Annotated in this window: 46 protein-coding genes, 3 tRNA genes and 1 pseudogene (1 of these 50 running past the window's edge); 24 read left to right on the top strand and 26 right to left on the bottom strand. The window is 64.6% G+C overall.

Translation table 11 applies throughout. The features are described 5' to 3' along the window. Positions 1-331, top strand: a pseudogene (locus M2428_RS06670) (NADPH-dependent FMN reductase) (it extends 296 nt beyond the left edge of the window). 30 nt (positions 332-361) lie between these two features. Here the strand turns inward: M2428_RS06670 and M2428_RS06665 are convergent. Further along, positions 362-739 carry a VOC family protein gene (locus M2428_RS06665; RefSeq protein WP_229994273.1) on the bottom strand — a complete coding sequence of 126 codons (378 nt, stop codon included), beginning with the start codon at positions 737-739 and terminating at the stop codon, positions 362-364. Positions 740-911: 172 nt separating this feature from the next. On the opposite strand from M2428_RS06665, the gene M2428_RS06660 reads away from it, so the two are divergent. Then, a complete protein-coding gene (locus M2428_RS06660; protein ID WP_277524965.1) occupies positions 912-1544 on the top strand; it encodes a hypothetical protein in 633 nt (210 codons plus the stop codon). A gap of 53 nt (positions 1545-1597) precedes the next feature. Further along, on the top strand, positions 1598-2236 hold the full coding sequence (locus tag M2428_RS06655) for an NAD(P)-binding domain-containing protein (RefSeq protein WP_277524963.1): 639 nt from the start codon (positions 1598-1600) through the stop codon (positions 2234-2236). 55 nt (positions 2237-2291) lie between these two features. On the opposite strand, the gene M2428_RS06650 is transcribed toward M2428_RS06655, so the two are convergent. The 4 genes from M2428_RS06650 to M2428_RS06635 form a co-directional block, all read right to left on the bottom strand. Next, entirely contained in the window at positions 2292-2774 is a 483-nt protein-coding gene (locus tag M2428_RS06650; protein WP_277524960.1) for a pyridoxamine 5'-phosphate oxidase family protein, read from the bottom strand. A 117-nt stretch (positions 2775-2891) separates the two neighbouring features. Further along, on the bottom strand, positions 2892-4418 hold the full coding sequence (locus M2428_RS06645) for an APC family permease (RefSeq protein ID WP_277525517.1): 1527 nt from the start codon (positions 4416-4418) through the stop codon (positions 2892-2894). Between the two features lie 14 nt (positions 4419-4432). Beyond that, complete coding sequence (locus M2428_RS06640) at positions 4433-5347, bottom strand: universal stress protein (RefSeq protein WP_277524959.1); 915 nt, start codon at positions 5345-5347, stop codon at positions 4433-4435. Between the two features lie 39 nt (positions 5348-5386). After that, on the bottom strand, positions 5387-6775 hold the full coding sequence (locus M2428_RS06635; protein WP_277524957.1) for an NAD(P)/FAD-dependent oxidoreductase: 1389 nt from the start codon (positions 6773-6775) through the stop codon (positions 5387-5389). 183 nt (positions 6776-6958) lie between these two features. Here M2428_RS06635 and M2428_RS06630 point away from each other — a divergent pair, with 183 nt between their 5' ends. Continuing rightward, a complete protein-coding gene (locus tag M2428_RS06630; RefSeq protein ID WP_277524956.1) occupies positions 6959-7669 on the top strand; it encodes a TetR/AcrR family transcriptional regulator in 711 nt (236 codons plus the stop codon). Positions 7670-7880: 211 nt separating this feature from the next. Here M2428_RS06630 and M2428_RS06625 read toward each other — a convergent pair. Then, positions 7881-7963 (bottom strand) — tRNA-Leu (locus tag M2428_RS06625). Positions 7964-8347: 384 nt separating this feature from the next. Here M2428_RS06625 and M2428_RS06620 point away from each other — a divergent pair. Genes M2428_RS06620 through pknB form a run of 7 tightly spaced genes read left to right on the top strand, consistent with a single transcriptional unit; the run spans position 8348 to position 18125 of the window. Then, positions 8348-9097 carry a DUF3662 and FHA domain-containing protein gene (locus tag M2428_RS06620; RefSeq protein WP_277524955.1) on the top strand — a complete coding sequence of 250 codons (750 nt, stop codon included), beginning with the start codon at positions 8348-8350 and terminating at the stop codon, positions 9095-9097. Beyond that, positions 9094-9576, top strand: a complete 483-nt coding sequence (locus tag M2428_RS06615; RefSeq protein WP_277524954.1) for an FHA domain-containing protein — start codon at positions 9094-9096, stop codon at positions 9574-9576. Before M2428_RS06620 ends, M2428_RS06615 begins: the two co-directional genes overlap by 4 nt. A gap of 2 nt (positions 9577-9578) precedes the next feature. Further along, complete coding sequence (locus M2428_RS06610; protein ID WP_277524953.1) at positions 9579-11411, top strand: PP2C family serine/threonine-protein phosphatase; 1833 nt, start codon at positions 9579-9581, stop codon at positions 11409-11411. After that, complete coding sequence (locus tag M2428_RS06605; protein ID WP_277524952.1) at positions 11408-12853, top strand: FtsW/RodA/SpoVE family cell cycle protein; 1446 nt, start codon at positions 11408-11410, stop codon at positions 12851-12853. Before M2428_RS06610 ends, M2428_RS06605 begins: the two co-directional genes overlap by 4 nt. Continuing rightward, positions 12850-14307, top strand: coding sequence for a penicillin-binding protein 2 (locus M2428_RS06600; RefSeq protein WP_277524951.1), 1458 nt, complete (start codon positions 12850-12852; stop codon positions 14305-14307). The genes M2428_RS06605 and M2428_RS06600 overlap by 4 nt, the downstream gene beginning before the upstream one ends. Then, a complete protein-coding gene (locus M2428_RS06595; protein ID WP_277524950.1) occupies positions 14304-16142 on the top strand; it encodes a protein kinase in 1839 nt (612 codons plus the stop codon). The genes M2428_RS06600 and M2428_RS06595 overlap by 4 nt, the downstream gene beginning before the upstream one ends. Positions 16143-16148: 6 nt before the next feature. Further along, positions 16149-18125 (top strand): Stk1 family PASTA domain-containing Ser/Thr kinase, encoded by a 1977-nt coding sequence (pknB, locus tag M2428_RS06590; RefSeq protein ID WP_277524949.1) that lies wholly within the window; start codon positions 16149-16151, stop codon positions 18123-18125. A gap of 10 nt (positions 18126-18135) precedes the next feature. Here the strand turns inward: pknB and M2428_RS06585 are convergent, their stop codons facing one another. Then, positions 18136-18777, bottom strand: coding sequence for a gamma-glutamyl-gamma-aminobutyrate hydrolase family protein (locus M2428_RS06585; protein WP_028278232.1), 642 nt, complete (start codon positions 18775-18777; stop codon positions 18136-18138). Between the two features lie 170 nt (positions 18778-18947). After that, positions 18948-19718, bottom strand: coding sequence for a class E sortase (locus M2428_RS06580; RefSeq protein ID WP_277524948.1), 771 nt, complete (start codon positions 19716-19718; stop codon positions 18948-18950). Positions 19719-19894: 176 nt separating this feature from the next. On the opposite strand from M2428_RS06580, the gene M2428_RS06575 reads away from it, so the two are divergent. After that, the gene (locus M2428_RS06575) at positions 19895-20146 is read left to right on the top strand and encodes a cell division protein CrgA (RefSeq protein ID WP_277524947.1); all 252 of its coding nucleotides are present in this window, start codon (positions 19895-19897) and stop codon (positions 20144-20146) included. A gap of 104 nt (positions 20147-20250) precedes the next feature. After that, on the top strand, positions 20251-20856 hold the full coding sequence (locus M2428_RS06570) for a DNA-3-methyladenine glycosylase I (RefSeq protein WP_277524946.1): 606 nt from the start codon (positions 20251-20253) through the stop codon (positions 20854-20856). Positions 20857-21911: 1055 nt separating this feature from the next. Here the strand turns inward: M2428_RS06570 and M2428_RS06565 are convergent. Continuing rightward, positions 21912-22781 carry a rhomboid family intramembrane serine protease gene (locus tag M2428_RS06565; RefSeq protein WP_277524945.1) on the bottom strand — a complete coding sequence of 290 codons (870 nt, stop codon included), beginning with the start codon at positions 22779-22781 and terminating at the stop codon, positions 21912-21914. 9 nt (positions 22782-22790) lie between these two features. After that, complete coding sequence (locus tag M2428_RS06560) at positions 22791-23336, bottom strand: peptidylprolyl isomerase (protein WP_277524944.1); 546 nt, start codon at positions 23334-23336, stop codon at positions 22791-22793. 155 nt (positions 23337-23491) lie between these two features. Here M2428_RS06560 and M2428_RS06555 point away from each other — a divergent pair, with 155 nt between their 5' ends. Together M2428_RS06555 and M2428_RS06550 are read left to right on the top strand one after the other, a co-directional pair. After that, positions 23492-24487 carry a hypothetical protein gene (locus tag M2428_RS06555; RefSeq protein WP_277524943.1) on the top strand — a complete coding sequence of 332 codons (996 nt, stop codon included), beginning with the start codon at positions 23492-23494 and terminating at the stop codon, positions 24485-24487. Positions 24488-24700: 213 nt separating this feature from the next. Then, positions 24701-25573 carry a glycosyltransferase family 2 protein gene (locus M2428_RS06550; protein WP_277524942.1) on the top strand — a complete coding sequence of 291 codons (873 nt, stop codon included), beginning with the start codon at positions 24701-24703 and terminating at the stop codon, positions 25571-25573. A gap of 56 nt (positions 25574-25629) precedes the next feature. Here M2428_RS06550 and M2428_RS06545 read toward each other — a convergent pair whose 3' ends face one another. Then, positions 25630-26574, bottom strand: coding sequence for a DMT family transporter (locus tag M2428_RS06545; protein WP_277524941.1), 945 nt, complete (start codon positions 26572-26574; stop codon positions 25630-25632). A 130-nt stretch (positions 26575-26704) separates the two neighbouring features. Here M2428_RS06545 and M2428_RS06540 point away from each other — a divergent pair, with 130 nt between their 5' ends. Beyond that, entirely contained in the window at positions 26705-27073 is a 369-nt protein-coding gene (locus M2428_RS06540; protein WP_277524940.1) for a cupin domain-containing protein, read from the top strand. A gap of 60 nt (positions 27074-27133) precedes the next feature. Here the strand turns inward: M2428_RS06540 and M2428_RS06535 are convergent. The 11 genes from M2428_RS06535 to dnaA all read right to left on the bottom strand — a co-directional run bounded on the left by M2428_RS06535 (position 27134) and on the right by dnaA (position 39534). Beyond that, a tRNA-Ala gene (locus M2428_RS06535) sits at positions 27134-27209 on the bottom strand. Positions 27210-27281: 72 nt separating this feature from the next. Beyond that, entirely contained in the window at positions 27282-27398 is a 117-nt protein-coding gene (locus tag M2428_RS06530; RefSeq protein ID WP_216699097.1) for a DLW-39 family protein, read from the bottom strand. A gap of 69 nt (positions 27399-27467) precedes the next feature. Beyond that, a tRNA-Ile gene (locus tag M2428_RS06525) sits at positions 27468-27541 on the bottom strand. Between the two features lie 98 nt (positions 27542-27639). Continuing rightward, on the bottom strand, positions 27640-28275 hold the full coding sequence (locus tag M2428_RS06520; protein WP_277524939.1) for a DUF3566 domain-containing protein: 636 nt from the start codon (positions 28273-28275) through the stop codon (positions 27640-27642). After that, positions 28272-30998, bottom strand: a complete 2727-nt coding sequence (gene gyrA, locus M2428_RS06515) for a DNA gyrase subunit A (RefSeq protein ID WP_277524936.1) — start codon at positions 30996-30998, stop codon at positions 28272-28274. Before gyrA ends, M2428_RS06520 begins: the two co-directional genes overlap by 4 nt. Before the next feature lie 59 nt (positions 30999-31057). After that, the gene (gene gyrB, locus M2428_RS06510) at positions 31058-33103 is read right to left on the bottom strand and encodes a DNA topoisomerase (ATP-hydrolyzing) subunit B (RefSeq protein ID WP_277525516.1); all 2046 of its coding nucleotides are present in this window, start codon (positions 33101-33103) and stop codon (positions 31058-31060) included. Between the two features lie 466 nt (positions 33104-33569). Further along, on the bottom strand, positions 33570-34133 hold the full coding sequence (locus M2428_RS06505; RefSeq protein WP_277524934.1) for a DciA family protein: 564 nt from the start codon (positions 34131-34133) through the stop codon (positions 33570-33572). Continuing rightward, entirely contained in the window at positions 34130-35374 is a 1245-nt protein-coding gene (gene recF / locus M2428_RS06500; protein ID WP_277524932.1) for a DNA replication/repair protein RecF, read from the bottom strand. Before recF ends, M2428_RS06505 begins: the two co-directional genes overlap by 4 nt. A gap of 45 nt (positions 35375-35419) precedes the next feature. Then, complete coding sequence (gene gnd, locus M2428_RS06495; RefSeq protein ID WP_277524930.1) at positions 35420-36304, bottom strand: phosphogluconate dehydrogenase (NAD(+)-dependent, decarboxylating); 885 nt, start codon at positions 36302-36304, stop codon at positions 35420-35422. 97 nt (positions 36305-36401) lie between these two features. Continuing rightward, positions 36402-37526 (bottom strand): DNA polymerase III subunit beta, encoded by a 1125-nt coding sequence (gene dnaN / locus M2428_RS06490; RefSeq protein ID WP_091560743.1) that lies wholly within the window; start codon positions 37524-37526, stop codon positions 36402-36404. Between the two features lie 586 nt (positions 37527-38112). Further along, positions 38113-39534 (bottom strand): chromosomal replication initiator protein DnaA, encoded by a 1422-nt coding sequence (gene dnaA, locus M2428_RS06485; protein ID WP_277524928.1) that lies wholly within the window; start codon positions 39532-39534, stop codon positions 38113-38115. Positions 39535-39997: 463 nt separating this feature from the next. Between dnaA and rpmH the strand changes: the two genes are divergently transcribed. The 8 genes from rpmH to M2428_RS06445 all read left to right on the top strand — a co-directional run bounded on the left by rpmH (position 39998) and on the right by M2428_RS06445 (position 45721). Beyond that, a complete protein-coding gene (gene rpmH / locus M2428_RS06480) occupies positions 39998-40135 on the top strand; it encodes a 50S ribosomal protein L34 (protein WP_003800212.1) in 138 nt (45 codons plus the stop codon). 41 nt (positions 40136-40176) lie between these two features. After that, positions 40177-40587, top strand: coding sequence for a ribonuclease P protein component (gene rnpA / locus M2428_RS06475; RefSeq protein ID WP_277524908.1), 411 nt, complete (start codon positions 40177-40179; stop codon positions 40585-40587). Next, on the top strand, positions 40580-40990 hold the full coding sequence (yidD, locus tag M2428_RS06470; RefSeq protein WP_277524906.1) for a membrane protein insertion efficiency factor YidD: 411 nt from the start codon (positions 40580-40582) through the stop codon (positions 40988-40990). Before rnpA ends, yidD begins: the two co-directional genes overlap by 8 nt. Positions 40991-41006: 16 nt before the next feature. Continuing rightward, positions 41007-41984 carry a membrane protein insertase YidC gene (gene yidC / locus M2428_RS06465; RefSeq protein ID WP_277524904.1) on the top strand — a complete coding sequence of 326 codons (978 nt, stop codon included), beginning with the start codon at positions 41007-41009 and terminating at the stop codon, positions 41982-41984. Then, positions 41984-42574, top strand: coding sequence for a R3H domain-containing nucleic acid-binding protein (locus M2428_RS06460; RefSeq protein WP_277524902.1), 591 nt, complete (start codon positions 41984-41986; stop codon positions 42572-42574). The genes yidC and M2428_RS06460 overlap by 1 nt, the downstream gene beginning before the upstream one ends. Before the next feature lie 16 nt (positions 42575-42590). Continuing rightward, positions 42591-43241 (top strand): 16S rRNA (guanine(527)-N(7))-methyltransferase RsmG, encoded by a 651-nt coding sequence (gene rsmG, locus M2428_RS06455; protein WP_277524900.1) that lies wholly within the window; start codon positions 42591-42593, stop codon positions 43239-43241. A gap of 87 nt (positions 43242-43328) precedes the next feature. Further along, a complete protein-coding gene (locus tag M2428_RS06450; RefSeq protein ID WP_277524898.1) occupies positions 43329-44396 on the top strand; it encodes a ParA family protein in 1068 nt (355 codons plus the stop codon). A gap of 68 nt (positions 44397-44464) precedes the next feature. After that, on the top strand, positions 44465-45721 hold the full coding sequence (locus M2428_RS06445; protein WP_277524896.1) for a ParB/RepB/Spo0J family partition protein: 1257 nt from the start codon (positions 44465-44467) through the stop codon (positions 45719-45721). A gap of 6541 nt (positions 45722-52262) precedes the next feature. Here the strand turns inward: M2428_RS06445 and trxA are convergent. The 4 genes from trxA to murJ all read right to left on the bottom strand — a co-directional run bounded on the left by trxA (position 52263) and on the right by murJ (position 57639). Beyond that, positions 52263-52589, bottom strand: coding sequence for a thioredoxin (gene trxA / locus M2428_RS06440; protein WP_018775302.1), 327 nt, complete (start codon positions 52587-52589; stop codon positions 52263-52265). Between the two features lie 42 nt (positions 52590-52631). Further along, positions 52632-53588 (bottom strand): thioredoxin-disulfide reductase, encoded by a 957-nt coding sequence (gene trxB / locus M2428_RS06435; protein WP_277524894.1) that lies wholly within the window; start codon positions 53586-53588, stop codon positions 52632-52634. Between the two features lie 241 nt (positions 53589-53829). Continuing rightward, positions 53830-55395, bottom strand: coding sequence for an ABC transporter substrate-binding protein (locus M2428_RS06430; protein WP_277524893.1), 1566 nt, complete (start codon positions 55393-55395; stop codon positions 53830-53832). Between the two features lie 171 nt (positions 55396-55566). Further along, positions 55567-57639 carry a murein biosynthesis integral membrane protein MurJ gene (gene murJ / locus M2428_RS06425; protein WP_277524891.1) on the bottom strand — a complete coding sequence of 691 codons (2073 nt, stop codon included), beginning with the start codon at positions 57637-57639 and terminating at the stop codon, positions 55567-55569. Between the last annotated feature and the right edge of the window lie 32 nt (positions 57640-57671).

Below are 57671 nucleotides of genomic sequence, written 5' to 3'. Positions count from 1 at the left end.
ATCCCGGCCCTGGGGCACCAACTCCTTCGCCCGCAAACCCACCGGAATCATCGGCGCCTCCCCCGGCGGCATCGGCACGGCCGTGATGCAGTCCTCGTTCCGCAGCGTGCTGAGCTTCCTCGACGCGCCGCAGCTGAATGCGCCGGAAGCGTACATTCGCTTTGTTCCGGAGATTTACGGCGAGGATGGCGAGGTCAAGGACGAAGCCACGGCCGGGTTGCTACGCCACTACATGGAGGAATACGGCTCCTTTGTGGCGAGGGTGCTGGCCGCCAACGCGCCCGGCCACATCGGCGACGAACACCCGGACAAGGACAAAGCCAGCCGCTAGGACCTGCCCGGGGTCCCCTTGGTCCGGTAACTAGTCCTGGTGCAGCTGCACGAAGTTCCCGCAGCCGTCATCCATCACCACACTGGTCCCTGCGGGCCCCTCGGACGGCTCCGCCTGGAACATCACGCCCTTGGCTGCCAGCCGGTCGTATTCGGCGCGCACATCTGGCACGCCAAAGACGATCGCCGGAATTCCGGCGTCGTGCAGGCCGTTCATGTAGGCCGCGCCGATCGGGTTGTCACTGGGCTCCAGCAGCAGTCCGGCGCCCCCGGCACCGTCCGGATCCTTGACGATGAACAGGTTGTGCTCCGGCATGGCCATCAGGGTTTCGAACCCCAGCGTGCCGGTGTAAAACTCATGGGCCGAGGCTGGATCCTTGACGTGGATACTGCACATTTTCAGTCGCATGGCCCCTAGGCTACGCCGGGAGGAACCGTGACGGAACCGCGGCGCGGCCTTCGCGCCCGGCCTGGCGGCCGGCATCAGCTCGGCCTGCGGGGCATTGACGGCCCCGCCGCCAGGGATTCCAATGGAACTAGCGGAACAGCGCCCGCCCGGGACCGTTCCGGGGAGGTGTGCAATGACGCTTTCACTATCCGGTGCCCTCGCGGCCTGGCAGTTTCTCGCCCTCGCCATCCTGGTTGCCGGAGCGGCTTTCGCCTCGGTCTACTTCGCCCGCAAGCACCTGGCCCTTAAAGACGGTCTCTCAGAAGGCGCCGACGGCGCGTTTTGGGACGTTTTCGCCGGACTCGCCGTCGTTGTGCCGGCCATCATCCTTGCCTCCTCCGCCTGGCCCTGGGCCGGCCTGGCCCTCGGGATTCTGGCCGCAGGGGCGGGCGTGGCGGCACTGGCAGCGGCTCCCCGGCTGCTGGCCAGGCAGGATGCCCGCCGCGCCGGCCGGGAAACCCAGCTCAAGAACGCGGCGGCGGCCGCACGGCACCGCCGCGCCCTGGCCCGGTGGCAGCAGTACGAACTGGATCCGGGGTATTCGATTGACTATCCCGCAATGAGCGACCCCCGGCAGCCGGAAACGGCGGCCCTGATCCGGGCGATCAAGGCCGCCGAGCGCCTCGGCGGCAACGCGGATCGTCCCTCTACCGATGCCGCCTACGCCCCGGCTGTGGAGCGGCTGGAGGATGCCCTGGCTGCCGCTGAACGCGCGGCCGGCGTCAGCCGAGCCGGGCTGCCCGGTCCGGACCACGCGCACAGCTGATTCGCGGAATTGCTGATCCCAGCAGTATCCGGCAACCTCGGAAAGGTTCCATCATGACTGACATCACGATCATCGGCAGCGGCAACATGGCACGGGCGATCGGCACCCGCGCCGTCGCTGCCGGTCGTTCCGTCCAGGTTCTGGACCGGACGCCGGAGAATGCCGCCAAGCTCGCTGCTGAACTTGGCGGCGACACCAGCCCCGGCGGCCTGAGCGAGGTTCCCGAAGGCGACATCGTCGTCCTCGCGCTGTACTTCGGTCCGGCCAAGGAAGTTGCCACGCACTTCGGCGATACCCTCAGTGGCAAGACCGTGGTGGAGATCAGCAATCCGATCGACACCGAGACCTTCGATTCGCTGGTTGTCGCCCCGGGGACGTCGGCGGCCGAGGAAATCGCCGCGCTGCTGCCGGGCGCACGGGTGGTGAAGGCCTTCAACACCACCTTCGCCGGCCCGCTCGGCTCCGTGACGGCTGGCGGCCCGCCGATGGATGTGTTCATTGCCTCGGACTCCGAAGAGGCCCGCAACGAGGTCGCGGCCTTCGCCGAAGCCGCCGGACTCCGTCCGCTCCAAGTGGGCGGGCTACGCCACGCCCGCGAACTGGAGGGCTTCCAGCTGCTGGTGATGGCGCTGCAGGCCAACCCCGCGTATCCAACCTTCAACTGGGGCACCGGCCTGAAAATCGTCGACTAGGAGGTCAGCGGCCAGGACACTGTCGGCCAAAACGGCTGTGCCCGGTTCCGCGGGCCTAGAGCTCGACCGTTCCGCTTTCGCCGACGCTCATCCGGCTCTTGGTGACCTTGGACTTGATCCACTGCAGCACTGTGGCCGCCGTGCCGCCCGGGCTGGCCCAGTACTCGGCGGAGTCCGAGTTGACGTGGAGCAGGACCACCTCGGGGGTGTCAGGTCCGTCCGGGAACCAGGCCTCCACCACCTGGTTCCACATATCGTGGATCAGCTGCCGGTCGGTCACCACTTCGGCAGTCCCGGCCACCGAGACCCACTCGGTGCGCTTGCCGAAGGACACGTTCACCGCCGGGTTGGCGCGGATGTGGGCCACCTGCGAGGTGTTCGCCGAGGTGAAGAACCACATGTCGCCGTCGTCCTTGACCTCCTGGACGGCCAGCGGCCGGCTGACGAGCGCGCCGGCTTCGTTGATGGTGGTGAACATTCCGATGTGCGAATCGTTGATGATGTCCGTGACTTTGCTGATGCTTTCGGCATCCGACATGCTCTCACCTCGTTCTCGTTCCAACGGGGGAACGTCCCCCTCCGGACAGCCTATTGATAAGTGTGCTTACTTTCCAATGGCTGCCGGACGGAGACCCTCCTGAAACCGGCCGCGGACTCAGTGCCCGCGGGACAGGACCTTGCCCCTGAAGAACTCGGGGCGGAGCTTGGCCATCACCAGCATGAGCACCACGCCCAGCAGGATGACGCCCATGCCCAGGATGAAGACCAGGCCGACCCCACCGATTGACGAGCCGGAACCGTACGCGGGATCCATGGAGTCATAGGCCGTCTTGACGAACATGACCAGCAGGGTGACGCCGCCCAGGAGGGGGGCCAGGAACTTGAAGAAAAACGCCTTCGTCCCGCTGAACGCCTCGGCGCGGAAGAACCAGACACAGGCCAACGCGGTGATGCCGTAGTAGAAGCAGATCATCATGCCCAGAGCCGTGATGGTGTCCCACAGCGCATTCTCCGACGTCGTGCGGGTAATGACATAGAAGGCCGCGGCAGCCACAGCCGAGGCGATCGTGGCATAGCTCGGCGACTTGTACGTGGGGCTGATCCTGCCGAACTTTTGCGGCAGCGCCTTGTAGTGGCCCATGGACAGCAGGGTGCGCGCGGGCGAGACGAACGTGGACTGCAGCGACGCTGCGGAGCTGCTCAGGATGGCCAGCGACATCAGGATGGCGAACGGGCCCATCACCGGCCCCGCGAGGACCGCGAAGATGCTGCCCTGGTTCTCCGGGTTGCCGGCACCGAGGCCGGTGTCGCCGACGCCGGCGAAGGACAGCGTTGCCAAGGCAACGGTCATGTAGATGATCACGATGACCAGTACGGTGACCGTGGCGGCACGGCCCGGGGTCTTCTCCGGGTTCTTGGTCTCTTCATTCATGGTCAGCGTGACGTCCCAGCCCCAGTAGATAAAGATGGACAGCGAAACGCCGGCGGCAAAAGCGGAGAAGGATCCCACCGCGAACGGATTGAACCAGTCCGGGGCAATGGCAGTGGCGTCAAAGGCAGTCCCGTTGGCGACGTGGCTGAACGCAGCCACGGAGAACCAGCCAAGGACCAGCAGCTGGAATCCCACGAGAACGTACTGGACGGTCTTGGTGGTTTCCATGCCGCGGTAGGAGATCCAGCAGGCGAGGGCAATGAACACCAGCGTGGTCGCGATGTTCAGAGGCAGGTTCGTGGTGAGGTCGGCCAGCTCCGCGTTGCCGGTGAGCTGCGCCAGCATGAGGTAGAAGAAGTCCACCGCGACTGCGGCCAGGTTCGAGAGCACGATGATGGTCGCAGCAATCAGCCCCCACCCGCCCATCCAGCCAATCCAGGGGCCAAAGGCCCGCGAGGCCCAGGTGAAGGACGTGCCGGCGTCGGGCATGGCGTTGTTCAACTCGCGGTAGCCGAGCGCCACCAACAGCATGGGGATAAAGCCCACCAGGAAGATCGCGGGCAGGTGCACGCCGACCTCGGCCACGGTGGGGCCCAGTGCCGCCGTAAGGGTATACGCCGGGGCGATACAGGAAATACCGATGACGACGGCGCCAATCAGGCCCACCGATCCTGCCTTGAGGCCCTTCTCACTGAGGCCGTGCTGGTCGCGCTGGCCGGGCTGCTGTCCGGGGTGCGACGCTTGGGACATCGCGTGTTCAGTGCTCATTTTTCTGCCTCTCGGGGAACGTCATTGGATGCCGACTGGTTGGGGTGCTTGAGTTCATAGTCACTCGGGACCACGATCATCGGCACCGGCAGGGCGCGCAGAATGCGGTTGGCCGTGCTGCCAAGGAAGATGGACCGGCTCGTGGCCAGCCTGCTGGATCCGATCAGCAGGACCTCGCCGTCTTCCCAGCCCAGGCGATCCACGGCTTCCTCGATGCTGCGGCCCTGGGCAACGACGACTTCCGTCTTCGCCTCCTCCCGGACCTCCTGCTCGCCGCCTGGCAGGGCGGCGGCCAGGTGCTTGGCCGCGAGCTCCCGCGCCGCCTCCGCGGCGCCAGCCGCATCGCCGCCGTCGAGCGCCAGCAGCGAGACCACGCGCAGCGGAACCTCCCGGTTCACAGCCATGCCGAGGGCAAAATCGAGCAGCTTCTCGGCACCGGCCCGGGTGCCGAGCCCGCAGCTGATCCGGGTCAAGGCCTCCTTGCGGTGGTAGCCGTGCGGTGCCAGGGCCACCGGAACCGTCGAGGCGTGGAGCAGGGCGCTGGCCACCGACCCGATGGTGAACCGTTTGAAGATCCCGTTGCTGGTTGCGCCGATGATGAGCATGTCCGCGCCCAGTTCCTCGGCCGCCTGGATCAGCGCGTGAGCGTCCGAGTCGCCGCTGCGGATGTGGGCCTGCGCCGGGACACTGGATGGAACCAGCGCCAGCGCCTGGTCGAGCCACTCCTGGGCCTGCTCGTTCAGCAGATTTTCGAAGCCGGCGTTCGGTGCGTGGGCGTGCCCGAACTGTTGCACTTCCGGCACCACCAGCACAAGGTCCAGGCTTGCTCCACGCCCGAGGGCCAGGGAGACGGCCAGATTGACCGCATCATGGCCTCTGGCATTGGCTGAGTACCCCACTACGTAACGCATCTGGCCGCTCTCCTTACTCAATTGAACTGTTAGGGGTTTCTACGACGCGACGGACGCGCGGTCCGCTGCTGCGACGATCCGGGCGGCCGTGATCTGCCCCATCCGGACGGCGCCGTCGACATGCTGGTAGCCCTCGGCCGCGAGGTCGGAGCAAGACCAGTAGATGGGGCCGACCGGCTTCAGCTGGTCCTTCCCGTACCGGTGCAGGCCGCCGAGGTCGTAGCTGGCGGCGTAGGCTCCGCGGGTCCATTCCTCGGAGCCCCAGTCGGACTCGTAGTAGACCTCGGGACCCAGGGCTTTTTCGCCGAGGAAGGACGCAATAGATTCGAGGATGGCGCGACGGCGGTCCTCGGCACTGAGCTCGAACATCGCGTCGGCCTTCTCGTCCGAGACGAAGCCCACCAGCGTGCCGCGGGGGTCCTCGTGGTTCGTGTTGTCGTAAACCTCCTGCACAACCGCGCCGGCGCCGAAGGCGGTCCCGGAGAGGCCCTCCTCCCGCCAGAACGGCGAGCTGTAGACGGCGTGAACCTTGATGACCAGGCCAAGGGACTGGTGCTGGTGCATCTGGTGCTGGCGGCGGGGCAGCGGAGGGTTGAAGGACACCCTGGAGTAGAGGTTCGGCGGCACGGCCATGATGACGAAGCGGGCATTCACGGTGGCCCGTTCCGAGACGGCGTTGACGCGGTATCCCCCGCTCGGGTCCTCGGCCCAGTTGATGGTGCGGACCGGGCTGTCGAGGACCACGTCCCCGCCCAGTTCCGCGGCCTGGAGCAGCGATACCTGCTGCATCCCGCCGACAACCCGCTTGTCCAGGATGAAGTCCTCGTCGGTGAGGTTGCTGAAGGACCCGGCGGAGGCGGCCATCAGGACGGCCTGGAGGGCGGAGAAGGCATGGGCGGGCTTGGTCAGCATGCCGCCGGCGATGAACAGGCCGATGTTGTTGCAGGCCTCCTCATCCGGTGAGTTCTGCCGCAGCCAGTGGTGGAAGGAAATCGTGTCCAGTTCGCGGGCCTTGGGGTGTGCCCACGGCTCCTCGGCACCGATCTCCGCGGCGAGGGAATCCAGCAGGGCCGTGAGCTTGTCCATTTCGGCGGCGGTGGTTTCGCCGACGGGGAAGGTGTCACCGCTATACAAGGTGCGTTTGCCGTCCGCGCCGATATAGACGGATTCGCCGTCGCGGTAGCGGGAATAGGTCTGCAATCCGAGCTCATCCAGGAGCCCCAGGAGTGCAGTCTGGTCCGGCGAGACCCACTGGCCGCCGATTTCGAGCATGGCCCCGTCAATCGTGTCGGTCCAGGTCCGGCCGCCCACGCGGTCCCGTGCCTCGAGCACCGCCACACTGAGTCCGGCCTTCTTCAGTTCGCGGGCTGCAGTCAGTCCCGAAGGTCCGGCCCCTACGACGACGACGTCGCGGTCAAGTTCCAGCATGATGTCCTCTCCGTGGCCGCTAGAGTGATGCGGACCACTAAATGAATGCCGTTCATTTAGATGATAGACCTTCCCTGCGCTTCAGGGAAGACCCCCTGCCAAGTGAATTTCGCCCGTAAAGTTGGGGGCAGAATGGGCTAAGTCCCGCAACTGACAGCAGAGCTAGAAAAAGAAAGGCCCGGAATGACGGCAGCAACCAGCGTCCCCGCCGATCCGCACAGCCCCGCAGATCAACACAGCCCCGCCGCCAACCCCCGCCGCCGCGTGGGCCGGCCCGCCGCGGCCGTTCTGGATCAGGGCGGCATCACTGCGGCCGCCCTGCAGCTGATCGGCAAGAGCGGATACGACGGCTTCACTATGGCCGCGCTGGCGAGCACCCTCAATGTGGCTCCTTCGGCGCTGTACAACCACGTCTCCTCCAAACGGGACGTTCTGGTCCTCGTCCAGGACCACTTGACGTCGTTCGTGGACGTCGCCGCGTTTGAGACCGAGCCGTGGGAGCAAGCGGTGAGGGACTGGGCCTGGAGCTACCGTGATGTATTCTCCAAGCACACGCCGCTGATCCCGGTGATCGCCGTGCTGCCTGTGACGGACGCACCCAAGACGCTGGCCATGTACGAGGCCGTCAGCGCCGGTTTCAGCCGGGCGGGCTTTCCCCAGGAGCGCATCATCCCGGCGATCGTGGCGTTCGAATCGTTCATCTTTGGCTCCGCCTACGACGTCACGGCACCGGCGGATATCTTCGATTCCGGGACCATGGCCGCCTCGACACCGCATTTCACCTCCGCCGTCCAGCGCCTGGCCGAGGACAGCCATGAAAAACCGGCCGACGTCGCCTTCAGCCTGGGACTCGAGGCGCTCCTCGCCGGGCTCGGGGCGCTGCGGGCGGCCTAGAGGGCGGGCTCAAGGATCGAGCCATAGACATCGCCGCCGTTCACCGTCCGGGGCGCCTTTGGACACAATTCCGGTCTTCGGGTCCGGTGTCCGCGGCGTGTTCGTGTCAAAGTGCCCCCGGCCCGCATCCGCCGGGCGAGACCAGCCCGGGTGAAATCAGTGGGTTAAACAAAAGAACCCCGGTCCGAAGACCGGGGTTCTTTCGATTGCGTGCGCGAGGGGGGATTTGAACCCCCACGCCCTTTCGGACACTGGCACCTGAAGCCAGCGCGTCTGCCGTTCCGCCACTCGCGCGCAACTTCTTCCACTCGGATAGGGCCGGTTTCCCGGACCGCCAACCTCGTAAAAGCAGCGAGATCAAGCATAACGGACAATCGCGGGAAAACACCAATCGAGCCGGCCAGGTCCCGGATCCCGGTGTAGTCCCCGCCAGGCAAGCCCTGTAGTCGAACGTCACGCTGGGCCCCGCCGGGGTGGCCCCGCCGGCGATGTTCGCGCACGTCAGGGCGCAGCCGGCGCTCATTTCGGCGGCGGCCCGGCGGCGTCCGTTGAGGCCATTCCCAGACACGCCCAGTAGTATCTGATGTAGGAGTGTCCGCTGAGCGCGGGCTCGCAAAAGTTGGAAACCGAGTTCCGGAACGAGCGCTGCATTGCAGCCAACAGGAAAGGAGAAGGACCATGGGATTGCTGGACAAAGTCGAGCGCGGCATCGAAAAGGCCGTCCGCGGAGTCTTCTCCACCGGTTCTCGCGCCCAGGTTGAGCCTGTCGAGATCGCGAGCCGGCTCCGCACCGAGGTGGACAATAAGGCCATCACGATCGCCGCGGGACGCACCCTGGCCCCTAACGTTTTTGACGTGCTCCTTAGTAGCGACGACTTCCAGCGCGCCCAGGAATGGGGAACACCGCTCGCGGAAGAACTGTGCGACGTCGTCATCAACCATGTCCGCAGCCAGGGCTACACCCTCCAGGGACCGGTCCGGATCAGTTTCCGCCGCGATGAAGAGCACCGCGCCGGGGATTTCGACATCACCTCGCGGACCGAGAAAAGCTCCGCCCCTTCGGCCCCTGCCCAGCCGGGAGCTCACGGCAACGTACCGGCGGCCCCGACACGCCAGCCGGCACAGCTTCAACCCGTACTGGACATCGACGGTCAGCGCTACTCGTTGAACGCGCCGGCGATTGTCCTCGGACGGTCCTCGGAAGCAGACATCCTCATTGACGACACCGGCGTTTCGCGCCGCCACCTGGAAATCCGGACGGGGTCTGGTACGGCCCAGGCGATCGATCTCGGCTCCACGAACGGCAGCTACGTCAACGGCCAAAAGATCGGCGGCAGTGCCGAACTTGCTGACGGCGCCACGATCATGATGGGACGGACCAAAATCATCTTCCGCCTTCTGCCCGCCAACACAGGCGGCCGCGCATGAGCGAACTGACCATCACGGCCCTGCGTTTCGGGTTCCTTATCCTCCTCTGGGTGCTGATCTTCAGCATTGTTTCTGCCATGCGGCGCGACCTGATGATCGGTCGCAAGGCGGCCGCCGGGGCCCCAACGGCACGCCAGGTGCGCAAGAATCCGGCCCTCGCCGAGCCCGCGCCCGCCCCCGTCAAACAGCAGGCCCGCCAGCTGGTGGTGACCGAGGGACCGCTCAAGGGCACCACTATCCCCCTAGCGGCCAGCCCAATCCTCCTTGGCCGGGCGCAGGAAGCGACCCTCGTTCTGGAGGACGACTACGCCTCGGGCCGCCACGCCCGCCTGTTCCCGCAAGGCAGCCGCTGGTTCATCGAGGACCTCGGCTCCACCAATGGCACGTATCTGGCAGACCAGCAGCTGACCCGGGCCCTCCCGGTGGAGCTGGGCGTCCCCGTGAGAATCGGCAAGACGGTCATTGAATTGAGGCCGTAGCCATGGCTGCCCCGGATCGCCCCGCAGACAGGGCCGAAGGTAAAACAACGCCCCTGAAGCGGCCGCTCATCATGCGCTACGCCGCGCGTTCAGACGTCGGCCGCATCCGCGCCAAGAACGACGACTCCGCTTACGTGGGCCGGCACCTCGCCGTGGTTGCCGACGGCATGGGTGGCCATGCAGGCGGCGACGTCGCCTCCGCCGCGACCGTCCTGGACATGATCCACCTAGATCATGATGACTACGACGGCGACGCCGGCACCGTCCTCGCCGACGAAATCCAGACGGCCAACTCCCTGCTGTCCGAGCTGGTGCACATCAATCCCAAGCTCGCCGGAATGGGCACCACGGTCACGGCCCTCCTCCTGGCGGAGGGCAAGCTTCACTTCGCCCACATTGGCGACTCACGGGCCTACCGCCTGCGCGACGGCGAGTTCGAACAGGTCAGCATTGACCACACCTTTGTCCAGCGGCTCATCGACGAGGGCCGTCTGCGCCCGGAAGAGGCCGAGACGCATCCGCACAAAAACGTCCTGATGCGTGTGCTGGGGGACGTCGATGCCAGCCCGGAGCTGGACCTCGACACCTTGGCTGTCCAGGCCGGAGAACGCTGGCTGCTGTGCTCGGACGGCCTGAACTATGTGGCCGGCCACGTCGTGGAGCGCACGATCCGGGAGACGAAGGATCTGGACGAATGCGCCGATCTGCTGGTTGAACTGACGCTGGAGGCGGGCGCCCCGGACAACGTGACGGTGGTGGTGCTCGACATCGCCGAGCCGACTCGCGATGACGTCCGGACCGCCGCCGTCGACGTCGTGCCCGCGCCGGCCGCCGGGACCTCGACGGCCGCCGCGGCAGCCGGAGCGCTGACCGGCAGCACGTTTGGTGCCGCGAAGTCCGCCGGCGAGTCCGGGAAAAAGGACGATGCCGGGTCCGCTGCCCAGGCCGCGGACGGGCGTGCATCGGGCCGGCCGGCCACCGACCCTGCCCCTGCTGGGGCCTCGGCTGACGGCACACCGGCCGCTGCCGCGCAGGAGGATGCCGGGAGCAAGGAACCAGAGACCAGCACCGACCCGCACCTGGGCGAACACCTCTCGGCTGAAGTCCTTCGTGAAGAGCTTTCCATGCGCCCCCACGAACTCGTCGGGGCCGCCGCCGCAGCAGCGGAATCGGGGTCCATTCCGTCAATCGCCGGACGCACCGTGGCCCGACGCGCGGCCACGGTCCTCACGCACAAGTCGGAGCAGGACCGGGAGGACGCCGACGACTTCAGGGCCACCGGCCGGCCGCGCCGGTGGCTCACGGTGTCCATTGCCGCCGCGATCGTCGCGCTGCTGGCCGTCGGACTGTGGCTTGGCTACGCCTGGACGCAGACGCGCTACTACATCGGCGAGCACGATCAGCACGTAGCCATCTTCAACGGCGTCTCCCAGCGCCTCGGGCCCATCCAGCTTTCCACCCTCGAAGCGGTGACCGATATCAAGATGTCCGACCTTCCCGAATTTTCGCAGCAGCGGGTGCGGCAGACAGTGCCCGCGCGCGATCTCTACGACGCGCAGCGGATCGTCAAAAATCTGGAACGCACCGGCACCACCGCCCCGGCCGATGAATGCCTCACCCCGTCCCCCACAGCGACGGCAGCCGGCGCCACCCCCGGTGCAGCGGCCAAGCCAAGCGCCACGGCCTCCGCAGGGACGGCCAAGCCAAGTGCCACGGCCTCCGCAGGGGCGGCGAAGCCAGGCGCCACGGCGACGCCAAGCGCCACGGCCTCCGCGGGGACGGCCAAACCCTCACCCTCCGCCACCCCGACTACGAATTGCGAGGTGGCCAAATGACACCCATCGACCCCGTGCCCAGGCCACGACGTAACGTGGAGCTGGTTCTCCTGGTCCTTGCCCTCGCTGTCGGTATTGGCGCCCAGGCCCTCGTGGGCGTAGACCGGCAAAAAGCGTTCGATACCGATTTCTGGTTCCAATCCAGCCTGCTGGCAGCAGCCGCCCTGGCATTCCACGTGGTCCTGCGGATCCGCGCAAAATATGCCGACCCGGTAATACTTCCGCTTGTGGTGGCCCTCAACGGGCTGGGCCTGGCCATGATCCACCGGCTGGACAGGGTGGGCGAAGACACCGGCAACAACCAGCTGCGCTGGACACTGGTTGCTATGGCGGTCGCGATTGCGGTCATCTGGTTCCTCAAGGACCACCGGATCCTGCGACGCTTCACCTACATTTCGCTGGCCATCAGCGCTGTGCTCCTGATCCTGCCGCTGGTTCCCGGCGTCTCGGCCGGGGAGGTCCTCGGTGCCAGCGTCTGGATCAAGATCGGTTCCATGACCTTCCAGCCCGGTGAAATTGCCAAGATCACGCTCGCCATCTTCTTTGCCGGGTACCTGTCCTCGAACCGGGACCTGATCCTGCTGGCTGGCCGGAAGATCGGCCCCGTGCAGTTCCCGCGGTTCAAGGACATGGGCCCCATGATCACCGCCTGGCTCGTGAGCATCGGCGTACTGGTCTTCCAGCGCGACCTCGGCTCCTCGATCCTGTTCTTCGGCCTGTTCCTGGTGATGATCTACGTCGCCACGAGCCGCATCAGCTGGGTGATCATCGGTCTGGTCCTGATTGTGGTGGGCGGCTTCGTGGCAGCCCGGGTCTTCTCACACGTCGCACTGCGGATCGACGGCTGGCTCAACGCCTTCACCGATGAGGTCTACGGCCGGCAGTTCGGCGGCAGCCTCCAAATCGTCGAAGGCCTGTTTGGCATGGCCAACGGCGGCCTGGTGGGCACCGGTCTCGGCCAGGGCCGGCCCAACCTGGTCCCGTTTGCCAACAGTGACATGATCATCGCCTCATTCGGCGAGGAGCTCGGGCTGATCGGCGTCTTCGCTATCGTCCTGATGTACCTGCTGCTGTTCACGCGGGGCTTCCGCGCCGCACTGGGCACCCGCGACGCGTTCGGCAAGCTGCTCGCCACCGGGCTCTCCTTCGCGATCGCGCTGCAGTGCTTTGTGGTGATCGGCGGCGTCACGCGCCTCATCCCGCTGACCGGACTCACGACGCCGTTCCTCGCCGCCGGCGGGTCCTCACTCCTGGCGAACTGGATCATTGTGGGCTTGCTGCTCATGATTTCCCACACCGCGCGCGGTCCGGTGGATACAACACCGCTGCCGCCCGGCCAGGAACCGGGCATCCGCAAAAACTTTCCCGTGCTGCCCTCCAAACCGGCACCGGATCCCCGAACCAGTCCCGACGCACCCACCGAGGCGGTGAAACAGCTGTGAACCAGGCCATCCGCAATTCATGGATCGCCGCCATCGCGATGTTCGTGCTGGTCTTCGGCGCGCTCAGCTACGTGCAGGTGGTCGGCGCAGACGAGCTCAAAGCCAATGCTTGGAACAGGCGCGCCATCTTGCAGAATTACTGCAACGACCGCGGCGCAATCATTGTCGGCGGCACCCCGGTGGCAGAGTCTGTTCCTGCCACGGAGAGCTGCAAATTCCAGCGGACCTACTCCCAGCCCGAGCTCTATGCGGGCATCACCGGATACTTCTCCAAGAACTACGGCCTCACCGGGCTTGAGAAGTCGATGAACGACGAGCTGGCAGGCAGCTCGGACCAGCAGTTCCTGGACCGGGTGGGCCAATTGTTCCTCGGCAACCAGCCCAAGGGCGCGTCCGTGGAGCTGACCCTGGACCCCAAGATCCAGAAGCTGGCCTACGACCTCATCCCTGACGGCCAGCGCGGTTCGATCGTGGTCACCAACCCGAAGACCGGCGCGATCCTGGCCATGGTCTCCAAACCGTCCTATGACCCCAACCTGATTGCCACCCAGGATCCGGCAGCCGAAGCGGCAAATTACACCGAACTGAACAAGGTTCCCGGAATCAACCTGAACCAGAACGTCAGCGGCCCCACCGGGGCGCTGCTGGCACCCGGTTCGGTCTTCAAACTCATTGACACGGCCGCGGCGCTGAACTCGGGCAAGTACAACAAGGACAGCGTTCTGCCCAACCCGGCGGAGATGTCATTCCCCGGCATCGACTACAAGCTCCCCAACTACGCGGGCGGCAACTGCTATACCCGCTCCACGGCGTCGTTCGCGTTTTCCCTGCAGCAGTCCTGCAACACGCCCTTCGCCAGCATCGCCACGGATCTGGGGCAGAAGGCCATCGGGGACCAGGCGGAGAAGTTCGGCTTCGGACAGGACTTCGGCGACCAGCTGAAGCTGGACCACGCGCCAAGCTTCTTCCCGAGCGAACCGCTGGACGACGCCGGGCTGGCGCAGTCCTCGATCGGCCAGCGCGACGTCCGGGCCACTCCGCTCCAGATCAACACGATGACGGCGGCGATCGCCAACGACGGAGTGCAGATGCAGCCGAACCTGATCAAGGCCGTACGCGCCCCTGACCTGCGGGCGATCAACGAACCGAAACCCCAGGCTCTGCGCACCGCCACAACTCCGGAGATCGCGCGGCAGATCAACGAGTGGATGGTCAGCGTCGTCGACGACGGCATCGCCAGCAGGGCGGCCGTGCCCGGAGTCCCGGTGGCCGGCAAGACCGGTACCGCGGAACTCGGCAACGGCCTGAACAACTCATGGTTTACCGGGTTTGCCCCGGCAAATGACCCGCAAGTGGCTGTCACCATCGTCATGGAAGGCGTAGACATCACCACTGGCGCAAACCTAACCAGTCCGAACGCGAAGAAGATTTTTGAGGCGGTGTTGAATAAGTGAGGCCTACTTCGGGAATCACCCTCGGCGGCAGATTCCAGCTGACCACGCGCATTGCGATCGGCGGCATGGGAGAAGTCTGGAAAGCCAAAGACCTGATCCTTGGCCGCATTGTCGCCATCAAGGTGCTCAAGGAGGAATACACGGGTGATCCCGGATTTCTGCAGCGCTTCCGCGCCGAGGCACGCCATACCGCCCTCCTGAACCACGTGGGCATCGCCAACGTCTTCGATTACGGCGAGGAGGAAGGCTCGGCCTACCTGGTCATGGAACTGGTCCCTGGCCAGCCGCTGAGCAGCATCATCGAGCACGAACAGGTGCTTTCCCCGGACCGCACCCTTTCGATGATGGCGCAGACGGCTCGTGCCCTGGCCGTCGCCCACGCGCAGGGCCTGGTGCACCGCGACATCAAGCCGGGGAACCTGCTCATCACCCCGGACGGCCGCGTCAAGGTCACCGACTTCGGCATCGCACGCCTGGCCGACCAGGTTCCGCTGACCCAGACCGGCCAGGTGATGGGCACCGCCCAGTACTTGGCACCGGAACAGGCCACGGGGCAGACAGCCACCGGAGCCTCGGACATCTACTCCCTTGGTGTGATCGGCTACGAGTGCCTCACGGGCCACCGGCCGTTCTCAGGGGAATCCCAGATTGCCATCGCGCTGGCCCAGGTCAACGACGCGCCGCCGCCGCTGCCGGACACGCTGCCCCGGCCGGTCCGCGCCCTGCTGATGTCCATGCTGGCAAAGGATCCGAAGAACCGCCCGGCCGACGCCATCAAGCTGTCCGAGGCAGCCGAGGCCATCCGCAACGGTGATATCGCCGCCGCACACGCGGCTGTGCCGGGCATGCTGCTTTTCGAGGCAGCCACCGGACCCATCACGGCCCCCGTCGACGTCCCCACGGCGGCCACCAGCGTCATTGGCTCCAGCGCCGCGGAGGACAAATCGACGTCCGCAACTTCCGCGCTGCCCGTCGTTGGCGCGGTCGGTGCTGGCGCGGCGGCCGGCCTGGCCGCCGGTGCTGCCGCCGCCAGCGGCTACGGTGCCCGCAACGCGCTCAACCGCGCCGATGCCCTGGCGGCCGAGCGGAGCTGGGTGCAGGAAGAGGAGGACGAAGACTACGACGAACCGGAGGAGGAACCGAAGCGCCGCGGCCGCAGCCCGTGGACCTGGCCGCTCATTGCGCTGATCCTGCTGGTGGTGTTCGTCCTGGCCGGCGTGGTCCTGAGCCAGGCCGGCAATCTCTTCCCCTCGCAGGCGCCGGCCACCACCGGTGCCACGTCCAGCATCGCTAAGCCCAGCAGTGCCACCCCCTCGGCGTCGTCCGCGTCCCCCTCCGAGACCCCCACCCCCACCCCCAGCTCAGCGACGCCCACGCAGTCCACTCCGGCAGCCATCAACCTGATTCCGGATGCCTATCTGGGGCGGCCGTACAACGACGTCCGCAACGAACTGATTGGCAAGGGGCTGCAAGTCACCGGCTCCGAGGTTGTCAACGACGCGACGCCGGGCACGGTCACGAACATTGATCCCTCCGGTGCGGTCCAGCCCGGGGACACCATCACCGTCAGCTACTCCAAGGGACCGGAAATGGTTTCCGTCCCGTCCATCAAGGCAGGCGCAAGCGAGGCTGAGGTCCAGCAGGCCATCCAGGATGCCGGGCTCCGCTGGGCCAAGGGAGCCGACGTCGGTCCCACGAACAAGAAGGAAGATCCGGGCACTTTCGTGAGCTCGTCGCCTCCTTCCGGGTCCAAGGTGACCGCCGGCAGCGTCGTGACCTACCACCTCGCCGAAGCCACTGCCTCAACACCTTCACCTACCAAGTCCGGACCCTAAACAATCATGAGCAATACACCCCGCACTCCGTCGCACAGGGAGGAACGCCCGGCGAACACGCAGCGCGTCCTCAGCGGGCGCTATGAGCTGGGTGAGCTGATCGGCCGAGGCGGCATGGCGGACGTATTCCGCGGCGTCGATACCCGGCTGGGACGCACCGTGGCCGTCAAGCTGCTCCGCCCCGACCTAGCCAGGGATCCACAGTTCCAGGCGCGGTTCAAGCGCGAGGCCCAGGCTGTCGCGGCACTCAACCACCCTTCGATCGTGGCTGTTTTCGACACCGGGGACCACGCGGTCCCCGGTGACCACAATGACAGCGTCCGGGTGCCCTACATCGTGATGGAATTGGTTTCCGGCAAGACGATCCGCGACATGGTGCGGGCCAAGGATGTCACCATCGATCAGGCGATCGACTTCACGCTCGGCGTGCTGTCTGCGCTCGACTACAGTCACAAGGCCGGAATCGTACACCGCGATATCAAGCCCGCCAACGTGATGTTTTGCCCGGATTCGAACAGCGTCAAGGTCATGGACTTCGGGATCGCCCGCGCCATGGCGGACTCGTCGGCCACCATGACGCAGACGCAGGCCGTCGTGGGCACAGCCCAGTACCTGTCCCCCGAACAGGCACGGGGCGAAACCGTCGACGCGCGGAGCGATCTCTACTCCGCAGGTTGCCTTCTCTATGAAATGCTGGCCGGCCGGCCGCCGTTCATTGGCGACAGCCCCGTCTCTGTGGCCTACCAGCACGTTCGGGAGATCCCCGAGCCCGCCAGCAGCCTCAACCCCGACGTCTCCGCCGCGCTGGACAGCGTGTTGATGAAGGCCCTGCAAAAGAACCGCGCGGACCGTTTCCAGGACGCGGCCGCCTTCCGCCGCGCCCTGCGGGCCGCGCGCAGCGGCGTTCCGGTGACGGCACCGGCCGCCAGTGAGGCCCCCACCGACCCCACCAACGCCGTTCCCCGGCATGATCCCTTGGCGCCCACGGCAGCGTTCTCGCTGACCGGGGCCAAGTTCCTCGACGATTCCCCCGGCGGCCGGCTCCGGCCCGCCGAGGAATCGCCCGACGACGAGCAGCCGCCCGCAGGCACCGAACTCTATGGCACGGCGGACACCGGCAGCCTGCCCCTGGCGCTGCCGGTCGAACGCGAGCACTCTCCGCGCCAGAAGTCGCGCCGCCGCACCTGGATCGCCACGCTGGTGGTCCTCACGCTGCTGGTACTGGCCGGGGGCGGACTGTGGCTGTACAACATCATGAATCAGGCCCCGCCGCAGGCGACCAAGGTCCTGGTTCCCACGGTGACGTCCCTGACGGAATCAGAAGCCCTGCAAAGGCTGTACAACGCCGGCTTCAAGCCACAGCTCCAACGGCTGCAGCACGAGAGCATCCCCAAGGGCACCGCCATTGGCACCGTGCCGGCATCGGGAAGTTCCATGGACGCCAACTCGGACATCATCCTCAACATTTCCGAAGGCCCCAGCGCGATCACCATCCCCACGGACCTGCCCGGCCGGACGGAGGCGGCGGCGCGCGATCTCCTGCACCAGACGGGACTGACGGGCTCCCTCACCACCAAGATGTCCAACAATCCCACGGTCCCGGTCGGCATCGTCATCACCACGAACCCGGCCCCGGGCCAGATCGTGGCCGTCGCGGACGCCGTCGAAATCGTCGTCTCCACCGGGAAGGTGGCTGTGCCGCAGCTGATCGGGCTCCCGAGGGCGGAGGCGGAGGCGAAACTGACGGCGCAGGGCCTGAAGCTCAACGCCACCGAAGTGGAGAATTCCCAAGTGGCGCCGGGAAAGGTGACAGGCCAGTCCGATGCCGCGGATTCGCTCGTGGAACAGGGCAAGACCATCACCGTGACCGTGGCGAAGGCACCAGCGCCGCCCCCGTCGCCGGCGCCCACGCCCACGCCGACGCCGACGCCCACCAAGACCACGTCCAAGGAGGACGCGGTCTTGGAAGGCCTGTTCCCCTAGGCCGGTCGGGTCAGTGTTTGATTAGCGGGCTCAGGTCCGCTGCCCGTTCAGCGGCGCCGGCCATGCCCAGTGACTCAAGCCAGTTGCCCAGCATTTGGTAGCCGCCTTCGGTCAGGACAGATTCCGGGTGGAACTGGACCCCGCACAGCGGGGCGGTGCGGTGCTGTAGGCCCATCACAACCCCTGTGCCCGTTTCCGCGGTGATCTCCAGGACCTCCGGGATGCTCTCGCGGACGGCGGCCAGCGAATGGTAGCGGGTGGCCGTGAGCGGAGACGGCAGCCCGGCAAACACGCTGGTTCCGTGGTGTTCGACGAGGGAGGTCTTGCCGTGCATCAGTTCGGGAGCGTGCGTCACCGTTCCGCCGTAGGCCTCCGCCAGCGCCTGGTGGCCCAGGCACACACCCAGCATGGGCTTGTCATGGCTGCCGCACCATTTGATCAGCTCAATGCAGACGCCGGCCCCGGCGGGATTTCCCGGCCCGGGAGAGATGAGGACACCGTCCCGTGCCTCGGCCATTTCGATCGCCTCGGCGAGCGTGACGTCGTCGTTGCGGACCACGGTGGTCTCGGCACCGAGTTCCTGGAGATAGCCGACCAGGGTGTAGACAAAGCTGTCGTAGTTGTCTACGACCAGGATCTTGGTTGTACTCATGGGTGCTTTGCTGAACCAATCGTTGAATCTGTTAACTGGGTAAATTGCGCCAGCCAGGGAAAAAGGAACTGAACCATCAATACCAGTGCTCCGGCCGCCAGCACCAGCGCAGTCGCAATCCTGAGCCACAAGGGACCGGGAAGGTGGCGGAAAAGCCAGCCATACATCCGTCAGCCTTCCCTGGCCGCGCGGGCCGCCTGCGCAATTTCAGCCGGCGGGCCTGCGGAAACAGGTTGCCACCGCTCCAGCAAGGCGTAGGCCACAAAGCGTTCCTGGGAGCCGAACCGCGGGTTGCAGCTTGTCATGGTCAGGTAGCTCTCCGTCGGCGCGGCGCCCGGCTGCGTCGGCACCGGCAACAGTACATCGGTCCGCGAGGGGAGGACTGTCTGGCTGTTCCGGAACACGTAGACATAGTAGCCCTCGCGGGTCTGCACGTAGATCCGGTCCCCGGGCACCAAGGCGTCTATATGGTCCAAGACTGCACCGTGAGTCTGCCGGTGGCCGGCCACGGCGAAGTTTCCCGCGGCCCCCAGCATTGCCGTGCCCTGGTAGTGCCCGATGCCCAGGGTGTCCAACACCGCCGGCGTGGTTCCCTGAACGATGGGACGCGTGTAGCCGGCGCCGAACCGGGGGACATACAGAATGCCGATTGTCGCGCCCTCTGCCGGTTCGGGGGCAACGGCAGGCTTGGGCACAACGGCGGGCTCGGGGGCAGCGGCAGTCGGGCCGTTGCCGTCTGCCGTCCCGCGGGCAAAGTCCTTCACGACGTCGCGCTGCCGGGCATCGGAGGCGACATTCGTCCACCACAACTGCCACGCCACAAAGAGCAGGAGAATAACGCCCGCGCTCATGAGCAGCTCGCCCGCGATCTGGACGCCGCGCAGGAGCGGACCGCGGCGGCTGCGGACCGCCGGGCCCGATCCCTGCTCCAACTGCAGCACTGCGGGTTCTCCTCCTGGGTGATTGCGGGGTCCACGTTGTGTCCGGAACTACAGCTAGAATTGGCTCCGATAAAAGAATTCAAACCTGACCAAGAGCGCGTTGGCCGGCGGGGCTCACTTCCTGCAGGATATCAAGCCACGTTGCCGCTTTTGTTCCAGCCCGCCAAGGAGGATCAGTGCCCGTCTCGAAGCCGCGTAAAACTGCCCGTGTGGCCCCGCCGACTTCTGCTGCGGAGTCCTACAAGCCCAATCCGGTCTGGTTCAAGCCCGTCATGTTTGGCCTGATGATCATTGGCCTGCTGTGGATCATCACGTTCTACATCACCGAGGGCGCCTTCCCGGTTCAGTCATGGGGCTCGTGGAACATCGTCGCCGGATTCGGCATCGCGATCATCGGCTTCCTGATGACCACGCGCTGGCGTTCCTGAACCAGGCCCCCGTGGCGCAATTCCCTGACGGGCCGGTACACACAGTGTGCCGGCCCGCCGTCGTTAAACCCCGACACCAATCCGGCCCCAGCGAAGGAATCCAGATGACCCCGGCAGTAAGCGGCTCAACCATTGGCGACGACGGACTGGCGCGGCCGGCGTGGGCGGCCGTTGATCCCATGCTCCGCGAGTACTACGACAACGAGTGGGGCATGCCCGTCCGGGATGAGCAGGGCCTCTACGAACGGATCAGCCTCGAGGGGTTCCAGGCGGGCCTGTCCTGGGCCACCATTCTGCGCAAGCGGCCCGCTTTCCGCGCGGCATTCAAGGACTTCGACCCGGAACTCGTGGCCCTCTTCACAGACGCCGATGTGGAGCGGCTCATGCTCGATGCCGGGATCGTCCGGAACCGGCTGAAGATCCAGGCAACCGTCACCAATGCCCGGGCTACTTTGGCGTTGAGGGACGACGGCGGCCTGGTTGACTTCGTGTGGGGATTCCAGCCTACGGCCACCCCCCGGCCCGGCTCCCTCGACCAGGTCCCCACCACCTCGGCCGAGTCCATCGCGCTCTCGAAGGCGCTGCGCAAGAAGGGCTTCGCCTTCGTCGGGCCCACCACGATGTTCGCGCTCATGGAGGCTATCGGAATGGTGGACACCCATCTGCTGGACAGCCACCGGCGCGGAACCTCAGGCGTCTGGCCGCACTGACAGTCGGGTCGGGGGTGACCCGACCTTATCCACAGCTGTGCACAAGTCTGGGGAAACTTATCCACACTGTTTATAAGTTTCCGGCTCCTCGTGCGTTTCGGCTCGGTTTAAGGGCCACAGCCGGGTCCAGCGCGGATGATGAGATCCCCGGTTGGCTTTGAATTACAGAGTTGTAAGTTATTAACAGTGTGGATTGCCTGTGGAGAAGTCCGGCAGGCCATCCATCGGGCCCAATCAGACCTCGCGTGGCGCCGCGGCGTCCTCCTTTGGCAGGCCCGGTCCCCGAATGAAGCCGCTCGGCCGGCCAGCAAGGCACCGGGCAAGTTATCCACTTAATAACACGCCGCTACCCACAAGTTATCCACAGCTGGGGATAACAACGGGAGGTTGGGAGCCGCGACCCCCGCTGTGGGGCCATGAGCCGGGTTAGTTCCCCCGGAGAGTCCGACCAACAAGTTATTAACACTGTGAATAACCTGTTGAAACACACAGCGGCTATCCCAGGGACCGTGCTTTCCTACAGGCGGACTCTGTGGCGCCCCGCATCCGCCAGCAGCGGCAACACTAGGGGTAGGGGCAGTGCGACGTAGACGACGCGACTGTTGCGCGGCAGTTGCCGCGCAACAGGGACGGCGAAAGGCGTGGTTCCGGCCGGCGGAAGGTGCGGGCCCGCGGATCAAAGTTGTCCACTTACTCACAGGGCAGCCCACAGAAGTTATCCACAGGTGTGGAGATCAGGCTGGCCGCATCACTTGGCCACGGCAAAATCGCCAGCTCGGGCGGTCAGATCCGGGCAGCCACCGTGAACTACACGGTTGTAAGTTATTAACAATGTGGATAACCGTTGTGGAAAACTTTTCGGGCGGCACCTGTGAATTTAGGCGATGTGAATGAATTTAGGCGTTGCGGCTTCGGCCCAAGATGGCACGCGCAAAGGTCCCCTCCTCTGGGAAGCGAGGAGGGGACCCACGGGGAGAGTGATGGGTGGTGCGGACAGCAAAACCAGGCCGCTGAATGCGGCCGGGACATCGGCACGCGCGGGCTAAAGGAACGGGCTAAACGCTGGCGCCGGCCATCCGGACGACGGACACGACGATCACGAGGGCAAGGACCCCGGCCAAGCCGATGGCCTGCAGCAGGGTCTGCCGGGGGCCGCGGGGGGTATATGCAATGACAGCGGCGCTCAGGGCACCGGTGACGAGGCCGCCGAGATGGGCCTGCCAGGCGATCTGGGGCACCATGAAACCGATGACGCCGTTAATGGCGATCAGGACCAGGAGTTGGCGGACTTCTCCGCCGCGCTGACGCTGGACCACCAGCAACGCGCCAAACAAACCGAAAATGGCGCCGGAGGCGCCCACGAGACCCACGGGGCCGTTCACGGGATACACCGGGGTCAGCAGGAGGAACCCGACCGAGCCGCCGACGGCCGAGAGCAGGTAGATGGCCAGGAAGCGGGCGTGGCCAAGGAGCGGCTCAAGGATCTGGCCGAAAATCCACAACGTATACATGTTCAGGACGATGTGGAGCAGGAATCCCTGCGAGTGCAGGAACGCTGAGGTGAGCAGCCGCCACGGTTCAACGTCAGTCAAGGCGGGAGCGTAAGCCAGTTGCTGGTAGATCCCGTCGTTGGGAACTATCCACTGCAGTGCATAGACAAGGGCGCACAGCCCGATGATCACGTAAGTAACCACAGGCTTGCCGGCGGTCACGGCGCCGCCGTAGACGGTTCGGACTGTCGGCGTTGTGCGTTTGGTTTCGTTGACACAGTCAACGCATTGGAATCCGACGGCGGCCGCCCGCTGGCAGTCGGGGCACGCAGGGCGCCCGCACCGCTGGCAGCGCACATAGGCGGGCCGGTCCGGGTGCCTGGGGCATACCGGGACCTCTGCGGACGGCTCTGCCGCCGGAACTCCGTAGCTCATGGTGTGGGGTTAGAGCTTTTCGATGTCAATGCTGTTGATGGTGACATCCTCGACGGGGCGGTCGCCCATGCCGGTGCGGACGCCTTCGATCGCGTCCACGACCTTCTTGGAATCCTCATCGGCGACCTCACCGAAGATGCTGTGCTTGCCCTGCAGCCAGCCGGTGGGGATGGTGGTGATGAAGAACTGCGAACCGTTGGTGCCGCGCCCCATCTGGACACCGGCGTTGGCCATGGCCAGTTTGTAAGGCTCGTTGAAAGTCAGGTCCGGGTGGATCTCATCGTCGAACTTGAAACCCGGTCCACCGGTGCCGCGGCCCAGGGGATCGCCTGCCTGGATCATGAAGTCTTTGATAATGCGGTGGAAGATGGTGCCGTTGTAGAGCGGCGTGCCGGTCTTGTCCTCGCCCGTTTCAGGGTGGGTCCAGGCCTTCTCCCCGGTGGCCAGCCCGACGAAGTTGTCGACGGTCTTCGGCGCGTGGTTGCCATAGAGGTTGACGACGATGTCGCCGAGGCTCGTGTGGATAGTGGCTTTTGCGGTTGCGTTGGCAGTCATAGGGCCTATTCTTCCATGACGGCTCCGCCCACATAGGGCCGCACAGTCAGTTCCGCGCTGGGTGAAATCCACTGGAAATCGGTCTGAAGAATAGCCGGTGCGTTCCTAGACACGTAGGCTAACAACAGAACCGTCACATTAATCGGGAGGTAGTTGTGAAGAAAACGGATCGAAATGCCCGTGACCTGGAGCAGTCAGTCAGTGCGGGAGTAGAAAACGCCAAGGAATGGGCGGCCCCCCGGGTTGAAGCGGCTGTGAACTGGGCCGTTCCCCGTTTGCAGCAGGGATTGGATACCGCTTCTCCCAAGATCCAGGAAGGGCTGAAGACGGCCGCCTACAGCTTGGCGGGCGGCGTCGCCACCGTCACCCCCCGCCTCCAGGACAGTCTGGCCCAGCTTGCGCCGAAGATCCACGACGCCGCCGAAAGCGCGACTCCGCGACTGCACGAGGCGGTAGACAAGGCGGCACCGGTGATCCTCAACGCACGCGACCGGGTGGTTGTCGAGTACCTGCCCAGGCTTTCCGACCAGATCGGGCAAGCTTCCGTGGCCGTCCACCGCACGCTGGAAAACGCTCCGGCCCACGTGGACGCCGTCGCGCAGAAGCTTATTGATTCCGGTGTGGTACACGGCGTCCAGGCGCAGGCCCAGACCGCCAAGGGACATGCGAAGAAACATGCGAAGATTGCAGAAAAGAACATCAAGGCGGCCGCCCGCGAGGTCAGCAAGACGGCCAATGCCAAGCTCGCCAAGCAGCAGAAACCCAAGCATCGCGGCCTGCTGATCTTCGGCATCATCGCTGCCGCAGCTGCCGCCGGTGTCGCAGCCTGGAGGGCTTCCCGGCCCGTGGAGGACCCTTGGAAGGTACCGACGCCGGTAACGCCTGCCCCCGCCGCCCCTGCCAGCGAAACGCTTAAGGACGCCGCCGACAAGGCCGGCTCCGCGGCTGTTGCGGCTGCGGACACTGCGGTCGAGGCATCGGCCGAGGCATCCGATTCCGTAGCTGCCGCGGCGGACAAGGCGTCGGAAGCGGCCAAGGACGCTGCCGACGACACCGCGAAGACTGCCGCCAAGGTTGCCACCGATGCCAAGACAGCCGTCCGCAACATTGCGGCCAACCTGAACAACGGGGCAAACAAGCCGGGCCAGTAGCTCCGGCCGGCACAGGCCGGCTGAGCCGCGACCCTGCCAAGGGCGGTCCGGCTGCCGGCAGGTGTCCTGCCTTTTCCCAGGGAGGGATTCCGCTTCGGCGGGATCCCTCCTTTTGTTTCATACGGCAGGTTTCACGCGGCGGGTTTTGCACGGACTGCGGAGGCGCGTCGCGGTCTCCCTTTAAAGGGCAGGCTAGATGCTAAATTTGTGGTGATGTCACCCCATAGATCACCCCAGGATGCCTTGCTCATTGCTCCGCCGCCGGCTGTATCTATTGTGATCCCGGCGTACAACGAGGAAAGTGTCATCCGGCAGTGTCTGATCGCCGCGGTATATCAGTCGGTGCCTGCCCACGAAATCATTGTGGTGGACAACCTGTCCAAGGACCGCACGGCGGAGATCGTGCGGCAGATGCAGCTGGAGTATCCGGAGAGTCCCATCATCCTGCTCAGCCAGGACCGCGATCAGGGGCTCATCCCCACCCGCAATTTCGGTCTAGACCACGCCACGGGCGACATCCTCGGCCGGATCGACGCCGATTCCGTCCTGGAACCGGATTGGGTGGAGCAGGTGCAGAACGCCTTCGCTGACGAGTCTGTGCACGCCGCGACCGGGCCGGTGGTCTACTACGACATGCCCATGCGCCGCTTTGGGCTCAAGGCGGACGACAAAATGCGTCAGCTGATGCTCAGGCTTGCCAAGCACCAGTATCACTTCCTCTTCGGTTCCAACATGGCACTTCGCCGCTCGGCTTGGGAAACCATCCGTACAGAAGCCTGCCGGGACGAGCGGGACGAGATGCACGAGGACATCGATCTTTCGCTGCACCTGGCCGACCACGAGCTCCGGATCCAGTACTGGCCGCAGATGATCTCGGGCATGTCGGCCCGGCGGCTCGAGGACTCGCCGCGGGATTACCGCTACTACGTGACGCGCTTTGACCGCACCTACAAGGCCCACAATGTCAAGAAGATGGCACTGAAGGCACCCATGGTGGTCTTCTTCTCGGTCTACTTCCCGGCAAAATTGCTCCGCGCCATTCACACGGTCAACGTGCCGCAGCCAGCCCGCCGCGGCGGTCAGTAGGCCCGCCCACCAACACGGCCACTAGGCCCGGCCAACAAGCGCGGCCCAGCAGGCGCCTAGTCCGTGCCGAGCTCCGCCAGCCGCTCTGCACCGGGGCCCTCCGCAGTGCGCCCCTCGGCCGTGCCCCGGACGGAGCGTGAGCCGCGCTGCCCAAGGACCACAACGGCGAGCCCCACCAGGATCATGGCCAGTCCGGCATAGGTCCCGGCCGGGAGCGTCTCGCCCAGGAAGGCCGCTGCCAAAAGCGCCGCTCCGGGGATTTCCAGCAGGATGATCATGGACACCAGCAGCGGGCTCATGGTTGCCAGCAGATAGTTGAACGCGGTGTGCCCCACCAGCTGTGCGCACACGGTGATTGCGAGGACCCCCAACCAGCCGGTGGCTTCGAACCCCGCCAGCGGCTGTCCGGCCAACAGGGCCATCCCCGCCACAATCGCGGCGCACATGCCATAGCACAGGGTCGTATAGACCCCCGTGCCCAGGCTCTGCCGCGCCTTGCCTCCGGCGAGCGTGTAGATGCCCGCGAGGGCGCCGCCGGCCACGGCCAGGAGATCGCCCACGAGAGCCTCGGGCGAGGTGCCCATATCAAAACCGGTAATCGCCACGACACCGCCGAAGGCGAGCCCCAGCCCTACCAAGACCGGCCAGCGGTGCCGGACTCCCCGGAAGAGTTGGAAGATCGCGATCCAGCCTGACTGAAGGCACACCAGCGCCGTCGCCGCCGCGACCGAGGTCAGCTGCAGGGAGGTAATGAAGCACGCGAAGTGCAGGGCCAGCGCCACCGCAGCCGCGAGCGACCAGCGGAACTCTGCTCCGGTCACCCTCGCGAACTGACGGGGGTTGCGGACCACCACCGGACCGGCCATCACCACTGCTCCAATGGCGTTGCGCCAGAAAGCGATGGCCAGGGCACTGACCGACGTGGCGCCCAACGTGGCGGCAATGAGCGGCCCGGACGAAGCCACACCGAGCACCCCCACAGCTGCAAGTAAGAAGTTCACGTTCCAACCCTAATGGGACGGACCTCGGGTCCCTTACAGCCGCTACGCCTTGACCGGTACATACCCCAGTGCCACCCTTAAGTCGCGGTCTCACATCCCGATCTCGCCATCATCGAAGAAGGAGACCATCATGGCGTCAATGATCCGCAAGAGCCTGGATAATCCCGAAGAATCACGTCCTGTTGCCCAGGGCATGGGCCGGGTGGACCTCGTCAACCTGGACTCCGGCCCGGTCGGACGGGCCACGTTCCTCCCGGGCTGGAAATGGTCAGACCATGTCAAGCCGATCGCCAAAACTGACAGCTGCATGGCCAGCCATACCGGCTACACGATTTCCGGACGCATCAAAGTCGTCATGGATGACGGCGAAGAACTCGAATTCGGGCCCGGCGACTTCGGCATCATCCCGCCGGGGCATGATGCCTGGGTACTCGGCGACGAGCCGTATGTGTTCATCGACTGGCAAGGCATGGCAGATTACGCCAAACCGAAGGAATGATTGCGAAAAGGGCATGAAAAAAGCCCCGGACCGCGTTTCCGCGGTCCGGGGCTTTTCCTATGGTGGAGGCACGGGGACTCGAACCCCGAACCCCCTGCTTGCAAAGCAGGTGCGCTACCAATTGCGCCATGCCCCCATAAGAAGCAACCCGACAATCATACCCTAGGTCCGGCGAGCTGATTTCCAGCTTCCATCCCCAGTTTCCGGGCTAGTCAACCGTATCGGTCGAATTGCTCCAGATCACTTTCCGGGCTTCGGATTCCTGCACTTTCCTGTAGAGGAGAACGCCTGCGACCGTGGCTGCGATAACCAGCAACTTCTTCACATGCACTCCGTTCCGGTTCAGTCATCGACGAACCTTCACTAACCTCTATCAGAACCAGTACTGGTTCCGTGGGCGTACCAGGACTTGAACCTGGGACCTCTTCGTTATCAGCGAAGCGCTCTAACCGCCTGAGCTATACGCCCCGATGCCTCATCGGGCCGAGATATGACTGTACAGCACATCCCGGCCCGATCTCAAATCGAGGCTTTTTCCCGCGGCATTCCGCGGAAAAGTGCGGGAATTAGTCGTCCGTGAGGGTCACGCCGATACCGCCCACGAGCGTTGCCGCAATGTTGTACAGCACCGCCGAAAGCATCGACAGGGCCGTCAGCAGCACCACGTTGATCACGGCGATGATGGTCGCGAACGAGGCCACCTGCCCGAGGGACGCCACCTTCTTCAATTCAAAGCCGCCGCCTTCGGAGCCCGCGAGGGTCCCTAGCAGGCTGTCCACCTGGTCAAAGATCCCGGTCAGGTCCAAAACGGTCCAGAGCACGATAGCCGCCACGACCGTGACGATTCCCAGCGCCACGGAGAGCAGGAAGGCCATCTTCAGCACGGACCAGGGGTCCACCTTGCTGACCAGCAGCCTGGCACGGCGCACTTTGGCCTTGGGAGCCGGCTTGATCAGCCCGGTTGTGCCCTGCCCGCCGGACTGGGCGGGGCGCTGGGCCGGGACAGCGGGGCGCTGTCCGGGGACCGTCGGGCGCTGGCCGGGCGCGGGGGGACGCTGTCCCGTTCCTGCGGCCGCGCCGGACACGCCAGGGCGCTGCTGCGGACGCGAGGGGGCGCCGCCTACGCGCGGTGCGGCGGCGGGTTGCCGCACTCCGCCCGGCACGCCGCTGCTGGGCTTGGGATATGAGTCGGAATTACTCACTCGTTACCTCCGGTGTTGTCTTCGTCCAGCTCGGCATTGCCTGATGACTCATCTGACTCCGGGGCCGGTACTGATTCTGCCGCTGCGGAGTTGTCATGCAATCCGCCATTTTCAGCCAACGTTACGTCATCCGGCGCGGAAGCCCGATTTTCGGCGTCGTCAACTGCACCCTCGCCTGTATCTTCACCTTCGGTCGGCTCGTCGCTTTCCAGCCCGCGTTCGCTGTTGCGTGCCACGGCGATGATGCGGTCGTTCTTGTCCGGCTTGGCAAAGATCACACCCATGGTGTCGCGGCCCTTGGCCGGCACACCGGTGACCGAGGAGCGGACCACCTTGCCGCCCTCCATGACCACCAGGACCTCATCCTCTTCCTGGACGATCAGGGCGCCGACAAGGTGCCCGCGCTCCTCCTGGTACTTGCCGACCTTGATGCCGAGCCCGCCGCGGCCCTGGAGCCGGTATTCCTCCACAGCCGTCCGCTTGGCGAAGCCGCCCTCGGTGACGATGAAGACGTATGAGCCGTCCTTGACGACGTCGGCCGCGAGCAGTTCGTCGTCCTCGCGGAACTTCATGCCCGTCACGCCGGAGGTGGCGCGGCCCATCGGGCGCAGCGCATCATCCGTCGCGGTGAAGCGGACGGACTGTCCCTTGCGGGAGACCAGCATGAGGTCGTCGGTTTCGGAGACCAGCTGGGCCGAGACGAGTTCATCGCCGTCACGCAGGTTGATGGCGATCACGCCGGCGGACCGGTTGGTGTCGTAGTCCTCGAGCCGGGTCTTCTTGACCAGGCCGCGCTTGGTGGCAAGCACCAGGTACGGGGCGTGCTGGTAGTCGCGAAGGTCCAACACCTGGGCGATGTGCTCATCGGGCTGGAAGGCCAGCAGGTTGGCCACGTGCTGGCCCTTGGCGTCGCGTCCGGCTTCGGCGAGCTCATAGGCCTTGGCCCGGTAGACGCGTCCGAGGTTGGTGAAGAACAGCAGCCAGTGGTGCGTGGTGGTGACGAAGAAGTGCTCCACGACGTCGTCCCCGCGCAGCTGGGCGCCCTTGATGCCCTTGCCGCCGCGCTGCTGGGAGCGGTAGTTGTCGCTGCGGGTGCGCTTGACGTAGCCGCCGCGGGTAATGGTGACCACCATTTCCTCTTCGGGGATCAGGTCCTCCATCGACATGTCGCCGTCGAAGCCCATGAGCACCTTGGTGCGGCGGTCGTCGCCGTGCTTGGCCACGATTTCAGCCAGTTCCGTGCTGATGATCTCGCGCTGGCGCTCTTCGGAGGCCAGGATCGAGTTGTACTCGGCGATCAGGGCTTCAAGCTCGGCATGGCGGTCCTGGATCTTCTGGCGCTCCAGGGCGGCGAGCCGGCGCAGCTGCATGTCCAGGATGGCCCGGGACTGCAGCTCATCGATGTCGAGCAGTTGCATGAGCCCGTCGCGGGCGGCCTCGGTGGTGTTGGAGGCTCGGATGAGGGCGATGACCTCGTCGAGCATGTCCAGGGCCTTGAGCAGGGCGCGGAGGATGTGTGCTTCCTCCTCGGCCTTGCGCAGGCGGTAGCGGGTCCGCCGGGCAATGACGTCCATCTGGTGGGTGACCCAGTGGCGGATGAACGCGTCGAGGCTGAGCGTGCGCGGCACCCCGTCAACGATGGCGAGCATGTTGGCGGCGAAGTTGTCCTGCAGCTGGGTGTGCTTGTAGAGGTTGTTCAGCACCACCTTGGCCACGGCGTCGCGCTTGAGCACAATCACCAGGCGCTGGCCCGTGCGGCCCGAGGTCTCATCGCGGAGGTCGGCGATGCCGGAGATCTTGCCGTCCCTGACCAGCTCGGCGATCTTGATGGCCAGGTTGTCCGGGTTGGCCTGGTACGGCAGTTCGGTGACCACCAGGCACGTGCGGCCCTGGAGCTCCTCGACGCTGACCACCGCGCGCATGGTGATGGAGCCGCGGCCGGTCCGGTAGGCATCCTCGATGCCCTTGTGGCCGAGGATGGTGGCGCCGGTCGGGAAGTCCGGTCCCTTGATGCGCAGGAGGAGCTCTTCGAGCAGTTCCTCCCGGCTGGCGGTCGGGTTCGCGAGGTACCACTGGACGCCGTCGGCGACTTCGCGGAGGTTGTGCGGCGGGATGTTGGTGGCCATGCCGACGGCGATGCCGGAGGAGCCGTTGACCAGCAGGTTGGGGAACCGGGCCGGCAGGATGGTCGGCTCCTGGTTCTTGCCGTCGTAGTTATCCTGGAAGTCGACTGTTTCCTCGTCGATGTCCCGGACCATCTCCATGGCGAGCGGCGCCATCTTGGTCTCGGTGTACCGCGGGGCGGCTGCGCCGTCGTTGCCGGGCGAGCCGAAGTTTCCCTGCCCGAGCGCCAGCGGGTAGCGCATGGTCCAGTCCTGGATCAGGCGAACCAGGGCATCGTAGATCGCGGTGTCGCCGTGCGGGTGGTACTGGCCCATGACCTCGCCCACCACACGGGCGCATTTGTTGAAGGAGCGGTCCGGGCGGTAGCCGCCGTCGAACATCGCGTAGAGCACGCGGCGGTGGACGGGCTTGAGGCCGTCGCGGACATCGGGCAGGGCGCGGCCCACGATCACGGCCATGGCGTAGTCGAGGTAGGAGCGCTGCATTTCGGTCTGCAGGTCCACTTGCTCGACGCGGTCGGTCAGTACGTCGCCGTCGAGGATGGCGCCTTCAAGGACGGGCTCGGAGCCGGCCGGTACCTCGGGTGTTTCGTCACTCATAGTCTATATTTTCCGTTTCAGGTATATATCGGCTCTGGAATATTAGGGGGCTTGCGCCCCTAGATGTCCAGGAACCGAACGTCCTTGGCGTTCTGCTGAATGAAGTTTCGGCGCGATTCAACGTCCTCGCCCATCAGGACCGAGAAGATCTGGTCCGCCGCCAGGGCGTCGTCCATCGTCACCTGCAGCAGGGTCCGGTGGTCAGGGTCCATGGTGGTGTCCCACAGTTCCGTGTAGTCCATCTCGCCGAGGCCCTTGTAGCGCTGGATGCCGTTGTCCTTGGGGATGCGGCGGCCGGCGGCCGCGCCCGAGAGCAGCTTCGCGTCGCGTTCACGGTCGCTGTAGACGTAATCGTGCGGCGCATTGGACCACTTGATCCGGTACAGCGGCGGCTGCGCGAGGTAGACGTAGCCGTTTTCGATCAGCGGGCGCATGTAGCGGAACAGCAGCGTCATCAGCAGCGTCGTGATGTGCTGGCCGTCCACGTCGGCATCGGCCATGAGCACGATCTTGTGGTACCGCAGCTTGGCGATGTCGAAGTCCTCGCCAATGCCGGTGCCGAAGGCCGTGATCATGGACTGGACCTCGGCATTGCCGAGCGCCTTGTCCAGCCGGGCCCGCTCGACGTTCAGGATCTTGCCGCGCAGCGGCAGGATGGCCTGGGTCTCCGGGTTGCGGCCGCGCTTGGCGGAGCCGCCGGCGGAGTCACCCTCCACGATGTAGACCTCGCACCTCTCCGGGTTCTTCGAGGAGCAGTCGGACAGCTTGCCGGGCATGCCGAAAGATTCCAGCGGGCTCTTGCGGCGGGCGTTGTCCCGGGCCTTCCGCGCGGCCATCCGCGCCTGCGCGGCCGAGATGGCCTTGCGGATCACGTCCCGGGCGGGGCCGGGGTTGCGCTCGAGCCAGTCGCCCAGCCCGTCGGTGACAACGCGCTGGACAAAGCCCTTGACCTCGGAGTTGCCGAGCTTGGTCTTAGTCTGGCCCTCGAACTGCGGCTCGGAGAGCTTCACGGAAATGACTGCCGTCAGGCCCTCGCGGATGTCGTCCCCGGTGAGGTTGTCTTCCTTTTCCTTGATGATGTTCTTCTCCCGCGCATAGCGGTTGATGAGCGAAGTCATCGCGGCGCGGAAGCCCTCTTCGTGAGTGCCGCCTTCGTGCGTGTTGATCGTGTTGGCGTAGGTGTGGACGCTCTCGGAGTATGCGTTGGTCCATTGCATCGCCATTTCCAGGGCGATGTGCCGTTCCGTGTCCTCGGTCTCGAACGCGATGACGTCCTCGTGGACCACATCAACCTTCTTGCCGGAGTTCAGGTGCTTGACGTAGTCCAGCAGCCCGTCGTCGTACTGGTAGACCACAGTGTGGAATTCCGCGGGGATTTCGCCTTCGGTGGGGACGGTGTCCAGGTCCAGGTCGTCGTCGTCGGACGGTTCCTCCGGAGCGCGGCGCTCGTCGGTCAGCGTGATGCGCAGTCCCTTGTTGAGGAAGGCCATCTGCTGGAAGCGGGCACGCAGGGTTTCGAAGTCGAAGTAGGTGCTCTCGAAGATGGTGGCATCGGGATAGAACGTCTGCGTGGTGCCGGTCTCGGCGGCTTCCTCGCCCTGGACCAGGCCGCCTTGAGGCTTGCCACCGTCGGCGAAGGACATCCGCCAGACGTGTCCCTGGCGGCGGACCTCGGTGTCGACGCGGCTGGACAGGGCGTTGACCACCGAAATGCCGACGCCGTGGAGGCCGCCGGAGACGGCATAGCCGCCGCCGCCGAACTTGCCGCCGGCGTGCAGGATCGTCATGACGACTTCCACGGTGGGCTTGTGCTCGGTGGGGTGCATGTCCACGGGGATGCCGCGGCCGTTGTCGACCACCTTGACGCCGCCGTCGGCCTGCAGCACGATTTCGATGTGCGTGCAGTAACCGGCCAGGGCCTCGTCCACCGAGTTATCCACCACCTCGTAGACCAGGTGGTGCAAACCGCGGGGTCCGGTGGAGCCGATGTACATGCCGGGACGTTTCCGGACAGCTTCCAGGCCTTCAAGTACGGTGATGTCGCTGGCGCCGTATTCGCGCGATGTCGCGGTCCCCGACGACGGCGCTGCCGCCGCCACTTGCACTACCGCTTCCGCTACGTCTTCCACTGCCGGGATCTCTGCATTGTCGTTAGCCACAGGCGCTTTCGACTCCTCTATGTTCGTTGAAGGCCGGCCGTTGCCTCTTCCGTGGAAAAGGCTCCTGCCAACAGGCACGTCACTGACGACGCCGGGTATTCCGCTGACTTGGGATCCCGTCCGCCGCACGCTGAAATTGCGTCGGAAACGGACTCAGTCAACGCTTCACCGGCGCCCAGTTATCTAGACCGATTCTATCGTGTTATAGGAGCCAAACCCGCATTCCAGGGCGCCAAACGGGCGGGAAAGTGCCGCTGAGAGGCCGCTGGCTCCCCCTGCAAGGCTTTCGGGGTCCAGCCCTAGGGTGCCTATACGACTCCGGGGCGTTCGAGCGCCCTACCCGCCGCTTGAGGATTTTTCAAGGTTTTTTGCAAGAAGTGCTTCAGATCCAGTGCGCGCCGGGCCGCCGGGGCTAGCCGTACGTGTCGCGGGGCCCGCGACCGTTGACCGTCCGGAGGCCCTTGCGCCAGCTCGGCGCGGCCGGTCCGAGCACCTGGATGCTGGTGACAACACCATCACCCAGGTCGGTGCGGAATTTCTCCAGCAGGCTGCTGCTGAGCAGCCGCAGCTGGGTCGCCCACGCCGTGGAATCGGTGCGCACATGCAAGGTGGTGTCCGTGAAACTCTCAGGGGTGCAGTGCGCGGAGATCTCCGGGCCCACCAGCACGGCCCACTGCGCCATGACGGAGCCGACGGCCACCGGCGAGCTCCAGCCGCGTTCGGCCACGAGGCGTCCCACAACCTTTCCCAGGCCCAGCGGATCCCGGCCGGTGCCATGGAACTGGGAGAACCCCCGGGTTCCCCGCGCCGTGCGGCCGGGTTTCTGGGCGGCGGCGCCGGGGCGCGGCGGAGCTTTGCGCCGGATTTCGCCGCGGGCCGCGGCGGCGTCGCGCATCCTGTTCAGTGCGGCCTGCGCGGCATCGATGTCGTCGGGGTCGCGGCCCGGTTGCAGGCCGCCGTCGGTATCCTTATTCATCGATTTTCCTGCTCATCGATTCCTCCCGGGATGACCTTCACCCGCCGGCCGGTCAGTTCCGCCGGGATATCGGCCTCGACGGCGGCAGTGACCAGCACCTGCTCGGCGCCGGATACTATTGCCGCCAGTTTACGCCGCCGCTGGACGTCAAGTTCGGCAAAAACGTCGTCCAGGATCAGGATCGGGGGCGACCCTCCGGTGCGGGCGTCGTCGAGCATGACGTAGTAGGAGGCCAGGCGCAGGGACAGGCACATGGACCAGGTTTCCCCGTGCGAGGCATAGCCCTTGGCCGGGGCGGATCCCAGCACCAGCTCAAGCTCGTCGCGGTGCGGCCCGACCAGGGAGATGCCCCGTTCCAGTTCCTTGCGGCGGGATGCGGCAAAGGCCTGGATGTAGCGGTCCGTGAGCTGCTCGACGGAGAGCAGGCGCAGGTCCTCCGCCGGCGCGGCAGCCGCATCGGTGCCGGCACCGGTCTCCGTGGCGGCGCCATCCGCAGGTCTGGCCCCAGAACTGGCCCCAGCGCCGTCGTCGTCCATAATGTCCTGCAGCGTGGAACGGTACACCGCAGCGGCCTCCTTGGAGCCGTCGGTCAGCTGCGCGTAGGCGTTTTTCAGGTGTGGTTGCAGGCGGTCCACAAGCTCGAGGCGCGCGTGCAGCAGTTCGGCCCCGGCCCGAGCCATGTGCTGGTCCCAGACATCGAGCGTTGCCTCATGGCCGGCGGTGAATTTTCCGGTCCGCCCCGATTTGAGCAGCGCGTTCCGTTGCTTCAGCACCCGGTCATAGTCACTCCTGGTCGCGGCGTGGCGCGGCATGAGGCTGACCAGCAGTTCATCCAGGAACCGGCGGCGGTTGGACGGATCGCCCTTAACCAGCGCCAGGTCCTCCGGCGCGAAGAGCACCATCTGGCAGATGCCAAGCAGGTCCCGGGCACGGACCGGGTTGCTCCGGTTGATGCGTCCACGGTTGGCCCGGGACGCGTTGATTTCCAGTTCCAGCACGGTGGCCTGCTCGCCGCGGACCAGCTTGGCCCGGATCATCGCCCGCTCGGTGCCAAAGCGCAGCAGCGGCGCGTCCGTGCTGACGCGGTGCGAGTTGAGCGTGGCCAGATACCCGATCGCTTCCATCAGGTTGGTCTTGCCGATGCCGTTGGAACCCACCAGGACGGTGACTCCGGGCTCAAGGCTGAGATCGACCTGGGCGTAGCTGCGGAAATCTGTGAGCGAGAGTTTTTCTAGGTACACGCGGGATTCAGGACTTCGCAGGCAAGATTAATTGGCCGGGCAGGATTACTTGGCCGGCCGGGTCGCGTGGCCGCCGAACTGGTGGCGCAGCGCGGACACCATCTTCATGGCCGGCGAGTTGTCCTCGCGGGAGGAGAACCTGGCGAACAGCGCAGCCGTGATTGCCGGTGCCGGCACGGCATTGGCGATCGCCTCCTCGACGGTCCAGCGGCCCTCGCCCGAATCCTCGACGTAGTCCGAAATCGACTCCAGTCCGGGATCCTCGTCCAGGGCCTTGACCATGAGGTCCAGGAGCCAGGAGCGCACAACGGTGCCCTTTTGCCACGCCCGGAACGTCCCGGGCAGATCGGCGACGATGTCCTTCGCGGCCAGGAGCTCGTAGCCTTCCGCGTAGGCCTGCATCAGGCCGTATTCAATCCCGTTGTGGACCATCTTGGCGTAGTGGCCGGCACCGATGCCGCCGACGTGCACGAAGCTGTCGGCGCGGTCGCCGGCGGGACGGAGCGCGTCGAAGACGGGCAGCGCCCGTTCGATGTCCGCGGCGTCGCCGCCCGCCATGAGGCCATAGCCGTTCTGGAGACCCCAGACTCCGCCGGAGACTCCACAGTCCGCAAAGCTGATTCCCTTTTCGGCCAGCGCCGCGCCGTGCTTCTGGTCTTCCGTGAACCGGGAGTTGCCGCCGTCGATCACGAGGTCGCCGGCGTCGAGCTTGGCGCCGAGTTCGGTGATGACGGCGTCGGTGATGTCACCCGAGGGGACCATGACCCAGATGAGCCGCGGCGCCGGGACGGCGGCGATGAGTTCGTCCACGGAGGCGACGTCGGTGATGTCCGGGTTGCGGTCAAGGCCGGTGACCTCGATCCCGCCGATGCGCAGGCGTTCGCGCATGTTGAAGCCCATTTTGCCAAGGCCGATTAGTCCGATGTGCACGGGATGAACTCTTTTCTGCGCTGGGGTGCTTCGTTGGGGGACGGCCGTGCCGGCCAGCGGGCTGCTGCTGTCCCGGCGGTCCGGAGCAGCAGCAGCGCTAGTTGGGCAGCCGGACGGGCATGACGAGGTAGCGGTAGTCGCCCTGGTCCTCGCCCTCGGCGTCCTGCTGCGCTGTAATCATGGCCGGTTTGGGCGCGGTGGTGAAGGAGAAACGCACGAACTTGGTTTCGATGACGCTCAGGCCCTCGATCAGGTAGTGCGGGTTGAAGGCCACAGTGATGTCCTCACCGGACAACTGGGCTTCGAGTTCTTCGGAGGCCTGCGCGTCCTCGCCGGTGCCCGCGTCTAGGTGCAGCTGGCCCTGGGTGAAGGCGAGCCGGACAGGAGTGTTGCGTTCGGCCACGAGCGAGACACGGCGGACGGCTTCGACCAGCTCTTGGGTCTGCACGGTGGCGTGGATGGGGGTGGAGTCCGGGAAGAGCGAACGGATCTTCGGGTAGTCGCCGTCCACCAGGAGCGAGGTGGTGGTCCTGCCGCCGCTCTCGAAGCCGATCAGCCGGCTGTCGTCGTCGGCGAGGGCGATGTTGATGTCGCCGCTGCTGCCCAGTGTTTTTGCCACTTCGTTGAGGGTCTTGGCCTTGACCAGAGCGCTCGTGGAGATGCCGGGAGTCACAGGCTTCCACGGGACTTCCCGCATGGCCAGGCGGTAGCGGTCGGTGGCCAGGAGGGTGATGAGGTCGTCCTCGATTTCCATCCGCACGCCGGTCAGGATCGGCAGGGTGTCGTCCTTGCTGGCCGCGATGATCACCTGGGACACCGCCTGGGCGAACGAATCGCCGGGAACGGTGCCGCTGATGGTGGGCAGGGCTGGCAGCGGCGGGTATTCGGCCTCGGGCATCGTGGCCAGGTGGAAGCTGCTTCGGCGGCATGTGAGTGTCACCTTGTTGCCGTCGGTTTCGACCTCGACGGGTGCGGACGGCAGGCTGCGGCAGATGTCCGCGAGCAGGCGGCCCGAAACCAGGATGGTGCCTTCGGTGCTGATGTCAGCAGGGATTTCGAGCCTTGCGGAGGTCTCGTAATCGAAGCTCGAGAGGCTGACGGTACCGGCTTCAGCCTTCAGGAGCAGGCCTGAAAGTACGGGAACGGGCGGCCGCGGAGACAACGACCGGGCGGTCCATGTCACGGCTTCTGCCAGGACGTCCCGTTCGACTCTGAACTTCACGGAAGGGTGCCGCCTTTCATTGCTGCTGTTAGTGCTGAAAATCGCTAAGACTGCTCAAGCTGCCGCGGACTTCGGCGGGGACGCCGAACTCCGTCAACAAGGGAATCGTCCGCCCTCCCCTGGCCTCATGGCCCGTTGGGAACCACAAAAGATGTCCGGGACGGACGCACTGCAGACAGCTTAGCCCCAAGGTGAGCGTTTCTCCCATCCCCGGGTTACATGAGTGTTGTTCGCGGGGCCGGTCTGCGGTGCCGGTCCGGAACGGGCCTAGGCACTGCCCGGAGGTGGGAAGGAGATTGTTGTTTGAGGGAATTTCATTTTCTTGGGATTAGTAGTGTTAATAACTGCTGTGGAAACTGTGGATAACTCGATCCTGCCGTGCGAATCCGGGGTTAAGCCCTGTTCATGGACTGTGGGCGGAGCAGGTTTTAAACAGGGTGTGGATGGGGACAAGTTTTTTGGCCGGTTCGCTGATCCACAGGCGCCTTAAGGGTTTTAAGCCCATTAACCGCGGTTGTCCCCTTAAGTATCCACAGGGTTGTCCACAGGGCCCTGTTAATAAGGTAAGAGTGCGCCGACGGACGGCTCAGGAATTACGTTGCTGCTGCTTGATCCGGTTGGTCAGCTCGGTCACCTGGTTGTAGATGACCCGGCGCTCGGCCATGAGTTCGCGGATCTTGCGGTCTGCGTGGATCACGGTGGTGTGGTCGCGGCCGCCCAGCTCCTGCCCGATCTTGGGCAGGGACATGTCCGTGAGCTCCCGGCACAGGTACATTGCGATCTGCCGTGCGGTCACCAGCGTGCGGGTGCGCGACTTGCTGCAGAGTTCTTCCATGCTGAGCTTGAAGTAGTCGGCCGTCTGCGTGAGGATCTGGGCCGAGGTGATTTCCTGGGCGCCGTCGTCGGTGATGAGGTCCTTGAGCACCATCTCGGCCAGGGCCACATCCACCGGCTGCCGGTTCAGGCTGGCGAACGCTGTGACGCGGATGAGGGCACCCTCAAGCTCGCGGATGTTGCTGGAAATCTTCGAGGCGATGTATTCAAGGGCATCATCCGGGGCGGAGAGGCCCTCGCTGAGGGCCTTCTTCCGCAGGATCGCGATGCGGGTCTCCAGCTCGGGCGGCTGGATGTCGGTCAGCAGGCCCCACTCGAAGCGCGACTTCATGCGGTCTTCGAAGCCGGCGAGCAGCTTCGGCGGCTGGTCCGAGGTGATGACCACCTGCTTGTTGTTGTTGTGCAGGGCGTTGAACGTGTGGAAGAACTCCTCCAGCGTCCGGTCCTTGCCGGCCAGGAACTGGATGTCGTCGATCAGCAGCACGTCCACGTTGCGGTACGTGGTCTTGAAGCTGGTGCCTTCGTCGTCTCGGATGGAGTTGATGAAGTCGTTGGTGAATTCCTCGGAATTGACGTAGCGGACCCGGATCCCGCTGTAGAGCCGGCGCGCATAGTGGCCGATCGCGTGAAGCAGGTGGGTTTTGCCGAGTCCGGAGTCGCCGTAGATGAACAGCGGGTTGTAGGCCTTAGCCGGTGCCTCGGCCACAGCCACGGCGGCTGCGTGGGCGAACCGGTTGGAGGAACCAATCACAAACGTGTCGAAGACGTACTTCGGGTTGAGGCGGCCGAATTCGTGCGAGGTGCTCGGCAGCATCGGCTGCGGCTTCAACTCCACGGTCGGGTCGGCGGCCAGTGAAAGTTCGACGTCGGGTTCGGGTTCTGTGTGTAGGGGCACCAGATCGGTGTCGACGTCGATCGCGCAGCGGATTTCGTCGGAAAACACGCTGCGGAGGGCGTCGTCGAGGGCTTCCTTGACCTGCGTCTGCAGCACTTCGCGCGTGAGCTCGTTGGGGACGGCCACCAGAAGGGTGGAGCCGATCAGGCCCTGGGCCTGGGCCAGGATGACGAAGCCGCGCTGCCGGGGAGAGACACGGTGGTCGTTCTCCAGAAGGCTCACAACCCGCCGCCAGGAACTTCCGACAGTGTTGGCTTGGTTGGCTTCGTCTACTGTCATCAATCAGTTCCTCAAACTTGCTGGCCTGCATTACGTGCATCCACGCGGTCCGGAGCGGTACACCGGCCCGGCTCAATCCACAGGGTTATGCACAGTCCGTGGATAAGGGGTTACTGAGACACTGTAGGGGATGAAAACGCTAGAAGATAGCTGGGTTCAGTCCTGTGGATAATTACACCGTTGTGGTTCTCAAAAGGGCCGCGTGACGCACTTCATCCACAGGCTGCGGGAGCAGTTAGCCACAGCTGGGGATAGCTTGCGGAACCATCCCCGGTTTGACTCGGGAGGTCGGCAAGCCCTAACGTTGTGAAGTCCCATGTGTACGCTTTTCGCCTCATCTGAATCTCTCCTGACGCCCCGCGTCGTGCGAGTCTGAGGAAAGCGGCACATACCAAAACTTAGCGTCGGCCAGTTCTTCCCCTTGATCGGGTGGGCGCACCTTTGATCCACTGGAGTAACTAACGTGAGCAAGCGGACTTTTCAGCCGAATAACCGCCGTCGAGCCAAGAAGCACGGCTTCCGCCTTCGTATGCGTACCCGTGCCGGCCGTGCCATCCTGGCAGCCCGTCGTGGCAAGGGCCGCACCGAACTGTCGGCCTAAATAACTGACTCGTCGGTCCATATCCCTGTGCGAGTTGAACGGTGCTAGCCACCAGGAACCGTCTGCGGACATCAACCGATTTTTCAACAACTGTACGTTCCGGTGTCCGCAATGGACGCCGGAACGTAGTGTTATATGCGGCAGCTCTCGCTGCCGATGAACCAAGCCGGATCGGATTCATCGTTTCCAAGAGTGTCGGGAACGCTGTTGTCAGGAACCTCGTTAAGAGGAGACTGAGGGAAGCCGGTGCATTGTCGTTGCAGAAATACGGCAGCGGGTTCGCCATCGTGGTCCGGGCACTGCCCGCCGCGGCGGGGGCCAGCTGGGACCAGCTGCTCGCCGACTATGACGCCGCTTTGGAAACGACCATGAAACGGCTGGGCAACCGCCTTCCACAGGCTGCTTCACCAGGTTCTTATGAGACAAAACAGGAAGGGACCCCGCGTGCGTAACTCAACTGCCGCCGTCGTCCCCAGCCTATTCATTGCGGCGCCCGGATCGGCACTGAGCCGGTTAGCCACCGCCGTCTGGAACCTGCCCCGCAACATCCTCATTCTGCTGCTGATGGCCTACCGCAAGATGGTCTCGCCGCTGTACGGCCAGGTGTGCCGATTCTTCCCTAGCTGTTCGGCCTACGCCCTTGAGGCGATCACAGTACACGGTGCTGTGAAAGGAAGCTGGCTGGCCGCCAAGCGCCTGTTGCGCTGCCACCCATGGAATGCCGGCGGTGTGGACCATGTCCCCGCCGGCAAATGCGAGTGGCCCGCAGACCGCACCCCCACAATTGTTGTGTTGAACAATCCGGACAAGTACCTGGCTGCTCAGACTGATGGAGAAGGCCGCTCTGCGGCCTGACGAATAGGGATATCGTATGGACTTCTTTGGAACAATCATGGCCCCATTCAAATGGCTGGTCTCAGCCATCATGGTGGGCTTCCATGACGGACTCAGCGCCATCGGCATGCCGGCGGCCAACGGCTGGACGTGGACCTTGTCCATCATCGGGCTGGTGCTGGTCATCCGCGCCGCCCTCATTCCCGTCTTCGTCAAGCAGATCAAGGCCCAGCGCGGCATGCAGCTCCTGCAGCCTGACCTGAAGAAGATGCAGGACAAGTACAAGGGCAAGACCGACCAGCTGTCCCGCCAGGCCATGGCGCAGGAACAGATGGCGCTGTACAAGAAGCACGGCACCAACCCGTTCTCGGCCTGCCTGCCCATGCTGATCCAGATGCCCTTCTTCTTCGCGCTCTTCCAGGTTCTCTCGGGTATCAGCACGGCCAAGGCCGGCGGCCAGGGCATCGGTGCCATGAGCGCCGAACAGGTCAAGCAGTTCGATGAATCCAGCATTTTCGGCGCCCCGCTCTCGGCATCCCTGCTGCACGGCGGCGCGGGCGGCAACGAAGTGGCCGTGTGGATCCTGTCTATCGTGATGATCCTGGCCATGACGGCCTCGCAGTTCATCACGCAGAAGCAGATCATGGCCAAGAACATGTCCGAAGAGGCCCTGGCCAGCCCGTTCATGCGCCAGCAGAAAATGATGCTGTACATCCTGCCGATCGTCTTCGGTGTGGGTGGCATCAACTTCCCCATCGGCGTTTTGATCTACTGGACCACCACCAACCTCTGGACCATGGGACAGCAGTTCTTCGTGATCCGCCGGATGCCTACGCCGGGATCGCCGGCCGCCAAGGCTCTCGCGGAGCGCCGGGCAGCCAAGGGCCTGCCCGCACTGCCCCTCTTGGGCGGCAAAAAGGCCGACGCCGAGGCAGCCGCGGCCTCCGCCGCGGCCGTCGTGGAAGCCAAGAGCCAGCGCGTCCAGCCGCAGCGTAAGAACAGGAAGAGGAAGTAATGTCTGCCGAGAGCACCGAACACGCTATTTCCGCTGAGTTTGAGGACGACCAGGACGCGGTCCAGGACTCGTCCGAGGACGCAGCCCAGGGCGCGGAAGCCGGCACCGGCAAGAGTGTTTCCGCAAGCCGCCTCGAAGAAGAAGGCGACGTCGCTGCGGACTACCTCGAGGAGTTGCTGGACATCGCGGACATCGATGGCGACATCGACATCGAGGTCCGCAACGGTCGCACGTATATCTCGATCGTTGCCGAAGAAGAATCGGCCGGGCTGGAAAGCCTGGTGGGCAGCGACGGCGAAGTGCTAGAGGCACTCCAGGAGCTGACGCGGCTCGCCGTGCTGTCCGCAACGGAGAACCGGTCCCGCCTGGTCCTGGATATCAACGGGTACCGTGCGGAGCGTGCCGGCGACCTGCAGAAGATTGCTGAAGACGCCGTCGCCGCGGTCAAGGATTCCGGCGAGGCCGTTGCCCTGGCCCCGATGAGCGCCTACGAGCGCAAGATCGTGCACGACGCCGTCGCAGATTTGGGACTCGTCAGCGAGTCCGAAGGCGAAGGCGCCGATCGGCACATCGTTGTCTCCGCAGACTGAACCGTTGACTAGCTTGATGGTTGAAATTACCGCCACCGAACTCAAAGCAGCAGAGTCCATCTTTGGTGACCGCCTGGAACTGGCAACCCGCTACGTCGAGCACCTGGCGACGTCCGGGACAGAACGGGGCCTGATCGGCCCCCGCGAAGTGCCCCGACTGTGGAGCCGGCACGTGCTTAACTGCGCCGTCATCGAGAGCCAGATTGCCCACGGAAGCCATGTGGCCGACGTCGGCAGTGGTGCCGGCCTGCCCGGACTGTGCCTGGCCATCGCCCGGCCGGACCTGGAACTGACCCTGATCGAACCGCTGGAGCGCCGCGTCATCTGGCTCCAGGAGGTGGTGGATGATCTTGGCCTCGAGAACGTCACGATCATGCGCACCCGCGCGGAACTCGCGGTGGGACTCGTGAACGCCGACGTCGTTACGGCCCGCGCGGTATCCGCACTGGCCAATCTCGCCGGACTGACCATTCCGCTCCTGGCCGGCAAGGGTGAAGTCGTTGCCATCAAGGGACGAAGCGCCGGCGAGGAAATCGAAAAGGCCGCCAAGATTATCCGCAAACTGGGCGGCACTAAGACGTCCGTGGTGGTGGTGGGTGAGGACCTGCTCGAGGAACCCACCACCGTTGTGCGAATCGTAGTGAACAAGCCTCAAAAGATTACCTAGCACCGGGCCCGGTGCCCGGGGAGTCCGAGGGGAAGAGGTTAGGCTAGTAACCGGCAGTAAAAGCCGAATGAGAGTGAGCGTGTCATAGTGAGCAGTAGCGAAGCCTCCACACAACGGATCCCGCCGTTTGTGTCCCTGGGGTCCGCACGGGCGTTTACGGCTCCTGCACTAGCTTTTGACTTCTCCGGAAATCACACGGCTTCGGTTGCAAAGGCGACCGGGATGGCCGGTGTTTCACGTGAAACCTCTCTTACGCATTCCGGGAACGTGCTGGACTCCATTGACGATTCCAGCCCCATCGCCCGGGAACTCGCGCATGAAAACAAGCGCCGTGAGCGATTGTTCGGCCGGCAACTGCCCAAACCGGAAAAGACCCGGGTCTTCACCGTTTCCAACCAGAAGGGCGGCGTCGGCAAGACGACGACGACCGTAAACATCGCCGCCGCGCTGGCGGCCGCTGGCCTGAACGTGCTCGTGATCGACATCGATCCGCAGGGCAACGCCTCCACGGCCCTGGGAATCGAGCACCACGCCGACGTCGACAGCATCTACGATGTCCTGATCAACGATGTCCCGCTGAAGGATGTTGTGGCCCCGTGCCCCGACATCGACAACCTGATTTGTGCGCCCGCCACCATCCACCTTGCCGGCGCCGAGATCGAACTCGTCAGCTTGGTGGCCCGCGAGCAGCGGCTGCGCCGCGCAATCGATGTGTACTCCAAGGAGCGCGCCAAAAATGGCGAGGAGCGGCTGGACTACATCTTCATTGACTGCCCGCCCAGCCTCGGGCTGCTGACGGTTAATGCCTTCTGCGCGGCCGGCGAAGTCCTCATTCCGATCCAGTGCGAGTACTACGCCCTTGAGGGCCTCAGCCAGCTCCTGAAGAACATCGAGATGATCCAGAAGCACCTGAATGCCGATCTGGTTGTCTCCACGATTCTGCTGACCATGTATGACGGCCGCACCAACCTCGCCGCGCAGGTGGCAGCCGAGGTCCGGGAGCACTTCCCGAAGCAGGTGCTCGGTGCGGTGGTGCCGAGATCGGTGCGTATTTCCGAAGCACCGAGCTACCAGCAAACTGTCATGACGTATGATCCTTCTTCCAGCGGCGCCCTGTCCTATCTGGAAGCCGCAGCGGAAATCGCGGAACGTTAGAATCTTTTCAAGAATTGCACTAGCCAGAGCCAGGTGAATCCCGGCTCTTCCACTGGAGGGATTTATCCATGAGCGATAAGCGACGCGGCCTCGGCCGCGGACTTGGCGCACTCATTCCAAGTTCCGCCGCGGCTGCTTCCGGAAACGGTGCTGCCCCATCCCGGCCCGTGGACCTCTTCTTTCCCGAAGCCCGAAAAAAGACTTCCGACGCCGAGGCGCTCCCGGACGTCAGTGCCGCGCAGTCCAAGTCGCCGGAGTCCGCCGCCGTCAAGGCCGATCCTTCTGATGTCACTGTTGACGCCGCTGAAGCCGGCGGTTCTGCTGCCGAAGCCGATGTAGCTGCCGGCGCTGCCGGTGCGGGGTCCAAGAAGACTCCCGCCCGGAAGACGGCTGCCCCGAAGTCGTCGCCTACTGCTGTCAAGCCGTCCGCGGCCGCCGCCGGCGAACAGTTGGCGTTCGACCCCACTTCGGAGCAAGGCGACGAGCGATCTGTTGAACTCGTAGAAGTGCCCGGTGTGAGGTTTGCCGAAATTCCGGTCACTGATATTCATCCCAACCGCAAACAGCCCCGCTCGGTCTTCGATGAGGACGACATGGCGGAGCTGGTGCACTCCGTGCGGGAAATCGGCGTCCTCCAGCCAATTGTGGTCCGTACCTCAACCGAAGAGGGCGGCGAACCCTACGAGCTCGTCATGGGCGAGCGGCGGTGGCGTGCGGTACAGGCCGCGGGCCTGGAAACGATCCCCGCAATTGTCCGTGACACCACGGATGACGACCTTCTTCGCGATGCGCTGCTGGAGAACCTGCACCGCAGCCAGCTGAATCCGCTCGAAGAGGCCGCGGCCTACCAGCAACTCCTCGAAGACTTCGGAACCACCCACGAGCAGCTGGCGGACCGGATCGGCCGTTCGAGGCCCCAGGTGTCCAACACCCTGCGGCTGCTGAAGCTCCCCCCGCTGGTCCAGCGCCGGGTTGCCGCAAGCGTCATCTCGGCAGGTCACGCCCGCGCTTTGCTAGCACTTCCGGACGCCGCGGCCATGGAACGGCTGGCGCAGAAAATTGTGGCGGAGGGCATGTCGGTTCGGGCGACCGAAGAAGCTGTCACCCTCTACCAGAGCCCCGCCTCGCCGGCCAAGAACAACATCCCGCGCCCGGGAGCCCGCCACGAACGGCTGGACTACCTGGCGTCGTCGCTGTCTGATCGCCTTGATACCAACGTCAAGATCTCGCTCGGAGCTCGTAAGGGTCGTGTCAGTATTGAGTTCGCCAGCGTCGAGGACCTGAATCGCATCATGGACGTCCTGACACCCGGGGCGCCCAGCTAGGTCTCCAATCGCTGAGGTTTTCGGGAGGGTCTGTTTCACGTGAAACGGACCCTCCTTTCTTGTTTATCTCCGATACTGCCAAGCCCAGCAATTTCCGTGGGGCGGGATCCCACTCTAGTTCGTCCGACCCGGAGCCACCCGCATTGAGGATTCACTTCGTGGGGCAGACACTTTGCAGTTTTACCGGGCGGGAGCTTTAGGCGTGTGTTCGGCGCAGGGAGCGTGGCGTTTGCCTCTACTGCCACAGTGAACTGATGGTTCTCAGCGTAAGAGTCCGTGGAATGCCCTGTGTACGGCCTGACTCTTCTCGCAGATGAGAACGGGACCGATGGAAAAGCTCTGGGCTACCTTGGGGTCTTATGCCTGAACACGTAGATGGCCCAGGCTTTCCTGTCTGCAGTCTCCGCGCTGTCCGCGTGGGCCCTCCGGGTTCTGGTCGTTCTGGCTTATGGATTCGATAGACGGTGCTGTGTGGCCGGGAGCAGTGCTGGAGAGTCTGCGCCACCACGATCGCTTCTCAACGAGGCAGCCATTTTCGTGCTATCCAGTGCTCATCGAACGTCTACGCCGGTGCCGCCGATCCATGTTTCACGTGAAACACGACTGGTCACGCTACTGTTTCACGTGAAACAGGACCGCCAGTTGACGCCACGACACTCATTTGTCCCGGAGGCCAAGGGCGGTCGACGGACAAAGTTGATGAGGGCGCAAGTATCCCCTCGAGGGTGGGCCGTGGCAGTCCGTCGTCCCCGCTGTGGTCCCCCGCCGTCGTCCCCAGCCGTCGGCGCCCGCCGGACTCGGCACTCCTACTGGCAATTGCTGTGGAGCGTTGACCTGGCAATGCAGCTGAGAACAGGCATCGCGCTGGGCTGGGGGTCGACCGATTGCAGATGATCGATCAGATGATCACGGGATCCGTCCGAAGGGGTTGGCCGCCCTGGGGAACTGTCCAGCCCGATCTAGTGCCGCCTGCCCCACGTCCGGTCCGTCGACTGGTACCCCATTCGATCAGATCGCTCCATTCCCGCAACCAGAAGTAGGCAGAAGCAGCCCACGATGCATGGCGGGTTCTGGGATCGCCTTAGGTCCTCGGTAGGAGTTGAGGACTTTCGATGGCGGCTGCAACCTCCCGCAGGACAAGATCTGTGGGCAGTCGCAGCCGCCTGTGACACATCAAGGACGTCGCCGGATGCCCCAAAAGCGCTGCATGGACTCCTCCTTGATTTAATGAACGCCAAGTAGGCCGAGCCGCAGAGGTCCGGTGCGGCGGAATGTAACGCGGAGGGGGCTTCCGTCCAGTGCGAAGCTTTGCCAGAGTGCTGGCACCCTCTGCATTCAGTGGGTAGTCGTTGAAGCGCTCTCCGGAAGGCAACCGCGGAGATTCGAATGCCATGATTCTGACGAGGCGATGATGGGGCCACAGATTCTCCGGACGTGGGCGCCCCGGCGATGTGGCCTAGCACCAGTCCTCGACACACTCGGTTTTCCGCCAACGGTCCACGATCCGAGGACTGAGTGACGCTGCATCGATGGGCCAGGCGGCGCGAGTTTGGCCGTTGGTTGTCGGTGTCGTTGTCGGACTGTGGGCTGCAATGTGAACTCGATATGGCTATTGATGTGGCGCCGACGCAGTACGAGTACCCAATCCTCGTAGTGATGCGGCGGAGTTTCCTCATGGGAAGCCGTTCAACCCCCACCTCCCCCGACGGCTCGCTGGTACCGAATTCGCCAGGGTGCCACCCGCTATGTCATGTCTCTCGCCAGTTGCGGTCCGGGTCTGTTTGTCAGGCCGTGTAAGTCAGATTGCTGCCGCGCACCGGCACGGCAGCACGCGGCACGGCAGCACGTTGGCACCTCGGCATCTCGGTATCTCGGTATCTCGGCGCCTCGGCGCTCCGGCACTCCGGCACAGCCATAAGCAGCACAGCGGCACAGCGGCACGCTGGCAACTCGTTTCCCCCACCCAGCTCGCCAACTGAGCCGTGCCCGTCAGCCTCCGCTGAGCTCCCCGAGGGTGCCGCGACGTTGATTCACCCACTGAACGCCAACCACCCCCCAATTCCAAGGGAATCTCGGGAGGCCCTGCCTATCAGCAGCAATGGTGCGTAAGGCTCACAACACGGTGGCCTACGAATCGTGGGCGGAGGCCGCGTCCGTGCTTTGTGTCGATTCGAATTGCTGGTCGGCGGGCACTGCAGCCGGGATCGTCTGATGCCTTGGGGTCTGCCGTCAGCCGCCACAGATGGAGCTGTGGCCCCGGCGTCTTCATCACGTCCATATGGACGAGATTCCCCTGGCCGTGCGCGTCCGTACCGGTAGCCGTGGTCCGGGCGGAACTGATCGTAAACCCAGTCAGATGAGCGCACGCGTGTGGCGGGACCCGGTGCCACTCGAGGGTCGACCCACTCTCCGCCGAAACCTCGGCGAGGGCTGCAACCCGCAGGTGGCACGGGCGAAATAACCGTCGGCGTTTTGGACGGTCCTCACGTTCGGCGCTCGGGTCGGTGGGTGTTCGGTCTGCACCGGCTCGAGCAGTCCGTAGGACCGGGGGGCTCCTTCGTGCCGGAAGCTCCTCAACCACCGGCATGAGGTCCGCCGGACCGTCCGGCACCTCAGCGATATGGGCGACCGGGCAGGCCGGCAACCAGGTGGCTGACAATCACGCATCTACGATGAGCCGTCCAACGGGCCTTGTGTGGACACGAAGTCCTCTGGGTGCGAAGCGCGTAGACGAGCCAGCTCGACTGAGACCGGCGTGCCTCTTGGTTTTAAAGTACCCGCGTGTCAACAATGTGCCGACGCCGGTCAGTGATGCTCCGGTGCCGCGGTACACCCACGCGGCGGGCGGTCTGTTCACCATGAGACGGCGACGTGACCCCACCCGGATTGTCGAGGCTTTGAGAGCGCAAGAGGGAGCAACTCCGCTCCCCCGGTGCCTCGAGAACTTCGGGCACGCGTTGCGCGCTCCGCTTTGGCTGGCAGGTGGTTCGAGTGGTGAATGGTCTCGTTGTTCCAGGTGAAGTGATTCTGGCCAACGGGTCGGGGCCCTTGCAAGCTGAGGCACACCGCGTTTCAGGGGCTGAGATGTGGCTGCTGAACGGCGTCGCGAGGATGCTCCGGAGCTATCCACCGCTCCTGCTCTTTCCGACCTCCGGTGGATAGAGCAGTGGATAGTGCGGTGGATATCGCTGTGGATAACTTTGTGGATTAGTTTCGGACTCGAGCTCGGTGGATCAGGCTGAAAGGGACACCGGCCATGGTCGTGCGGCCCGCCTCGATGTTCAGATGGACGGCCGTGTTCTGTTTCACGTGAAACATGATCCTCCGATGCAGGGATGAGGTCGAAAGGATTGGTGGGGACGTATTAAATCGCCGTTCTGGGGTTAATTTTTCGGTCTACTTGGCTGCTTTTCGTCCCGACTCACCGGTGCGCGGATTTGTTCTACGCGGCAGGGCAAAGGCACCGCAGGCAGCCGGTCAATTGGTCACCGCCGGAGGGCCCGACGACGCTTCGCCGGTCGCCAGGGCAGGGGTGTGAATAATCTCTCACGGCCTGTGGATAACCATGTGAATAAGTTCTGTGGAGAACGTGGTGGATATCTTTGAAGTGATGGTTCCCGCGGGCTCCTGGACGTGCTGGACGTGCGGGTATGGTGTCTGTTGTAGACCTCAATTCGGCTAACCGAGCAGCTGCAGTGATGGCACAAATGTTGACGGCTTGGTCCTCCAGACAATGTCCTAGATGCAGTGGTGATTTGCCCTGGGGCTCGGGCGATTAGGGATCGCCTTCCGAGGGAGCCGGCACGGAGTACATCAGGTGGTTCCACGAGAACCGGCAGGGATGAAGAAGTCCGGGCTGCTGCAGCACCCCACTGCAGTTCGACTAGTAGCGCTCTGACACGAGGCCGGGGTTGAGGAGAATGTGGATGCCTCCTACTCCAAGGAACGAAGAACCGCGGGCGCTCAACGCGGATCAGAACCGCCGCATAACTAGTCCGCCCTTCAGCCGGCAAGGTGGGTACGGCTGCCGAGGGTATGGGTAGTTGGAGCATCGCCAGTGGGCCTGAGGGCGAGCTCGAGACTGAACGCGGCCGGATTTTAGCCGTCCGGTTCAGCAGGCCCGAGCCGAAATCGATAGACGAAGTGCGACGGACGGACCGGAGTCTGAACCGCCGCCGGAGTCGACGCGCTGGCGGCGAACGGGCCGGAGTCTGAATCGAGATGAGAGTCGATGAGCCGGCAACGAACGGGCCGGACTCTGAACCTGGTCCTTGCTGAACGAGCCCGGGACGAATAGAGCGTTGATTGGGGCAAGATGGAACCGAAAGAACTGATGGGTGCGTCAGGCCCGCTCCCGGTTCAGCCCGCTGTTGGAGTCAGTTGAGGACTAGCGCGGCGAGACCTGTCGTTGCCGGAGCTCTGTGTGTCGGGCGAACGCTCGGTGGGAAAGTAGCTCCGCCCCCGTCATCCGACCTGCCGTAGAGTTCCAGCTACGCGCCGGCTGTGGACTGAACCGGCTGTGGACTGAACCGGCCGTGGACTGAACCGGCTGTGGACTGAACCGGCCGTGAACTGAATAGGGAGGCTTCTTGCCGTTGCCTGCTGCCGACTCACTCCAGGATTCGACCGTCGGTGTCCGGTTTGATCCTCAAATCAGACAACATCAGCAGTCGAGCGATCAGTGCGCCCGGGGGTTCGTGGTGGTTCGTCCCCGCAGGACTGGGTACAGCCGAACGCCGATGGATTGTGCGGTGCTTGGTCCAGCAGCACACCCTCTCCCCTAACTGTGCAGGGCGCTACGCATTCGGACGCTTGCCTATGGACTGCCACCTGGTGAAGTGGATCAGGCGCCAGAAGGCGGGGATCTTCCAGGTCAGGCCCTTGTATTTACACTTGTCCATCGGCTATTCCCAGTCGTCCAGTCATCGCGGTGCTGATGGTGCGCGGAATAGGGCGCCCATCCCGCACCAGGAGCCATGCGGGCTTTGGTCTTCTGGTGACTGCGTCCCCTCAGAGTGATTCAAATACGGGGGCATGTTGCACGTGAAACCAGAAGGTGCTGCAGCTGGCACTCATCTCGTGGTGACCGCACCGGAAGATCGAGTCTAAGAAATGGAGGGAATTGAGCCCGCAGATAGTCGATCGGTCCCGCTTGAAATGAAAGACAAGGCCCTGTGCGGCTGCGCCCTCCAACTATGAGGAGTTCTGTGGACAGTAGTAGCAGCACCGCCGAGGAAGTCGCTCTGAGCCGCTACAGAAGAGACGGCCCAGACTGCAGCAGGGACGGGGATAGACGCCCCTATTCTGATCTGCCTACTGAACAAGATATGGGGGCAGGGGTGTAATGAATGGGTATCTAAGAGTCAACTGTCAGTTCAGCATGCTTGGCGTTGAAGATCGTCGTATCAGGTCTTGGTTTCACGTGAAACATCGTGTTGGCTCTGCTGACCTTCCTATGGACAGCAGCATGTTTCACGTGAATCAGCATGCCGGCCCCTTGCTCGACTAAACCCCGAACCTGGCATCAGGCGGATGTTTCACGTGAAACATCGGTTCTGGGAGCTACCGAGCCGCGCGCGTGGCCGGCGACCGGCGGCAACGAAGAAGGGAGCACCGGTACGCCTGGGTGCAGCCAAGGACTTGATCGGCTAGTCCGGACTTCGAAATTCGCTAGGTGATTGCCGCCGAAATTCGCGTCCATCCCTCCACCCCTAGCCTGGCCCGGCTTCCGAGGATGGACCGCCGCTGAAGCCGTGCATCCCGGAGGCGTCGCAGTGCAATGCCAGCCCCAGAGTATCGTCTCGTTCCCGCGCAAGGCACGATCCAGCCAACAACGTCTGGCGGCATACAGTCATAACTCCTTGATGATGGCACCAGTTGCTATCTAGGATCTCGACAGTCTCCGCACTGATCTTAAATCCATCGGGTCCTTGCGGTTCCCAACTCCGCCGCTTCCCGCCCGTTAGAACTTTGCACCTGGATTCGATGTTTCACGTGAAACCGCCCAGCCGCTGTACGCCCTCCAGCGCCGGGCGGCCGTACACTCGTGGCTGTGGCTGTGGCTGTGGCTGTGGCTGTGGCTGTGGCTGTGGCTGTGGCTGTGGCTGTGGCTGTGGCTGTGGCTGGGACCAAGACCGATCCAGGACCAGGACTGCGCCCGCATCCTGCATCATGGTGTGCGGCTCCGTGGGTGCCATCGAGTGCAGAAACGCGCGCGAGTCCCCGATCCCCTGTTTCACGTGAAACAGGAGTTCAGGTGAAACTCGGCAACCGGCAATCGACCTCCGGGCCAAACAGTGCAATTCCAGCATTGCGACACTCCCGACGACGCACGTCGGCATTCCCTCAGCGGCCAGCCTCCAACATTTCGGCGAGAATGTCCAGCGGGCGGAAAACTATATCGATAGGCAACCCAAGGAAACTTGTGTTCTCGATTCGGAACGGACGCCCTCGCGATCCGGGCAGACCCGCTCCCCCCCGGTGAGCAAGGATCACAACGAAAAATGGCCCCCGCCAGAGGCGGGGGCCATTCTCAGTCAGCCTAGGACAGGACGTCCGCGAATTCCTTCTCAAAGAACTGCTTGGGCCTGGCACCGATGACCGTGCTCTTGACCTCGCCGCCCTGGAACAGGTAAACGGCCGGGATGGAGGTGATGCCGTACTCGGCGGCGATGGCAGGGTTGTCGTCAACGTTCACCTTGACCACATCAACCTTCTCGCTGTACTCGACCGAAATCTCGTCGAGAATCGGCCCCAGCTTGCGGCAGGGCCCGCACCATTCGGCCCAGAAATCGACGATGACCGGCTTCTCGGAGGCCAGCACATCAGTGCTGAAGCTGGCGTCAGTTACATCTTTTGCGTTGCTCATACCCTTTGTCTCTCTTCCGTTGGTTGCTGCTGCACGCCGCGCTTAGGCGTGGAAATCTGCGAGGTAGTGTTCGACGTCGAGGGCCGCCACGCAACCGGATCCGGACGCGGTGATGGCCTGGCGGTACGTCGGATCGATCACGTCACCGGCGGCGAAAACACCCTGGACGCTGGTCTTGGACGTGCGGCCGTCGACCGCAATGGTTCCCTCTGCCGTCAGTTCGAGCTTGCCCTTGACCAGATCGGTACGGGGGTCATTGCCGATTGCAACGAACACGCCGGTTACAGCCAGCTCGGTTTCCGCGCCATCCAGGAGATTCTTCAACCGCAATCCGGTGACTTTGTCCTGACCCAAGACGTCCTCCACACCGGTGTTCCACACGAAGCTGATCTTCTCGTGGGCCAAGGCGCGGTCAGCCATGATCTTTGAAGCTCGGAGGGTGTCGCGGCGGTGTACAACGGTGACGGACTTGGCGAACTTGGTGAGGAACAGGGCCTCTTCCATGGCGGAGTCGCCGCCACCGATTACCGCGATGTCCTGATCCTTGAAGAAGAAACCGTCGCAGGTTGCACACCAGCTGACGCCGTGGCCTGAAAGCCGCTTCTCGTTCGGCAGTCCGAGCTCACGGTAGGCCGAGCCGGTGGAGAGAATGATGGAGCGGGCCTTGAAGGTCTCCCCCGTGCCGATGGTGACGGTCTTGACGTCGCCGTCGAGGTCCAGCTCGGTGACGTCCTCGAACTGGATCTCCGTGCCGAAACGCGCTGCCTGCTTCTCGAAGTTCTCCATGAGGTCCGGCCCCATGATGCCGTCCGGGAACCCCGGGTAGTTCTCCACGTCCGTGGTGTTCATCAGTTCGCCGCCGGCCGTTACCGAGCCTGCCAGGAGCAGCGGCTTCAGGTTCGCGCGCGCCGTGTACACCGCTGCGGTGTAGCCCGCCGGGCCGGAGCCGACGATGATGACATCACGTACTTCGGCGGCAGTGTTTTCTGCGTTGCTCACTGAACGGTGAACCTCTTCCTTTGTCGATGCGCCCGCCTCGATGGCCGGCCACATGGCACAACTATTGCCGGGCATTGAATATTCCGGCCGAAATGGGCGTCACGGAGCAACACCACTACTCAGGGTACCGGTTTGCCGCGGCCGGGGCCGGAGAGGGCCCCGGATTACAGGGCGCGACCGCGCAGACGGCTCCGGGTTTCAGGGCCGCTACTGAACAGCGTCTGCTACTGAACAGCGTCTGCTACTGAACCTTGATCTCGGCCAGGCGCAGGCCGTACCCGTAGCGGGTCTTGGGAGCGGCGAGCTTGGGAAGTGTCTTGATAGACACGATCACGTATTGCGCCGTCACCGGTTCAGCCAGCGGCATCGTCAGGTCCGGAGACGTGAAGCTGTTGCTGCCAATCTGCTTCGCGCCGTCCAGGGACGGGCTGTCATTGGTGAAGACGCTGATGCTGCCGCCGGAGGCGCCGAGTTGGCTCAGGGTGACGGAGGAGACCTTGGAAGGGTCCTTCAGCTTGACGACGAGCGGGACCTCGGAGGCCAGTCCGCCCCAGTCTTCCGTGGCGAATTCCATGTCGGACCAGAAGCTCGCGCCGTTCCCGTCAAACGTCTTGACGAGGTCGGAATCGTAGTTTCCGGCGAAATCGAAGTTGCCGAGTCGCGTCACGCCCTCGATGACGGGCGGCCCGGCGGCCGGTGCCTCGGTGGCGGTCGACGTCGGTTGCGCGGTGGACTGTTCCGGCGCGCTGGACTGCGCGGAGGAGGCGGCGGTGGTCTGCGGGCTGCTCTTGAAGAGGCTGCCGAGGTTGGTGACCGCGAAGATGAGGCCCACTACCAGCACGGCAGCCAGGAGGCCGCCCACCAGCCAGCGCATGGAGCGCTGCTCCCGGTTGGGCTCGTCTTCGTCTTCGTCTTCGTACTCGTCCACATCCTCCTCGTCGACGGCGGCACGCGCCGAGGCGGGGAAGTTGCCCGGAGCCCGATCCGCGGTGTCGAAGCCGGCCCCGGCCGCTCCGGCGGCCGCTGCTGCGCCGCCGTGGTGCTCGGCACCACGCTGGTCGTCGCCGGTGTAGTCGCCGTCGGACCACAGGGAAACTTTAGGTGCCGCGGCGGTTGCCGGCTGCTGCGTTGCCGGCTCGGCCTGGCGGGAGGCCTTGCCGCCCTGGACGGGCTGCGGCGCCGTCGTGTGTGCCGCGGTCTCTTGCGGCGCGGTGGTGGGGGCTTTGGGGGCCCTGGCGGCCGCTGCTGCTGCTCCGGCCGCCACGCCAGCCGCGGCGGCGGGCGCCGACGCGGGGCGGGACGGTACTCCGGCGGGGGGCGCCGCGGGGGAAACCGGCGGTTGCCCGGCTGCGGCCTGGGTCTGCCCGTAGTCGATGTACCCGGCGTCGACTTCCTCGTCGTCGTAGAGTCCGTCGTAGGTTTCGGGTTCGTGGGAGCGGGCCTGCCCAAAGATTTCGCTGCCCAGGGTGTCCGTGAAGAAAGGCTCGACGTACGGCGGGCTGGATGACACCACAAGATCCAGGAGGTCCGCCGCCGAGGTGTGGTTGGTGATCAGGTACGTGGTGGAATCGCTGACTCCAAGGTCAAGGATCTGCACGCTGCCGGGACGTTCGCCCGTTGCCACTTCACGGGCGCTCTGGGCCACCTGATCGGCGTTGCCCGGGCCGGCGACGAGGATGCTCACGGGACGGTTCAGCACCTGGTCCACACCGTCCAGCACCAGATCCTGGTCATGTGAGGTCAGTACGGTGGCAGTGACCTTGTAGCGGCCACCGAGTACTGATCCGACATCGATCGGGTGGGACACGGGCTCCTCCTAGACTGTCCGGGACCTGCCGACGTGGTCACTCTGAGAGCAACCGTGTGCCCTCCGGTAAGCCGGTTGACCGCTGGTCCGCAACTTCCCTTGTTAGTCTTCGATCCTAGCCGATGCTCTGTCCAGGCCGCGTGAGCACGGCGGTTCGAAACGGAGCCGGGCTCATTTTTTCTTTTTCCGGCTAAACGGGAAATAGGGGTTGTGGCCGGCCGGGCCCTGGTAGGTCCGGCGGCCCGGCAAGGGAGCATCGCCCCGGCCCAAACCGCCCTGAGCGGTGCTGGGGAGGTCCTCGGCCGGCAGATATCCGCCCTCCGGACCGGATCGACGCCCGTAAGGGAACGAGTCCTCTTCCCGGATGTCGGGGCCGACGCGGAACGACTCGGCGTCGAACTCGCCGGAGATTCGCGGAATCAGGCCTGTGTCCACCGAGACGGTGGCCCGCTCCGGTGCCCTTCGCACCTCCGGTACGCCGCCTGCCTGCGGCTCAGCGCCCGCCTCCGTGGCCGGCCCGGCGGCACGGCGCCGGAGCCGCCCAAGCAGCGGCTGCAGGAGGTCCTGCAGCTCGGTCACCCGGAAGAGCTTCAGCAGCAGGAAGTAGGCGGCCAGCATGACGGGACCGACGACGACGATCGTCACCAGGGCGGCGATCCGGTCGCTCCAGGCGTAGCCGTCCGGGTTGTAGCTGCCCAGCATCCACAGGGCCACGGCTCCGGCCAGCGCGGAACCCAGGGCCGCGTAGCCCATGCGGATGTAGGAGCTGGCGATCCTGGGTCCGTCCAGGTGGCCCAGGAGCCGGCGCAGGAACGTCGCGCTGACGATCACGGAGAGGATATTGCCACCGGTATAGAGGATGGCGATGGCGAAGATGATCTGATCGAACGGCAGGAACTGGATCGCGAACGCGGCCGCCAGATTGACCAGCGCCAGTACCAGCTGGATAAAGAACGGTGTCCGGGCGTCCTCATTGGCGTAGAACACCCGCGACATCATGAAGTTGGCGCTCATGAAGGGGGTGCTGAGGGCCAGGATGGTGAGGGTTTGGGCCAGCATGACGCCGTCCTGGCGCTGCCCGCCGGAGAAGAACATGCCCAGTGGTCCGGCCAGCGCGAAGAGCGCCAGCGCACCGAAGACGGTTGCCACGGCCATGGTCCTCAGCCCGTGGGAGAGGGCGTTGCGCAGCGCAACCCGGTCTCCGTCCTGCGATGCGCGGGTCATCCGGTTGAACAGTACTGTCGCCAGGGACAGGGCAATGATGGAGTGCGGAAGCAGATACAGCTGGCTGGCAACCTCCAGCACGGCATTACCCGGAATGCTGGCCGCCGCGGGGTCCCCTGCTTGTTGAAGGCGGAGCCGCTCGGCGCCGGGGATCGTGGCGATGCGCATGACGTAGAGGAACGCCAGCTGCCCCACGGCGGCCGTCGCCAGAGTCCAGACGCTCAGCTTCGCCGCATGGCCCAGCCCCACCCCGCGCCAGCCGAAGCGCGGCCGCAGCCCCAACCGGAGCCTGAACACGGGAATGAGCAGGATGGCGGTCTGGGCGACGACGCCGATCGTGGAGAATCCGGCCACGAGGATGGTTTGGAACGACCCCCAGTTGTCGATCGTGTGCGGATTGGCGGCATTGGCCCCCATGATGCCGATGAACATGCCCAGGCCGGCGATCGCCACGATGTTGTTGATGATCGGCGCCCACATCGCGGGCCCGAAGGCTCCGTGGGCGTTGAGTACCTGGGTCAGCAGGGCGTACAGGCCGTAGAAGAAAATCTGCGGAAGGCACCAGAACGCGAACGAGACCGCGAGGGCCTTCTGCTGCGGCGAGTAGCCCTGGGTGGTCAGTTGAATGACCGACGGCGCCAGCAGTGTGACCAGCAGCGTGAGCACCAGCAGCACCAGCACCGCGAGCGTCAGCAGCCGGCTGATGTAGTCCGCTCCCTTGTCCGGCGCCTTGCTGGCCTTGATGATCTGAGGCACCAGAACGGCATTGAACACCCCGCCCGCGACCAGCAGGAAGATCAGGTTGGGGAGGTTGTTGGCGTTGATGAAAGTGTCGTTGACCGTCGAGCCCAGGCCCAGGGCGGCGGCCAGCATCCAAGTCTTGGCGAAGCCCAGGAACCGCGAAACGAGGGTTCCGGCGGCCATGATGGCGCCGGAACGGGTCTCTCCGGACTGGACAGCTTTGGAATCGGCGGGGCCGGAGGGTACGGGGGCGGGTTTGGCAGATGACATCGTCTTCATCGTCTCACCCGCGCGGGGCATTAGTCGCTATC

It is taken from the genome of Arthrobacter sp. ES3-54, from assembly GCF_029504395.1.
In the GTDB taxonomy this organism is placed as follows: domain Bacteria; phylum Actinomycetota; class Actinomycetes; order Actinomycetales; family Micrococcaceae; genus Arthrobacter.
The sequence above is the reverse complement of the archived record's forward strand: the minus strand, read 5'-3'. Positions and strand labels throughout refer to the sequence as shown.

Excerpts from the sequence above, each read along its gene's own strand:
- gyrA (WP_277524936.1), bottom strand. The coding sequence starts at position 30,998 with ATGAGTGACGAAACACCCGAGGTACCGGCCGGCTCCGAGCCCGTCCTT.
- M2428_RS06630 (WP_277524956.1), top strand. The coding sequence starts at position 6,959 with ATGACGGCAGCAACCAGCGTCCCCGCCGATCCGCACAGCCCCGCAGAT.
- M2428_RS06635 (WP_277524957.1), bottom strand. The coding sequence starts at position 6,775 with ATGCTGGAACTTGACCGCGACGTCGTCGTCGTAGGGGCCGGACCTTCG.
- M2428_RS06610 (WP_277524953.1), top strand. The coding sequence starts at position 9,579 with ATGGCTGCCCCGGATCGCCCCGCAGACAGGGCCGAAGGTAAAACAACG.
- M2428_RS06655 (WP_277524963.1), top strand. The coding sequence starts at position 1,598 with ATGACTGACATCACGATCATCGGCAGCGGCAACATGGCACGGGCGATC.
- M2428_RS06605 (WP_277524952.1), top strand. The coding sequence starts at position 11,408 with ATGACACCCATCGACCCCGTGCCCAGGCCACGACGTAACGTGGAGCTG.
- M2428_RS06560 (WP_277524944.1), bottom strand. The coding sequence starts at position 23,336 with ATGACTGCCAACGCAACCGCAAAAGCCACTATCCACACGAGCCTCGGC.
- M2428_RS06540 (WP_277524940.1), top strand. The coding sequence starts at position 26,705 with ATGGCGTCAATGATCCGCAAGAGCCTGGATAATCCCGAAGAATCACGT.
- M2428_RS06550 (WP_277524942.1), top strand. The coding sequence starts at position 24,701 with ATGTCACCCCATAGATCACCCCAGGATGCCTTGCTCATTGCTCCGCCG.
- M2428_RS06505 (WP_277524934.1), bottom strand. The coding sequence starts at position 34,133 with ATGAATAAGGATACCGACGGCGGCCTGCAACCGGGCCGCGACCCCGAC.
- M2428_RS06460 (WP_277524902.1), top strand. The coding sequence starts at position 41,984 with ATGTCTGCCGAGAGCACCGAACACGCTATTTCCGCTGAGTTTGAGGAC.
- M2428_RS06660 (WP_277524965.1), top strand. The coding sequence starts at position 912 with ATGACGCTTTCACTATCCGGTGCCCTCGCGGCCTGGCAGTTTCTCGCC.
- yidC (WP_277524904.1), top strand. The coding sequence starts at position 41,007 with ATGGACTTCTTTGGAACAATCATGGCCCCATTCAAATGGCTGGTCTCA.
- M2428_RS06650 (WP_277524960.1), bottom strand. The coding sequence starts at position 2,774 with ATGTCGGATGCCGAAAGCATCAGCAAAGTCACGGACATCATCAACGAT.
- M2428_RS06570 (WP_277524946.1), top strand. The coding sequence starts at position 20,251 with ATGACCCCGGCAGTAAGCGGCTCAACCATTGGCGACGACGGACTGGCG.
- M2428_RS06640 (WP_277524959.1), bottom strand. The coding sequence starts at position 5,347 with ATGCGTTACGTAGTGGGGTACTCAGCCAATGCCAGAGGCCATGATGCG.
- M2428_RS06615 (WP_277524954.1), top strand. The coding sequence starts at position 9,094 with ATGAGCGAACTGACCATCACGGCCCTGCGTTTCGGGTTCCTTATCCTC.
- M2428_RS06565 (WP_277524945.1), bottom strand. The coding sequence starts at position 22,781 with ATGAGCTACGGAGTTCCGGCGGCAGAGCCGTCCGCAGAGGTCCCGGTA.
- rsmG (WP_277524900.1), top strand. The coding sequence starts at position 42,591 with ATGGTTGAAATTACCGCCACCGAACTCAAAGCAGCAGAGTCCATCTTT.
- murJ (WP_277524891.1), bottom strand. The coding sequence starts at position 57,639 with ATGAAGACGATGTCATCTGCCAAACCCGCCCCCGTACCCTCCGGCCCC.
- M2428_RS06620 (WP_277524955.1), top strand. The coding sequence starts at position 8,348 with ATGGGATTGCTGGACAAAGTCGAGCGCGGCATCGAAAAGGCCGTCCGC.
- M2428_RS06585 (WP_028278232.1), bottom strand. The coding sequence starts at position 18,777 with ATGAGTACAACCAAGATCCTGGTCGTAGACAACTACGACAGCTTTGTC.
- dnaA (WP_277524928.1), bottom strand. The coding sequence starts at position 39,534 with ATGACAGTAGACGAAGCCAACCAAGCCAACACTGTCGGAAGTTCCTGG.
- M2428_RS06445 (WP_277524896.1), top strand. The coding sequence starts at position 44,465 with ATGAGCGATAAGCGACGCGGCCTCGGCCGCGGACTTGGCGCACTCATT.
- M2428_RS06665 (WP_229994273.1), bottom strand. The coding sequence starts at position 739 with ATGCGACTGAAAATGTGCAGTATCCACGTCAAGGATCCAGCCTCGGCC.
- M2428_RS06645 (WP_277525517.1), bottom strand. The coding sequence starts at position 4,418 with ATGTCCCAAGCGTCGCACCCCGGACAGCAGCCCGGCCAGCGCGACCAG.
- pknB (WP_277524949.1), top strand. The coding sequence starts at position 16,149 with ATGAGCAATACACCCCGCACTCCGTCGCACAGGGAGGAACGCCCGGCG.
- trxA (WP_018775302.1), bottom strand. The coding sequence starts at position 52,589 with ATGAGCAACGCAAAAGATGTAACTGACGCCAGCTTCAGCACTGATGTG.